Source organism: Haladaptatus sp. AB643 (genome assembly GCF_024136975.1).
In the GTDB taxonomy this organism is placed as follows: Archaea; Halobacteriota; Halobacteria; order Halobacteriales; family Haladaptataceae; genus Haladaptatus.
The window spans coordinates 288358-344952 of record NZ_JAMYJW010000002.1 but is presented as its reverse complement, the minus strand read 5'-3'; the positions used below and the strand labels follow the sequence as shown (position 1 = coordinate 344952).

The 56595-nt window shown below is 61.3% G+C and carries 54 protein-coding genes (2 of these 54 cut by a window edge); 24 read left to right on the top strand and 30 right to left on the bottom strand.

Annotation, left to right across the window (positions count from 1 at the left end; translation table 11 throughout):
• Positions 1–21, top strand: partial view of a Gfo/Idh/MocA family oxidoreductase gene (locus tag NKF25_RS06420; protein WP_253225872.1) — the final stretch only. Its footprint begins 990 nt before the window's first position; only the last 21 of its 1011 coding nucleotides appear in the window; its start codon lies beyond the left edge, outside the window; its stop codon occupies positions 19–21.
• A 24-nt stretch (positions 22–45) separates the two neighbouring features.
• Here NKF25_RS06420 and NKF25_RS24435 read toward each other — a convergent pair whose 3' ends face one another.
• The 3 genes from NKF25_RS24435 to NKF25_RS06405 all read right to left on the bottom strand — a co-directional run bounded on the left by NKF25_RS24435 (position 46) and on the right by NKF25_RS06405 (position 2885).
• Positions 46–1032 carry a Gfo/Idh/MocA family oxidoreductase gene (locus NKF25_RS24435; protein WP_253225871.1) on the bottom strand — a complete coding sequence of 329 codons (987 nt, stop codon included), beginning with the start codon at positions 1030–1032 and terminating at the stop codon, positions 46–48.
• A complete protein-coding gene (locus tag NKF25_RS06410; protein ID WP_253225870.1) occupies positions 1029–2027 on the bottom strand; it encodes a hypothetical protein in 999 nt (332 codons plus the stop codon). Before NKF25_RS06410 ends, NKF25_RS24435 begins: the two co-directional genes overlap by 4 nt.
• Positions 2028–2129: 102 nt before the next feature.
• Positions 2130–2885, bottom strand: a complete 756-nt coding sequence (locus tag NKF25_RS06405) for a sugar phosphate isomerase/epimerase (RefSeq protein ID WP_253225869.1) — start codon at positions 2883–2885, stop codon at positions 2130–2132.
• Positions 2886–3533: 648 nt separating this feature from the next.
• Between NKF25_RS06405 and NKF25_RS06400 the strand changes: the two genes are divergently transcribed.
• The gene (locus NKF25_RS06400; protein ID WP_253225868.1) at positions 3534–3830 is read left to right on the top strand and encodes a hypothetical protein; all 297 of its coding nucleotides are present in this window, start codon (positions 3534–3536) and stop codon (positions 3828–3830) included.
• Here NKF25_RS06400 and NKF25_RS06395 read toward each other — a convergent pair.
• Together NKF25_RS06395 and NKF25_RS06390 are read right to left on the bottom strand one after the other, a co-directional pair.
• Complete coding sequence (locus NKF25_RS06395) at positions 3814–4677, bottom strand: peptidoglycan recognition family protein (protein WP_253225867.1); 864 nt, start codon at positions 4675–4677, stop codon at positions 3814–3816. The two genes, NKF25_RS06400 and NKF25_RS06395, sit on opposite strands and share 17 nt — an antisense overlap.
• A gap of 57 nt (positions 4678–4734) precedes the next feature.
• Entirely contained in the window at positions 4735–5529 is a 795-nt protein-coding gene (locus NKF25_RS06390) for a glucosaminidase domain-containing protein (protein WP_253225866.1), read from the bottom strand.
• Positions 5530–5787: 258 nt separating this feature from the next.
• Here NKF25_RS06390 and NKF25_RS06385 point away from each other — a divergent pair, with 258 nt between their 5' ends.
• Positions 5788–6948: a mandelate racemase/muconate lactonizing enzyme family protein gene (locus NKF25_RS06385; RefSeq protein WP_253225865.1), complete on the top strand. Its 1161-nt coding sequence runs from the start codon at positions 5788–5790 to the stop codon at positions 6946–6948.
• Positions 6949–6963: 15 nt separating this feature from the next.
• Here NKF25_RS06385 and NKF25_RS06380 read toward each other — a convergent pair whose 3' ends face one another.
• Positions 6964–7587, bottom strand: a complete 624-nt coding sequence (locus NKF25_RS06380) for a TRIC cation channel family protein (protein ID WP_253225988.1) — start codon at positions 7585–7587, stop codon at positions 6964–6966.
• Between the two features lie 201 nt (positions 7588–7788).
• On the opposite strand from NKF25_RS06380, the gene NKF25_RS06375 reads away from it, so the two are divergent.
• Positions 7789–8217 (top strand): DoxX family membrane protein, encoded by a 429-nt coding sequence (locus NKF25_RS06375; protein ID WP_253225864.1) that lies wholly within the window; start codon positions 7789–7791, stop codon positions 8215–8217.
• A 114-nt stretch (positions 8218–8331) separates the two neighbouring features.
• Here the strand turns inward: NKF25_RS06375 and NKF25_RS06370 are convergent, their stop codons facing one another.
• A complete protein-coding gene (locus NKF25_RS06370; protein WP_253225863.1) occupies positions 8332–9507 on the bottom strand; it encodes a cytochrome P450 in 1176 nt (391 codons plus the stop codon).
• 353 nt (positions 9508–9860) lie between these two features.
• On the opposite strand from NKF25_RS06370, the gene NKF25_RS06365 reads away from it, so the two are divergent.
• Positions 9861–10463 (top strand): TetR/AcrR family transcriptional regulator, encoded by a 603-nt coding sequence (locus NKF25_RS06365; protein WP_253225862.1) that lies wholly within the window; start codon positions 9861–9863, stop codon positions 10461–10463.
• A gap of 65 nt (positions 10464–10528) precedes the next feature.
• Positions 10529–11734, top strand: coding sequence for a cytochrome P450 (locus NKF25_RS06360; protein ID WP_253225861.1), 1206 nt, complete (start codon positions 10529–10531; stop codon positions 11732–11734).
• 90 nt (positions 11735–11824) lie between these two features.
• On the opposite strand, the gene NKF25_RS06355 is transcribed toward NKF25_RS06360, so the two are convergent.
• Positions 11825–12154: a thiamine-binding protein gene (locus tag NKF25_RS06355; RefSeq protein ID WP_253225860.1), complete on the bottom strand. Its 330-nt coding sequence runs from the start codon at positions 12152–12154 to the stop codon at positions 11825–11827.
• Positions 12155–12369: 215 nt separating this feature from the next.
• Here NKF25_RS06355 and NKF25_RS06350 point away from each other — a divergent pair, with 215 nt between their 5' ends.
• Both NKF25_RS06350 and NKF25_RS06345 read left to right on the top strand, forming a co-directional pair.
• Positions 12370–13974: a Na+/H+ antiporter NhaC family protein gene (locus tag NKF25_RS06350; RefSeq protein WP_253225859.1), complete on the top strand. Its 1605-nt coding sequence runs from the start codon at positions 12370–12372 to the stop codon at positions 13972–13974.
• A gap of 87 nt (positions 13975–14061) precedes the next feature.
• Positions 14062–14985 (top strand): NAD(P)-dependent oxidoreductase, encoded by a 924-nt coding sequence (locus NKF25_RS06345; RefSeq protein ID WP_256487370.1) that lies wholly within the window; start codon positions 14062–14064, stop codon positions 14983–14985.
• Positions 14986–15079: 94 nt separating this feature from the next.
• Here the strand turns inward: NKF25_RS06345 and NKF25_RS06340 are convergent, their stop codons facing one another.
• Positions 15080–15907 (bottom strand): DUF6159 family protein, encoded by an 828-nt coding sequence (locus NKF25_RS06340; RefSeq protein WP_253225857.1) that lies wholly within the window; start codon positions 15905–15907, stop codon positions 15080–15082.
• A 138-nt stretch (positions 15908–16045) separates the two neighbouring features.
• On the opposite strand from NKF25_RS06340, the gene NKF25_RS06335 reads away from it, so the two are divergent.
• Positions 16046–16411 (top strand): methylglyoxal synthase, encoded by a 366-nt coding sequence (locus tag NKF25_RS06335; protein WP_066147181.1) that lies wholly within the window; start codon positions 16046–16048, stop codon positions 16409–16411.
• Between the two features lie 39 nt (positions 16412–16450).
• On the opposite strand, the gene NKF25_RS06330 is transcribed toward NKF25_RS06335, so the two are convergent.
• Positions 16451–17794 (bottom strand): glutamine synthetase family protein, encoded by a 1344-nt coding sequence (locus tag NKF25_RS06330; RefSeq protein WP_253225856.1) that lies wholly within the window; start codon positions 17792–17794, stop codon positions 16451–16453.
• A 172-nt stretch (positions 17795–17966) separates the two neighbouring features.
• Between NKF25_RS06330 and NKF25_RS06325 the strand changes: the two genes are divergently transcribed.
• Both NKF25_RS06325 and NKF25_RS06320 read left to right on the top strand, forming a co-directional pair.
• On the top strand, positions 17967–19067 hold the full coding sequence (locus tag NKF25_RS06325; RefSeq protein ID WP_253225855.1) for an amidohydrolase family protein: 1101 nt from the start codon (positions 17967–17969) through the stop codon (positions 19065–19067).
• 343 nt (positions 19068–19410) lie between these two features.
• A complete protein-coding gene (locus NKF25_RS06320) occupies positions 19411–19731 on the top strand; it encodes a cupin domain-containing protein (RefSeq protein ID WP_253225854.1) in 321 nt (106 codons plus the stop codon).
• Between the two features lie 179 nt (positions 19732–19910).
• On the opposite strand, the gene NKF25_RS06315 is transcribed toward NKF25_RS06320, so the two are convergent.
• Together NKF25_RS06315 and NKF25_RS06310 are read right to left on the bottom strand one after the other, a co-directional pair.
• Positions 19911–20288 carry a hypothetical protein gene (locus tag NKF25_RS06315; protein ID WP_253225853.1) on the bottom strand — a complete coding sequence of 126 codons (378 nt, stop codon included), beginning with the start codon at positions 20286–20288 and terminating at the stop codon, positions 19911–19913.
• Positions 20289–20393: 105 nt separating this feature from the next.
• Entirely contained in the window at positions 20394–21875 is a 1482-nt protein-coding gene (locus NKF25_RS06310) for an orc1/cdc6 family replication initiation protein (protein WP_253225852.1), read from the bottom strand.
• Between the two features lie 656 nt (positions 21876–22531).
• On the opposite strand from NKF25_RS06310, the gene NKF25_RS06305 reads away from it, so the two are divergent.
• Positions 22532–23515, top strand: coding sequence for an LLM class flavin-dependent oxidoreductase (locus NKF25_RS06305; RefSeq protein WP_253225851.1), 984 nt, complete (start codon positions 22532–22534; stop codon positions 23513–23515).
• A 427-nt stretch (positions 23516–23942) separates the two neighbouring features.
• Positions 23943–25445 (top strand): aldehyde dehydrogenase family protein, encoded by a 1503-nt coding sequence (locus tag NKF25_RS06300; RefSeq protein ID WP_253225850.1) that lies wholly within the window; start codon positions 23943–23945, stop codon positions 25443–25445.
• Between the two features lie 296 nt (positions 25446–25741).
• Here the strand turns inward: NKF25_RS06300 and NKF25_RS06295 are convergent, their stop codons facing one another.
• The 7 genes from NKF25_RS06295 to NKF25_RS06265 form a co-directional block, all read right to left on the bottom strand.
• Positions 25742–26977 carry an amino acid ABC transporter substrate-binding protein gene (locus NKF25_RS06295; protein WP_253225849.1) on the bottom strand — a complete coding sequence of 412 codons (1236 nt, stop codon included), beginning with the start codon at positions 26975–26977 and terminating at the stop codon, positions 25742–25744.
• 123 nt (positions 26978–27100) lie between these two features.
• A complete protein-coding gene (locus NKF25_RS06290) occupies positions 27101–28135 on the bottom strand; it encodes a branched-chain amino acid ABC transporter permease (protein WP_253225848.1) in 1035 nt (344 codons plus the stop codon).
• A 2-nt stretch (positions 28136–28137) separates the two neighbouring features.
• Positions 28138–29031: a branched-chain amino acid ABC transporter permease gene (locus NKF25_RS06285; RefSeq protein WP_253225847.1), complete on the bottom strand. Its 894-nt coding sequence runs from the start codon at positions 29029–29031 to the stop codon at positions 28138–28140.
• Positions 29032–29285: 254 nt separating this feature from the next.
• Positions 29286–29987, bottom strand: a complete 702-nt coding sequence (locus tag NKF25_RS06280; protein WP_253225846.1) for an ABC transporter ATP-binding protein — start codon at positions 29985–29987, stop codon at positions 29286–29288.
• Positions 29984–30718, bottom strand: coding sequence for an ABC transporter ATP-binding protein (locus tag NKF25_RS06275; RefSeq protein WP_253225845.1), 735 nt, complete (start codon positions 30716–30718; stop codon positions 29984–29986). The genes NKF25_RS06280 and NKF25_RS06275 overlap by 4 nt, the downstream gene beginning before the upstream one ends.
• Before the next feature lie 118 nt (positions 30719–30836).
• Positions 30837–31772, bottom strand: coding sequence for a VOC family protein (locus NKF25_RS06270; protein ID WP_253234517.1), 936 nt, complete (start codon positions 31770–31772; stop codon positions 30837–30839).
• A 102-nt stretch (positions 31773–31874) separates the two neighbouring features.
• Positions 31875–32657 carry a fumarylacetoacetate hydrolase family protein gene (locus NKF25_RS06265; protein WP_253225843.1) on the bottom strand — a complete coding sequence of 261 codons (783 nt, stop codon included), beginning with the start codon at positions 32655–32657 and terminating at the stop codon, positions 31875–31877.
• 110 nt (positions 32658–32767) lie between these two features.
• Here NKF25_RS06265 and NKF25_RS06260 point away from each other — a divergent pair, with 110 nt between their 5' ends.
• Positions 32768–33148, top strand: a complete 381-nt coding sequence (locus NKF25_RS06260; protein ID WP_253225842.1) for a VOC family protein — start codon at positions 32768–32770, stop codon at positions 33146–33148.
• Between the two features lie 82 nt (positions 33149–33230).
• Here the strand turns inward: NKF25_RS06260 and dmpG are convergent, their stop codons facing one another.
• The 3 genes from dmpG to NKF25_RS06245 form a co-directional block, all read right to left on the bottom strand.
• Positions 33231–34280: a 4-hydroxy-2-oxovalerate aldolase gene (gene dmpG / locus NKF25_RS06255; protein WP_253225841.1), complete on the bottom strand. Its 1050-nt coding sequence runs from the start codon at positions 34278–34280 to the stop codon at positions 33231–33233.
• Positions 34273–35211, bottom strand: a complete 939-nt coding sequence (locus NKF25_RS06250; protein WP_253225840.1) for an acetaldehyde dehydrogenase (acetylating) — start codon at positions 35209–35211, stop codon at positions 34273–34275. The genes dmpG and NKF25_RS06250 overlap by 8 nt, the downstream gene beginning before the upstream one ends.
• Before the next feature lie 142 nt (positions 35212–35353).
• Positions 35354–36844 (bottom strand): aldehyde dehydrogenase family protein, encoded by a 1491-nt coding sequence (locus NKF25_RS06245; protein ID WP_253225839.1) that lies wholly within the window; start codon positions 36842–36844, stop codon positions 35354–35356.
• Positions 36845–36950: 106 nt separating this feature from the next.
• Between NKF25_RS06245 and NKF25_RS06240 the strand changes: the two genes are divergently transcribed.
• Positions 36951–37736 (top strand): fumarylacetoacetate hydrolase family protein, encoded by a 786-nt coding sequence (locus NKF25_RS06240; RefSeq protein ID WP_253225838.1) that lies wholly within the window; start codon positions 36951–36953, stop codon positions 37734–37736.
• A 454-nt stretch (positions 37737–38190) separates the two neighbouring features.
• On the opposite strand, the gene NKF25_RS06235 is transcribed toward NKF25_RS06240, so the two are convergent.
• Together NKF25_RS06235 and NKF25_RS06230 are read right to left on the bottom strand one after the other, a co-directional pair.
• The gene (locus NKF25_RS06235; protein ID WP_253225837.1) at positions 38191–39168 is read right to left on the bottom strand and encodes an amidohydrolase family protein; all 978 of its coding nucleotides are present in this window, start codon (positions 39166–39168) and stop codon (positions 38191–38193) included.
• A 65-nt stretch (positions 39169–39233) separates the two neighbouring features.
• A complete protein-coding gene (locus NKF25_RS06230) occupies positions 39234–39995 on the bottom strand; it encodes an IclR family transcriptional regulator (RefSeq protein ID WP_253225836.1) in 762 nt (253 codons plus the stop codon).
• A 265-nt stretch (positions 39996–40260) separates the two neighbouring features.
• On the opposite strand from NKF25_RS06230, the gene NKF25_RS06225 reads away from it, so the two are divergent.
• On the top strand, positions 40261–40677 hold the full coding sequence (locus NKF25_RS06225; RefSeq protein WP_253225835.1) for a helix-turn-helix domain-containing protein: 417 nt from the start codon (positions 40261–40263) through the stop codon (positions 40675–40677).
• Positions 40678–40895: 218 nt separating this feature from the next.
• On the opposite strand, the gene NKF25_RS06220 is transcribed toward NKF25_RS06225, so the two are convergent.
• Positions 40896–41573 carry an MBL fold metallo-hydrolase gene (locus NKF25_RS06220; protein WP_253225834.1) on the bottom strand — a complete coding sequence of 226 codons (678 nt, stop codon included), beginning with the start codon at positions 41571–41573 and terminating at the stop codon, positions 40896–40898.
• Between the two features lie 118 nt (positions 41574–41691).
• Positions 41692–42210, bottom strand: a complete 519-nt coding sequence (locus NKF25_RS06215; protein WP_253225833.1) for a metal-dependent hydrolase — start codon at positions 42208–42210, stop codon at positions 41692–41694.
• 254 nt (positions 42211–42464) lie between these two features.
• Here NKF25_RS06215 and NKF25_RS06210 point away from each other — a divergent pair, with 254 nt between their 5' ends.
• The 6 genes from NKF25_RS06210 to NKF25_RS06185 all read left to right on the top strand — a co-directional run bounded on the left by NKF25_RS06210 (position 42465) and on the right by NKF25_RS06185 (position 48759).
• On the top strand, positions 42465–42740 hold the full coding sequence (locus NKF25_RS06210) for a hypothetical protein (protein WP_253225832.1): 276 nt from the start codon (positions 42465–42467) through the stop codon (positions 42738–42740).
• Complete coding sequence (locus tag NKF25_RS06205; RefSeq protein WP_253225831.1) at positions 42741–43844, top strand: DUF4350 domain-containing protein; 1104 nt, start codon at positions 42741–42743, stop codon at positions 43842–43844.
• A 130-nt stretch (positions 43845–43974) separates the two neighbouring features.
• Entirely contained in the window at positions 43975–44976 is a 1002-nt protein-coding gene (locus tag NKF25_RS06200) for a Cdc6/Cdc18 family protein (RefSeq protein WP_253225830.1), read from the top strand.
• Positions 44977–45139: 163 nt separating this feature from the next.
• A complete protein-coding gene (locus NKF25_RS06195) occupies positions 45140–45424 on the top strand; it encodes a hypothetical protein (protein ID WP_253225829.1) in 285 nt (94 codons plus the stop codon).
• 107 nt (positions 45425–45531) lie between these two features.
• A complete protein-coding gene (locus NKF25_RS06190; RefSeq protein WP_253225828.1) occupies positions 45532–47370 on the top strand; it encodes an MBL fold metallo-hydrolase in 1839 nt (612 codons plus the stop codon).
• 99 nt (positions 47371–47469) lie between these two features.
• Positions 47470–48759 carry a glycoside hydrolase family 68 protein gene (locus tag NKF25_RS06185; RefSeq protein ID WP_253225827.1) on the top strand — a complete coding sequence of 430 codons (1290 nt, stop codon included), beginning with the start codon at positions 47470–47472 and terminating at the stop codon, positions 48757–48759.
• A gap of 1 nt (position 48760) precedes the next feature.
• Here the strand turns inward: NKF25_RS06185 and NKF25_RS06180 are convergent, their stop codons facing one another.
• Positions 48761–50914: a GH32 C-terminal domain-containing protein gene (locus NKF25_RS06180; RefSeq protein WP_253225826.1), complete on the bottom strand. Its 2154-nt coding sequence runs from the start codon at positions 50912–50914 to the stop codon at positions 48761–48763.
• A gap of 124 nt (positions 50915–51038) precedes the next feature.
• On the opposite strand from NKF25_RS06180, the gene NKF25_RS06175 reads away from it, so the two are divergent.
• Positions 51039–51818: an SDR family oxidoreductase gene (locus NKF25_RS06175; protein ID WP_253225825.1), complete on the top strand. Its 780-nt coding sequence runs from the start codon at positions 51039–51041 to the stop codon at positions 51816–51818.
• Between the two features lie 149 nt (positions 51819–51967).
• On the opposite strand, the gene NKF25_RS06170 is transcribed toward NKF25_RS06175, so the two are convergent.
• Both NKF25_RS06170 and NKF25_RS06165 read right to left on the bottom strand, forming a co-directional pair.
• Positions 51968–54349: a xanthine dehydrogenase family protein molybdopterin-binding subunit gene (locus tag NKF25_RS06170; RefSeq protein WP_253225824.1), complete on the bottom strand. Its 2382-nt coding sequence runs from the start codon at positions 54347–54349 to the stop codon at positions 51968–51970.
• 262 nt (positions 54350–54611) lie between these two features.
• Positions 54612–54995 carry a HalOD1 output domain-containing protein gene (locus NKF25_RS06165; RefSeq protein ID WP_253225823.1) on the bottom strand — a complete coding sequence of 128 codons (384 nt, stop codon included), beginning with the start codon at positions 54993–54995 and terminating at the stop codon, positions 54612–54614.
• Positions 54996–55342: 347 nt separating this feature from the next.
• Between NKF25_RS06165 and NKF25_RS06160 the strand changes: the two genes are divergently transcribed.
• On the top strand, positions 55343–55768 hold the full coding sequence (locus NKF25_RS06160; RefSeq protein ID WP_253225822.1) for a hypothetical protein: 426 nt from the start codon (positions 55343–55345) through the stop codon (positions 55766–55768).
• A gap of 47 nt (positions 55769–55815) precedes the next feature.
• Here the strand turns inward: NKF25_RS06160 and NKF25_RS06155 are convergent, their stop codons facing one another.
• Positions 55816–56595: the 3' portion of a M48 family metalloprotease gene (locus NKF25_RS06155; RefSeq protein ID WP_253225821.1), read on the bottom strand. Its footprint extends 129 nt past the window's final position; only the last 780 of its 909 coding nucleotides appear in the window; its start codon lies beyond the right edge, outside the window; its stop codon occupies positions 55816–55818.

Sequence of the window (56595 nt, the reverse complement as noted above, 5' to 3'; positions counted from 1 at the left end):
GAGACGGCCGCGTTGGACTGATCGCGACTCGCTTTCGCTTCGTCGTCAGTACCCGACTTCGACCGATTCGTCCCGCTCGATGGATTCGTAGGCCGCTTCCATAACGGCGGTCGTCTTGACGGCTTCGTCCATCGGCGTCACGGGCTCCCGGCCGGTACGAATCGCCTCGACGAAGTCGTTCAGGAGTTCGTTGTTCGGGTCGGCACCCCAGTACAGGGTTTCGTTGTGGTTGCCGTGATTTGTATCGCAGATACTGGTATATCGCTGGCCGAAACAGTCGGCCGAGAGGGTTCCGTTCGACCCGACGAGTTCGACCTCCGCGTCACCCCAAAACGAACTTTCCTGTGGGGTGCTCCAGGACCCGTCGAGGACGAACGGCGCGCCGTTCGACAGTTCCATCGACAGCAGGTTCACGTCTTCGACGGCGATGTCGTAGAATCTGGTATCCATCTCGGCGTACACCTCGGTGACTTCCTCGCCGGTGAGCCACCGAACGATGTCCACGATGTGGTCGGTGTGGTCGGCGGCCGCGCCACCGCCCGCGAGGTCCGGGTTGACGAACCAACCGCCGGGCATTCGACCGCGATTGATGCCCGAGACGGCGACGAGATCGCCGAGTTCACCCGCCTCGTACCGTTCCTTCAGCCGTCGCATCGGGCGGCTACATCGGATCGGCATGGCCATCCCGGCGACCACGTCGCTTTCCGCGCACCGGTCCCGAATCGCAGCGGCGTCCGAGACCGACGTGGCGAGGGGTTTCTCACAGAGGATCGCCACGTCGTACTGGAGCGCGAGGTCGATGAGTTCGCCGTGACGGGAGGTCGGCGAACAGAGAACGATCCCGTCGGTTTCCCCCATCAACTGGTGCTGTGACAGCACGGACGTTCCGACCGCGTTGGCCTGTCGGCGCGCACGTTCGCGGTTTTCGTCGGAGATACCGACGAGTTCGACCCCCTGAAGCTGTGAGATGAGGGACGCGTACACTCCGGAGTTGACGTGGGCCGTCGAACAGATGCCGAGTCGAATCGTCACGTGTCGTCCCCCGTGAGCGTGACCGGTTTCCCGCGGTCCGCCGACCGGCGGGTGGCGGCCGCAATCCGTGTCGCAGCGCGGTCGGAGACGGTTTCGGGGTGCCGTTTCTCGCCGCGAACCGAATCCACGAACGTTCGGAGCGAGCGACCGCGGCAATCGTCTTCGATGGGATCGACGGTGAGACACCGCCTTCCGTCCGAGAGTGCGGTAGATGCATCGCGCTCGTGGAAGTCGAGCCGACCGTGATTGCCGCTGTACTCGACGTGGAGTCGTGGGGCGGGAGCGTCGTCCCGTCCCCACGTCGTTTCGACAGTCGCTCGGCCGCCACCCCGAAAGGTCAGGAGCGCGTGCGCGTGAGCGTATCCCTCCCGGGACCGAGTGCGAACGAAGACCCGCTCGACGGCGTCGAACGTCCAGTCCAAGACGTCGAAGTCGTGGGCGAGAACCTCACAGAGCACGTCTTCGACGGGATTTTCGCGTTGCACACCGGCATACGAGACGTTCCAACCGGGACCGTCGAACGGTGCGGTTCGCTTGATTCGAGCGACGCCGATCGTTCCGATGCTCCCCGTTTCGACGCCCGCTCGGAGTCGGTCGTACAGCCGGGAGAAGCGATGTGGGGAACGGACGAGAACCCATCCGGTTCCGGTCGATGCGCGCGAAACGAGCCGTTCGGTCGCCGCGTCGTCGAGCGAGAGCGGCGGGTCACACCGAACCGGGACGTCGGCGGAAAGCGCGGTATCTATCGTGTCGGTACGTCCGACGCCCGACCCGCAGATATCGACGCCGTGAGCGCCGACCGTATCGAGTGCGGTTGCCAGCGAGTCGTATCGTGGCGCGTCGATTCCGTCGAGGGGGTCGGTGCCGGAGTCGGAATCTGTGCCGGAGTCGGAGTCGAGAACGACCCCGGCGACGGTCGTATCCTCGAAGCGAGCGTATCGCTCGGCATGTGCTCGTATCGAGCCGTTCCTTCCGACGAGGACGATGCGTCGCATATGGCTACGTCCTACCGCGTTGTGATAAGGATTTGGACGGGGGAAAGTCCAAACTGACGAACGACGAAATGCACGTCCGCGGTATCGAATCGCGCCGGACGATTACGCGCTATCGAGCAGTTCACCGACGCGAATCGCGCTCGATTCCAACGTTGCTGCGGGGTTCTCCGTCAACCCGTTTTCGTGGATGAGCCACTCGGCACCGGTATCGTCGGCCGCCCGAACACACGCATCGAGGTCGAGGACACCCTCCCCGAGATCGACGTGCAGCGTGCCATCGTCGCCGGGAACCGTGTCGGTTAGGTGGACGAGCGAGATGTCGTCGGCGTATCGATCGAGATACGAAAGCGGGTCGACGCCGCCGAACCGAGCGAGTCCGACGTCGAACTCCAGTTCGAGGCTGTCGCTTTTCCGCGCGACGAACTCGTCGTACGCGGTGGCGGAGTCGCCCTCGATCGCCTCGAACTCGTACGCGTGGTTGTGGTAGGACAGTCGGAAGCCGTCGTCCGCGAGTCGGTCGGCGAGTTCCGAGAGGTGGTTCGCGGTCTCGGCGATGGCCGAGGTGGAATCGAAACCGTCCGTTCCGTACGACGGGACGACGATTCGGTCACAGCCGACCGTCCCGTACTCCGAGACAACGGTGTCGTACTCCGACTCCAACGCGTCCAAGCCGACGTGCGCACCGACCGGTTCGAGGCCGGAGTCGTCGAGTGCCGTGGCGATGGTTTCCGGTGACTGGTCGTGGAACCCGGCGAATTCGACACCGTCGTACGTCGTCTCGGAGACGCGGGAGATGGTTTTCGTGAGCGGTTCGTCGAGGTCACGGAGCGTGTAGAGTTGAATCGCTGGACGGATCATTCAGCGTGCCATCCGTGGGCACGCCTCATAATCGTATCGACAACACGTGGACGAAATAACGGTCGAACCATCGGGAACCGAACAACCGCGAATAATCGGACGAGAGGCAAAGCAGGTGAGAAAGGTAGAATAGGTAGGATAGGTAGGACAGGTGAGCAAGAGAGGATAGGAATAATATCTGGGATAGGCGAGGTAGAACAGATGAAATGTGGAGGATAGATAAAATAGATGGAGCCGTTGGGATAGCTGAAATCGATAAAATAGGTTGGATAGGTAGAATAGGTAGCACAGGTAGAGTAGGCCACATGAGATAGGTGGGGAAGGGGAGATAGGAACGAGAGCCGAGATAGACAGAATAGTCGGAATAGGTAGTTTGCGTAGAATAGTACCAATAGGTGAAACAGGGAAGAGAAGACACGGGGGATGGATGACACGCGAGGAGTCAATGACATCACGGTATCGGAAGTATAGGAGGGGTAGACGGGATGAGGCATTGGAATAGGTAGGATAGGTTGGAGAGGCATCAGATGAGACAGTGAAGGAGAACACAGCGGAATGGCAAGGGATGGACAAACGAAATGAGGGTGAAGAGAAGAAGAGGTGGGCCAATTAGGATAGTTGGGATAGGTAGTCAAGGTACAATAGGTGATGCAGGTGGTGACAAAGAGGGAGGAAAGCGCAGGTCGAGAGAAGGATGGATGGGGGAACGTAGCTGGAGTAGCTAAAATAGGTGAAAGAGGTAGGAGAGGTGGTAAAGGTGGACAAGGTGAGCGAGGTGAGATAAAAGAGATAAAAACGGTAGAAATTATAGCTGAGGCACCTATTGCACGGGAGGGTGTCGTTTCCAATGGACGAAGGATGTCGATAAGTGTGATCTTCGACGACGGTCGCAAAAATCAGCGAACTCCGGGTTTTTCGCGGGACGATTTTACAGGAGACTCATAAAGTAGTCCCACTCCCACCCGCTGCCTGGGTCGGTGTGATGGCTTGCGCCACCGCCGACGCTGGGGTTGTCGGGGTCGGGAACCTGTTCGTGGCCGATGATACCCGATCCGTTGGCCGGATCCGCCGGAGCGACACCCGTCGGATGGGATTTCGGAATGCCGTACTCCTCACACGCCCAACTCACGATGGAGGCGAGGTTTTGATACAGTTGGTCGGGATGACTTTCGGACGCGTAGCCCTCGTTTTCGAAGTTGAGGCCTGCGCTGTTGTAATCGTAGTTCCCGGCGGCGTAGGAGATGTCGTCGTCGTACACCATCTGGGTGATCTGTCCCGAACTGTTGCCGACGACGTAGTGGGCACTCACGCCGGAATCCGGATCGTTGAACACGCTGATGCCACCCTCGTACGATCCTTGGATAGTGTGGATGATGATCCAGTTGATGTCGCTCGCCGTTCGGTTCGCCGCCGCGTAGTTGCCCGACGCGGCTTGGTCGAACGTCACCGATGGTTTGGAACCACCGCTACCACCGCCCCCGGTGGACGTGAGGTAGCGTTCGACCGACCAGCCCCACACGTCGCGGTCGAGCCAGTGGACGCCCCACCAGGTGTACCCGTCCTTGTCGGTGGGACCGTTCATGATCTCGCCGACCTCGCCGTCGTTCACGGTGGCGACGATGGTCTGATCGGTTCCTGGTTGTTCTCGGGTGTTCAATGCAGTCGTCGCTTCGACCTCTTCGCCGTCGCTGAATGCGGCCGCCGAACCACTCAGTGCGATTGGGATGCCGATGCCTGCCGCGCCGGTGCCGAGGGTCTTGATCGCGGATCGTCGATCGAGTTTTCGTGTCATTGTTATCGTTGTTGCCGTTGTTGCCGTTGTTGGATGAGAACCGGTGAGTTGTGAGTACTATGCGTCGGTGAGGTAGCGTTCGACCGACCAGCCCCAGACGCCGCGGTCGAGCCAGTGGACACCCCACCAGGTATAGCCGTCCTTGTCGATGGGACCGTTCATGATTTCACCGACCTCGCCCGCCGAAATCGTGGCGACGACGGTCTGGTCCGTACCGGGCTGTTCTCGGGTGTGCAACGCCGTCGTCGGTGCCACCTGATCACCGTCGGCGAAGCCGCCGCTTCCGCCGTCGCCGCCCGAGGGAAGTTCGGCGGCGATGTCGTTCATGATGTCTGCGATCTTCTCCGCCCACTGGTCGTCCGACGCGTAGTGGACGTTCATCCCGCGCAGCGTCGAACCTTCGTAGTACGTCCCGTCTGTGGAGAGGTACTCCTCGTCGACGTACGCCATCACTTGGCGGACACACTGTTCGAACGACGCGTATCCGTCAGCACACTCCGCCGGACAGATGTCCCGCGCGTCGAAACCGTAGATGTTGTTCTTCTCCTGTGCGATGTTGCTCCGCCCCCACGCTGATTCGAGCGCTGCGTGGGCCGCCATGTACACCGCGTTGATGTTTCGATTGTTCTGGACGTTGACCCACGTGTCGCCAAGCCCGACGAGCGGACTCCCCGGCGACACCGAATCGACCGCCGAGTCGAGTTGGCTACCGGAGATTCCGACGGTCTGCCGAAGGTCGCTGTCTATCGTGTAGGACGCGGCAGTCGTCGTGCCGCTGAACGCCAGACCGCTCACCGTGGTGAGTCCGGCGACACTCGCACCTTTCAGGAACCGCCGTCGATTGGGTTTCATGATCCAGCTGTGATTCGAAGTCCGAAATTAATTAAATTAACGGCTGTTAGCTATATATTAATATGTTTTCCATACTTGTCGACGCCTAGTTCGATGATGCGGATTTATCATCACCGGCTATGAGAGATATTCTATGGCATACCAGTATCCGAATACGGAATGTGTCGGTTGGACCGTCACGTCCTCGAAAGCGGGGCACGGTAATGATGCATCTAGAAGCGAATTTTCACAGACTCACGCGGTGATGATTTCCTCTCCATGAAGATCACGGATATCGAAGCGGTCGCCGTCAACGTCCCGCTCGTCCCGTTCGAAGACGGTGGCATCGGACCCTACGTCACGAATCACAACTCGCTGACGGACATGGACCGCGTCCTCGTTCGGGTGGACACCGACGAGGGAATTTCCGGATGGGGAGAGGTTCGCGTGTTCCTCACGCCGGAAGCGACCGTCGCCATAATCGAGGAGGGAATTCGCCCGCTCGTCGTCGGCCAGTCCCCGTTCGAACTGGAAAAACTCCGGCGACAAGTGTTCATCGAGTACGCCAACGCCGACCCGTTTTTCGCACCAGTCGAAGTCGCCTGTTGGGACATCGTCGGCAAGTCGCTCGAAAAACCGATTTACGAACTGCTCGGCGGGTGGACGGCACCGAACCAGACGGAGACGAGACACCGGGAACATCAGGGGGAGTACGGGGAGGATCACGAGGTTGAAATCGCGTACTGTCTCGGAATCCTGTCGCCCGAGCAGTCCCGTGAACGCGCCGCCGCCGTGCACGACGAGGGATACTCCGTGCTGAAGACGAAAGCCGGGCGGGACTGGAAGGAGGACGTCGCCCGTATCGAGGCGATGCACGATGCGGTCGATGGCGAACTGGAGTTCCGTCTCGACCCCAATCAGGGGTGGACCACCGACCAAGCGATCCGCGTCGGTTCGATGCTCGCCGACGCCGGGATCTATCTCCAGTACATGGAACAACCGATTCGAGTCGATGCACACGAGTCCTTGGCCGGACTGAAGCGCACCGGACAACCGATCGGGCCGAACGAGGACACCTACATTCCCCACAACCTGCGGCGACTCATCGACGCAGGGGCAATCGACGTCGCCGTGTTGGATTTGACGCCCGCTGGTGGCATAGCGGGATTGCGGCAGCAGGCGTCCATCGCCGAGGACGCCGGATTTCCGATGGCACACCACTGCGCGTTCGACCTCGGGATCAGAACGGCGGCGATTCTGCACGCGGTCTACGGAATACCGGGCTTTTCGCTCCCGCCCGATTCGGTCTACTACGGTTGGGAGGACGACGTTATCGAGGACCCGTTCGACTGTACCGGTGGCACGCTCGACGTGCCACGGGGTTCGGGTCTCGGGATCGAAATCGATTACGACAAGATCGAACGGTACCGTATCAGCTGAGGATAGCGATCGTAATTACTGGCCTTCCTTCCTCTCCACGCCGAGTATCTGCACCGTCGGAAGCGACCACCCGTACGTGACCGCCGCCACCCGCGTTCCGACGGTCACCGCGGCGCACATCGCGGCGGCGGTATTTCCGACGCCGACACCGCCGAGGGCGGTGACGAGCCAATACGTGCCGCCGCCCAACACCGCGCAACTCGCGTAGAAATCTTCGAGCAGGATGAACGGTGACCGATTCAATAGCACGTCCGCGAGCGCGCCGCCACCGACCGCGTTGATGGTCGCGATGGCGACGACACCGAAGCCCGAAACGCCGGTGTCGGTCGCCACGATGGCCCCGGTCGTGGCGAACGCGGCGAGGCCGACGGCGTCGGAGAGGAGCGTCACGGGATGATCGTCGGGGGAATCGAGCACGAGGGTCAGCCCGACCGCCAGACAGACGCCGAACACACCCAAACCGATCTCTATCGGGGACGTGAGCGCAAGCGGCACCCGATTCACGAGCACGTCGCGTGTCATCCCGCCTGCAAACGCGGTGGCGAGGCCGACGACGGTGATGCCGAACAGGTCGAACTCCTCGCGTATCGCCTTGGTCGCGCCGACCAGTGCGAAGGCGACGAGTCCGATGGTATTCATCACCGCAAACGGGCCGCCGAACAGCGTTCCGAGGATGTCCTGAACCACTGGTTTCCCGTAGCGGACTGTCCGTATTGAGCGCTCCGAATCGGTCGTTCACCTTGGGAGACTGATCGACGTGGGACGGTCGGGAACCGCGACGAAACTCGTCGTGGGTCGAAGACGGAACACTATTTTTGTCCGTCGGTCCGTACCCCCGGTATGAACGACGATGGCGATGGCGACCCGTCTCGACTCGAACGACCGCTGCTCTACGTGATGGGGCTGTTCTACACCATCGCGGGGGTGATGCATTTCGTCGTCCCGAAGGCGTACGCTCGAATCGTGCCGCCACAGTTCCCGAACCCTGTCGCGCTGGTGTATCTCTCCGGAATCGCGGAAATCGTCCTCGGAATCGGCGTGATGATTCGACGAACGCGTCGCCTCTCCGCGTGGGGAATCATCGCACTGCTGGTCGCCGTGTTCCCGGCGAACGTTCACATGGCGATGAGCGGCGAACTCCCCGATGCGGTTCCGGACTGGGCCGAGGACATCGCTCGGATCGGGGTGTGGGTCCGCCTCCCGCTTCAGGGCGTTCTCGTCCTCTGGGCGTGGTGGTACACGCGCACGACGCCCGAGACAACCGAATGACGAACGGGCTATGACCAACGGGGTAACGCCGTTCGAACCGCATAGCCGGTTTCGTCCGCTCGGTTGGTGGTTATCGACCGTTTCGACGGAACGAACCGATGGCGCAAGTGTGGTTCAAGTATAGAACTTCATCGGGAGGCGGTCGAATCCGTAACTGACCGGTGAGGTCACCGGGTCGACCGACTCCGAGAGGACTTCGATATCCTCGACGTGGTCGGTGACGGCATCGAGAATGATGTTCCCCTCCAATTTCGCGAGCGGGGCACCCAGACAGTGGTGCGGTCCGAACCCGAACGCGATGGGCCGATTCGCTCGCCGCTCCGGGCGGAACTCCTCGGGGTCGTCGAACACCGCCGAATCGCGGTTCGCGGATCCGATCCACGAGGTTATCTGCTCTCCTGCGGGAATGACCGTCCCGCTCAACTCCACCTCCTCCGTCGTCACCCGCCCGGAGAGCGATTGCACGGGGCCGCGATACCGGAGGACCTCCTCGAACGTCATCTTCGGATCGATCGCCCCGTCACGCAGGTCCGCGTAGTACCCTTCCTCGTCGAGCGTCCACAGCGCGTTGCCGACGGCGTGTGTCGTCGTCGAGTGACCGGCCAGGAAGAGGAAGATGCAGAACGAGACCTGTTCCTCCTTGGAAAGGGGTACGTCGTGCGAGTCGGTATCCGTGATAACCGAGATGAGGTCGTCTCCGCCCGTCACTCGACGCTCCTCGATGAGTTCCCCGAAGTACTCGCGCACTTCCGCGAACAGCTTTTGTGGGTCCCCCTTCGCCCCCTCCATCGCACCGGTCCATCGTTTGATGATGTCCCACTGGTCGGCCGGGATTCCGAGCAGACGGGAGATGGTACGCGCCGTGACGGGTGCGGTGAGTTCCGAGATTACGTCGATGTCGGGACCGCTGGCGAGCGCCTCGTCGAGTTGGTCGTCGGCGATGGCTCGAATCGACGGGCGGAGGGATTCGAGGTTCCCCGGACGAAAGTACTCGTCGACGATGCCACGGATGCGGCTGTGTTCGGGTGGATTCTCGTCCACCAGAACCGTACCGAGGGAGCCGAACGGGTCGAAATCCGACAGTTCCGCGGAGGAGAAGGTTTCGTAGTCCGAGAGCACGCGTTTGACGTCGTCGTAGCCGAATACGTCCCACCGCTCGCGCTCTTCGTCGTACCGAACGGGTTCGGTGCGACGCATCGTCTCGTACCACGGGAACGGGTCCATCCGTCGCTCGGACGGTTCGAGTCCTTTCGGAAGTCGCCTGTCGAGTTCGGGGTTCTGATTCGCCATAACTTGCTTAACGACCGTTCAGTAAAAGTCCTTTTGGTGGCCGATAGTCCTTCTAGCAGTCTCGAAATCAGAAGACCCTCGTGCCAGTATCAGTTCAACGAAACGTTTTTGCCACCAACTACCCATTCGGCGGATAGGGAAACAGTGATCTCCGGAAGTCCACCGTTCCGCGACATGTGGGCTGCTCGGAGTGTATCGTGGCAGTTTATCCGACGACGACATCGATATGCGTCCATACGGGGGAGACGGTGCGGGGACGTCCGTACGAGACCCTCCCGGTGGCCAACCGTCGCTTTCCGCGTGAAAATTCCGGTTCCGAATCACCCCGCACCGACAGCAACGTGAACACGACAATGTCCGAAGATACGATCGGAAACAGATGGAGCGAGTCCGAAGAACAGATCATGGAGGCGACACGGAGGGCGTTACTCCAGCACGGGTATGCACAGCTCTCGATTTCCCGGATCGCCGACGAACTGAACCAATCGAAGGCCTCGTTGTACTACCACTACGATTCCAAGGAGGACCTGTTGCAGTCCTTTCTCGAATTCACGATCGATCGACTCGAAGCCAATATCGATACCGATGACGAAGCCCCCAATCGGGAGCTCGAACAGCTCGTAGAAGCGCTTCTCCCCCTCCAACTGAGTGACGAAGAGAGCCAGCACCGGGCCGTGATGGTGGAACTTCGCTCACAGGCGGTTATGAACGACAAGTTCCGCGAGCAGTTCACGGAGATAGACGGCCTGATCGTGAAACGGGTCGAGCGGATAATCGATAGGGGAATCGACGAAGACGTGTTTCGAAACGTCGATTCCAGGCGCGTTGCGGAGCATATCTTCGCCACGACGAGCGGAGCGACGTACAACCGGGCGACGACCGACCGGAGCGCCGCGGTCGCGGCGGTTCGCGTCTCGTTGTTGTCGTACATCAACAACGAACTGATACGGGGGTGAAAACCGAAGCCCTCGGTGGGGGAGTCACCAAAAGGTCTATAATTTACCGAACGTTCAGTAAATTTGTGTCGTCATCAGATTCACCCGTAGGAAAGGGAACGCTTCCGAAAGCGATTCGCAGCCGAGAGGGACAACTGGAACCGTTCGAATGGTACGCCGAAATGCGGCGCGACTCCCCCGTTCATTTCAACGAAGAGCGACAGCGGTGGGACCTCTTCCGATATGAAGAGATAGACCGCATACTCGGCGACCACGAGGCGTTTACCTCGGATCGAAGTGTACTCGCGGACGACTCCGCGCGCGCATCGGACGAGGGTGGATCGATACTACAGACGATGATCAGCGTGGACCCGCCCGAACACGAGCGACTGCGAGGGTTCGTCAACGAACGATTCCAGCCGGGAACGTTGCGGGAGTATCGCCCCCGAATAGAGGAACTGACCGAGGAGTTGCTGGACGACATCGAGGGTGACGACCGAATCGATTTCGTCGATAGCTTCGCCGTCCCCCTGCCCGTCATCGTCATCGCCGAACTGCTCGGCATCCCGTCCGACCGACGCGACCAGTTCAAGGAGTGGTCGGATGCACTCGTCGCACGTTCCACGGACGGCACCGACATCGACCGAATCAGACGGGAGCGTCGGCAGGCACAGGAAGAGATGGGTCGGTATTTCGCGGAGTTGCTGGAGGAGCGCCGAGGGGGCGACGGTGACGACCTCATCACCCTCGCAGCGACGACAGAGGAACTGACCCAGAAAGAACGGGTCGGGTTCTGCATGCTGTTGCTTCTCGCGGGTAACATCACGACGACGAACCTCCTCACGAACGCCATCTGGTGTTTGGAAGAGAAAGGGATGATGGATGCGGTCCGAACGGGAGAAATAGACCGCAAGAAGGTGATAGAGGAGGTACTCCGCTATCGGTCGCCGATCCAATCGCTGGACCGAATCGCCCTGAAGGACGTGGAACTGAACGGACAGCAGATCCAGGCCGGGGACGTCGTCACGGGATGGTTAGGTGCCGCCAACCGTGACCCGGAACTGTTCGACGACCCCGAGGAGTTCCGCCCGGAGCGACGGCCGAATCGGCACATCGCGTTCGGAAAAGGGGTTCACTACTGTCTGGGCGCGCCGCTCGCTCGACTGGAGGCGGACATCGCGCTCGAAGCGCTTCTCGACCGATTCGAAACGGTCGAAGCCGATTTGACGGAGCTGCAACCGCTGAGCGGCCTGTACGGTCTCGAATCGCTCCCGTGCTGCTGCGAGAAATAGTCGCAGGGAGGCTACCGGCAGGGAACACGGCACACTGCCTCGAACACAGTGTACCGATTCCACCGATCGTTCACGTTTTATCTGCGGTACCTATTCCGCATCGTCATCCGAATTTCGAGCCGAGCGCCCGAGATGACGTTCGACACGCTCGACTTTCTCGCTCACGTCGAGCGTCTCCTCGCGGAAGTGGTCGATTTTGAGCGTCGTCAGCGTCCGTGACGCATCGACCGCTTCCGTGGCCGCCTGTGCGGCGGCGAACACCTCCGAGAGTTCGTCGGCTTGAATCGTCGTCTCCATCGGATGTGTCTCGTACTGAACGTCGAACTCCTCCAGTGCGTCTATCGCGTTCGCGATTTCCGCGTCGAAATCGGCGTTCGAATCGTCGAGCGGTGCGACAACCAGCATGGCCGTGACGGTCATGCCTCGACGTTCGTATTTCCGGACGATATAACCGGGTGGTCGGTGGATGGTTGGTGGTTGGTAGATGGTTGGTGGTTGGTAGATGGATGATGGATGATAGGAGGTATCCCGTCGTCACCACCGCGAGTTCCCGCTCAGCATAAAATTCAGAGAACCGGCCGGTTTATCAACATCGGCAAAAACCACTATTAACCCGTGATGTGAATGAGCATAGCATGCCATCGGATTTCGGAGCGCTATCACTGGTACCACCCGTCTTGGCCATCGTGCTCGCCGTCATCACGCGCCGGGCGATGCTGTCGCTCTTCATCGGCGTCTGGACGGGCGGCATCATCTACAGCGGAAACGTCGGCATCGCGAAAACGTTCGATTGGATAATCAACTCCATCGGGAACAGCACGTTCAACGCGAAGATCCTCGTCTTTACGATGCTCTTGGGGGCCGGAATCGCGCTCATCTGGCGGTTGGGCGGCGCGATGGCGATAACGCGGTTCGCCACGAGACGGATCGACTCCCATCGAAAAGTCGGGGTCGTGGGGTGGTTGCTCGGCCTCATCTGGAACTTCGACGACTACGCCAACAACGCCATCGTCGGCAGTTCGCTAAAGAGCATCGCCGACGAGAAGCGGATGTCGCGCGAGAAGCTAGCCTACATCCTCGATTCGACGGCCGCGCCGATGGCGACCATCGGCATCTCCAGTTGGGTCGCGTTCGAAATAGGATTGATAGCGGACCAGTACAAAAAGCTCGGAATCGCCGAACAGACCCCCACCGCGACCGCGACGTTCCTTCACAGCGTTCCGTACAACATGTACTCCATACTGGCGCTGGCGATGGTCGGCATCATCGTCATCAGCGGCCGGGATTTCGGCGAGATGCTGGACGCCGAAAACCGCGCACAGCGGACCGGCAACGTCATCCGCGACGACGCGAACCCGCTTCAGAACATCAAGGATGATCTGGGCAAACCGCTGGACGACGATGCTCCCCTTCGGACGTTCATCCTTCCCGTCTTCGCGCTCGTCGCCGTCGTCGTCGGTGGCGCGGTGATAATGGGGTACAGTCCCGGTCGGTCGACGATAGAGATGGTCAACAACACGAACATCGCCACCGCACTCGTCTGGGGGTCGTTCGCCATGGTCGCCACGGCCATCGCGTTGGCGCTCGGGGAGGGAATCATGACGCTCGACCAGACGATGGACACCATCCTCGACGGGTTCGGCACGATGCTTCCGGCGGTCAGCATCCTCGTGTTGGCGTGGTCCATCGGGTCGGTGGCGTCGGCGCTCGGGACCGGCCAGTACGTCACGCAGTACGCATCGGGAACGGTCTCGTCGACGGTGCTCCCCGTCGTCATCTTCCTCATCTCCGCCGTCATCTCCCTCGCCATCGGCACGTCGTGGGGAACGATGTCCATCATGACTCCCATCGTGATTCCGCTGGCGTGGAAAATCGGTGGCCATTCCCCCGGATTCATCGCCGTCTCGGTCGGCGCGATGTTCAGCGGTGCCATCTTCGGGGACAACTGCTCGCCCATCTCGGACACGACCGTCCTCGCATCGACGTTCGCCGGATCGGATCACATCGATCACGTTCGCACGCAGATGTACTACGCGTTCACCGTCCTCACGGCGACGGCGTTCCTTTACCTGCTGTACGGACTTACGAGCGTCGGCCCGCTCGTACTGCTCCCCATCGGCCTCGTGACGCTGATCGCACTGGTGTACGCGTTCTCCGGTTTGGACGCTTGGCGCAAGGACATCTCCCCGAAACCGGCATCGAGCCAGTCGCCGAATCGGTCCGTTACCAGCGACGACTGACCGCCCGACGACCGAACGTCGGTACCGGAAATCACCACGGGGTCGAAACCCGAAACCATCCGATTCGCCGTTACCCCCATAATTTTGCTGTCGCACACAAACCAACAAACGATGACAGGGAAGACTATCGGCTTCATCGGACTCGGAATCATGGGCAAACCAATGGCGAAGAACCTCATCGACGAGGGATACGACGTCGTCGGGTACAATCGCTCACAGGAACCGGTTGACGAACTCGTCGAGTACGGCGGTTCGGCGGGCGATTCCCCGCGCGATGTCGCGGAACGGGTCGACGTCGTCATCACGTGTCTGCCGGATTCGGCGGTCGTCGAGAAAATCGTCCGGAGCGACGACGGTATCCTCGCGGGAGTGAGCGAGGGCATGACGGTTATCGACATGTCCACGATTTCGCCGACGACGACCGAAGAACTCGCCGCAGACATCGCCGAGAAGGGCGCGAGCATGCTCGACGCGCCGATCAGCGGCGGCGAAGTCGGCGCGATCGAGGGAACGCTCTCCATCATGGCGGGCGGTGACGAGGCGGTGTTCGACGAGCAGATGGATCTCTTCGAGGTCATGGGCGAGACGGTTACCCACTGCGGGCCGAACGGCGCGGGCCAGACGACGAAGGCGTGCAATCAGATCGTCGTCTCGGCACAGATGGTCGGCGTCAGCGAAGCCCTCGTCTTCGCGGAAAAAGCGGGTGCGGACCTCGAAGCCGTGATCGACGCGATCAGCGGCGGTGCCGCGGGGTGTTGGACGCTTGACAACCGCGCATCGCAAATGATCGAGGGCAACTTCGATCCCGGCTTTTTCGCCTCGTATCAGTACAAGGACCTCCGAATCGCAACCGACGCCGGTGAGGAGTTCGGCGTCCCGCTCCCACAGACGTCGGTCGCACACGAACTGTATAAATCGATGGAGACCACGGGACGCGGCCGTGACGACAACTCCGGCGTGATGCAGGTCATCGAGGACCTCGCGGGAACGGAAGCGCGTATCGACGACTAACTGCCTCATCGACAAACAGCGAACCGTATCGACCGGTTTCTCTCGCAGTCAGCCACTCCTCGTCGTATGAGCGATGTCGATGGGAGTCGGGTGGTTACTTCGAGGGGAAGACGCTGTCCGGTTTTCGACCCGTGAACGGCCCGACCTGTTCCCCGGTCGTGGCGTACCGATAGAGTGCGGTTCGTGCGATCATGCCGACGACCTGTGAGACGACCATCGAAGCGACGAGCAACACGAAGCCGACGGTTCCGAGGGCGTACGCCAGGAGTCCGGCGGCGACGAAATACGCCCAGCCGAGACAGACGAGTCCGACCAGTGCGACCGGAAGGAACACGAGCGAAACGCCCAGCGACGCGCTGACGCTCTCGCCCCACGTGTCGCGGAACGCGGCCCCGCTTTGGCGTAACATCGGACGAAGGGCGTCCGTATCTTCGAGCACGATAACGGGGACGACGAAGAACGTCAGTAACGACCACGCGAGGTCGAAGATCAATCGTGCGAGGCTCCCGAGGGGACCGAGCTTGTCGTCGATGATGTACAGCACGGTCCCGAGCGTCGCCGCGGCCACCGACCACAGGGCGATCCGCCATCGAACTCGCCACGCGGCGGCGAGCCCTTCTCGGGCGGACGTTTCCTCGCCGTCGAAGTATTTCGCCGCACAGTGGACGACGGCGGCGTTGAAGAACACGCCGACGCTTGACGAAACGGCCAACCCGACGAACACGGCCACGTACTGAAGGAAGTCGCTTCCGAGCACGTCGCCGAGGATGCCGTAGTAGAGCAACACCCCGGCCACGGCGGCGAACGCGCTCCCGACCGAAAGAAGGCTCAGGAGCGGAAGGATCGCGAGGGAGGGATTGTCCCGGAAGACGTCGACACTGTCGTCAACGATGGAAAGTCCGCGTCGAAATCGTCCAGCCATACAATAAATATTGTATTGAGAGAATATAAGCTTTGTAGACACGACGGAGACACGTCTCGGCGACGCGTTCGTTTTCGTCGTCGCTTTCCGGTCGGGTGACGACGTAGCTTGAAGATGTTCCCGGTTGTACCGGCTCACATGCAGATTGCGCTCATCGCACACGACGAGAAGAAACCGGAGATGGTGGAGTTCGTCCGGCGGAACATCGACCAGCTTTCGACCGCCGACTGCATCTCGACCGGGACGACCGGCCAGCGAATCAATGAGGAAACCGACCTCGTCGTCGAACCGAAGGAGTCCGGTCCGCTCGGCGGGGACATGATGATCGGGGCCGCGGTCGCCGCCGGAAACTGTCACGCCGTGATATTCCTCCGAGATCCGCTGACCGCACAGCCACACGAACCGGACATCAACGCGCTCCTGCGAGTGTGCGACGTTCACGACGTTCCCCTCGCGACCAATCTCGCGAGCGCGAACGCCATCATCGACGAACTGGTCGCGTGAGGCCGGTCGTTCCTGGCGGGAAACGATAGGGATTGACGTTCAGTAGAGCCGCGTGTAGGTGTCCACGTCCCAATCGGTGACTGCGGTCGCCGCATCGGTCCACGTCGCGCGCTTCACCGCGACGTACGTCCGATGGAGGTCGTCGCCCATCGCGTCCGAAAGAACCGCGTCGGCTTCGAGTTCGTCGATAGCCTCGCCGAGCGACTGCGGGAGCCGTTCGATACCACGACGTTCCCGCTCCGATTCGGAGAGGCTCCCCGGATCGATGTCGAGCGGTTCTCCCGGGTCGAGGTCGCGCTCGATGCCGTCCCGCCCCGCGGCCAGGACGCCGAGGAGCGAGAGATACGGGTTCGCGGTGTTGTCGGCGGCTTTCAGTTCCAGACGAGTGGTCGCCGCGGCGTTCTCCCACTGTGCGGATGGAATACGCACCATCGCCTCCCGATTGTCGAGCCCCCACGCCGTGTACGCCGACGCCCACGAGCCCGGTTGAAGTCGCTTGTACGAGACAACCGAGGGTGCCGTCAGCGCGACGAGCGCCCTCGCATGGGCGAGCACGCCACCGACGAACCGCTTACACGTCTCCGAAATCCCGTACGGCGACTCGTCGTCCGGGTCGTGAAACGCGTTCTCCTCCCCGTTCCAGAGGGAGAGGTGGAGATGGCACCCGCTACCCGCGTGGTCGGGAAACGGTTTCGGGGAGAACGTGGCTCTGCTATCGTGGTTTTTCGCCACCGCCTTCACCGTCTGTTTGTAGAACGCGTGGTCGTCCGCCGGGGTGAGGCCGTCGCCGGGTTCGATAGCGATCTCCTGCTGGCCTGGGCTGTACTCGGGGTAGTACGTCGCCATCTCGATCCCCTGGGCCGCGAGATCATCGACGATTTCGAGGACGATGTCGTGGGCGCTCTGAATCCCGTCCGCCGTGTAACAGCCGCTTCGGTCGAACGGTTCGATTCCCGCCGCCGTTTCCCGGACGAGATACCACTCTGGTTCGAACGCGGCGCGTGACCGATATTCGAATCCGTCGAGAAAGCCGCGAAGCCGTGATCGGGGATCGATCTCCCACGGCGTCCGGTCGAGTCGATGGATGTCGCACATCATCGCCGCGGCGCGTTCGGCGTACGGGAGAGTTCGAAAGGTGTCGGGGTCCGGGACGAGTCTGACCTCCCCGACGCGCCCCAACGGCGCATCCTCGGTGGGGTAATCGAGGTCGGTGAACGCCTGTTGGGCCTGCGCGATGTTCGCGCCGGAGGCGAAAACGTCCTCGACGTTCGCCGCGTTGACGACCCGACCGCGTTCGACGCCCGCGTTGTCGACCCAAAGCAGTCGGACGAGTTCCACGTCATCACCCGCACAGATGTCGATGACCTCCGATTCGGTGGGCATGATCCATACAATCTACCACGGCAGCACACGTCATGGTTTCTACCAGTCGTGAGGGCAGTCGGTCGAGCGTGGAAGCACCGAGACCGTCTGCGACGGTGGCGTTTACCGATGCCGTCAGCGACGGTGGCGTTCCGGTGGCAACGGCCTTGTATCGCGGGGTGGATGAGTTCCCATGGACCTCCGGGAGCAAATCGAGGGCATCGCGCTCGTCGACAACCACGCCCACCCCATCGAAGCGCTGTCCGCGGAGACGGTTCAGGAATCGTTCGCGGGGTACTTCACCGAGGGCGACCTCTCGCCGAGACACGCCCGACAGACGCTCAACTATCGGGCCGCTCTCGACCTTTTGGATGAACTGTTCGAAGGCGAGACCGAAGACGAACTGCTCTCTCGACGCGCCGCCGTCGACCTCGAATCGTACAGCCGCGACCTCATCGACGGAACGAACACCGAGAAAATCCTCGTCGATGACGGGTTTCCCGACACGTCGCCGGACGACTTTCGCGCGTACACGACCGCGACGGTCCACCCGCTCCTGCGAATCGAACCCGTATTGGAGGAGCTACTGGATCGACACGACTCGTTCGCGGGCGTCGAGCGGGCGTTCGAGGACGCGATAGACGACGCGCTCGCCGACGATTACGTCGGATTGAAGACCATCGTCGCGTACCGAAGCGGCTTGGCGGTCGGGAATCCGAATCGTAGCGAAGCCAGGACGGCGTTTTCAAGCGTCAGAGACGGCTGGTCGGGACGGATTTCGGATCCGACGGTGCTCGACTATTTCGTCCATCGGGCGAGTACGCTGGCGGCGGAACGAGCGGTTCCGATACAGTTCCACACCGGATTCGGCGATTCGGATGCGCATCCGCGACGGGTCGATCCGACGCTCCTCTCCGATTTTATCGCCCAGCATCCGTCGGCGAAGGTCGTCCTTCTGCACGCGGGCTACCCCTACGTCCGCAAATCCGGATACGTCGCATCGACGTTCGACAACGTTTATCTCGACCTCTCGCTCGCCATCCCGTTCGTGCAGCACGGCTGTGAGCAGGTCATCGAGTCGGCGTTCGAACTGGTACCGATGACGAAGGTGCTGTACGGTAGCGACGCCTGCTCGGTCCCCGAACGATACGTCCTCGCCGAACGACGAACGCGGGATGCGCTCGCGACGGTTCTCGAAAGCCTGGTCGCCGACGGGTTCGTGAACGAAGCGTACGCCGCGACGGTCGCTCGGAACATTCTGCGGGGGAACGCGGAACGGTTGTACGACCTCTGATTCGGCCCCATTACCACACATCACCACGTACTAATCGCCGAACGGAGGACGCTGAATTGGTCGAAAGTAGACGCGGGTGCGGGTTACTACAATGAGATTTTTAGCTTCCGGAACGCGTTTTACCGTTCCGGTCCTTGGTAAAGATACGCTCTCACAAACCCGGCACGAACCGCCTGTCCGGCGCCATCACCGGCATTGCACCCGTGCTGATTGTGAGGGCACCCCGCTTTCCTTACCACTTCAACCGCATCCAGTGGCTACAGTACTGATCACGGCTCGTCATCGATTGGTAGCTCTTCGTCGGGCGGGAGAACTTTGCTGGAGGAGGGAGTAGTGGTTTGGGATGGCACACACGAAAGTCAACTATCGAGACGTGGAATCGGTGGGCGACGGAATGCACTTCCTCCGGGACCCGCTCGGGTGCGAGCAGTTCGGCATGACGGTCCTCGAATGCGAGCCGGGATGGACCGGAAAGGAGCACGCTCACGTCGACCGCGAGCACGAGGAAGTGTACCTCCTACTGGACGGGGAAGCGACCGTGACCATCGATGGCGAGGACGTGACGATGGAAAGCGGCGACGCGCTACGGGTACCACCGGAAGCGACCCGCCAGATACACAACGGCGACACCGAGTCCAAGTTCGTCCTCGCCGGAGCACCGTGAAAAACACGTAGCCAATCCCGTCTTCGGCCCGTTTTTGGGCGGATGCAGATCAGAGCTATTTCAGATAGTCACCTATTGCACCTCTTGTTAAAATTGTGCCTATTGTAGGAGAGGCACCCATTTTACAAATCACACCTATTCTACCTATTGTGTATGTTGAAGGGTTGTGGCGTCGAATTTCAAAGGTCGTCGGGGTCAAGCGCGAACCGAACCCGCGCGTTCGTCGGCTTTCCGAGCGTCAGTTCGACGCAGGTTTCGGCGAGGATTCGACCGCCTTCGACGGGAACCCCCCACGTGTCGAATCGGAGGTACCCACGAATCGCGTCGGCGTGCGTGTAGAGGTCCAGATATCGTATCTCGTGCTCCGGAAATTCGCTGGCCGAGTGTGCCTGCTCCATGTCGGAGTAAATCGTATCGACGCCGTCGAAGAACGCTTCCAGACGGTCGGCGTCCTCTCGAGTCGTCTCGACGATGGTGTCGGCGACGGCCGCGATTTCGGAAGTCGATAGTCCACCGGTTTCGCGGAGGGCGTCTTGGGTTCGCTGATCGAAGTGCATACGACTCCCGTAGGAAGTCACGGCTGAAAAATCCGGTCTCTCGTTCCCCGTCCTCGCGGGCGGAAACGTTCGTACGTCGGTCGCACGGGCTACGCATCCGACGCTTTATATCGGGTCCGTGCCGGAGTTCAGCGCCTTCAGCACGATCGCGGGGTCGCGGTTTAGCGAGTGCACCCGATAGCTCCCTTTTTCGTAGCCGCCGCCGGTGTGACGGCTTTCCGTGATGCCGAGGAACGATTGCTCTTTCAGCAGTCTGGAGACCCGATCCCACGAGATCGGGGCGGAGCCCTCGTTCTTACAGACGGTCTTGTACGCGGAGTAGATGTCCTGTTTGGCGAACTCCTCTTCCTCGCGGTTCATCGTCAGCGATGCGAGCGCGACGAGGATGTGTTTCACGTGCGGGGTGCTTCCGGACACCAGTTCGGCGAACCGGTCCGCCTCGGCGCGCTCCATCGCGCTGTCGATATGCTCGCCCAGCACTTCCGACGTGCCCGACTCCTCGGCGATCGCGCCAGCATAGCGGAGGATGTCGATCGCTTTCCGAGCGTCGCCGTGTTCCCGCGCAGCGAGGGCGGCAACCTTCGGGATCACGTCCTCGGACAGCACGTCTTCGTAGAACGCGTCGCGGCGATTTTCGAGGATGTGGCGGAGTTGGTTCGCATCGTACGGATGAAAGACGAACTCGCGGTCCTGCAGCGACGAATCGACGCGTTCGCCGATGGTCTCACGGTACTGAATCTTGTTGCTGATGGCGATGATACCGACGTAGGAGTTCGTCTTCCCCGTCTCTTCCGCTCGAGAGAGCGTCATGAGGATGTCGTCGTCGCCACCGAGTTTGTCCACCTCGTCGAGGATGACGATGAGCGAGCGAACCTCGTGTTCGTCGAGCATATCCCACAGGTGGCGGAAGTACTCGGCGGCGCCGATTCCTTTGCGAGGGATATCGAAGTCGGGCGCGAGCGTATCACGGACCCCGAGTGCAAGTTCTCGTGCGGCACGGGTTTCCGTATCGTCGTTCGAGCAATCTATGTACTGATAGATGAGATTGACGTCGTTGCGGTGTGCCCTGTCCCGAGCCTCGCGAGCCATGTGTTTCGAGACGAGCGACTTCCCGGTTCCAGTTTTTCCGTACAACAACAGATTCCGTGGAGGTCCGCCACGGACGGCGGGGCCGAGTGCTTTCCCGACCGCTCGAATCTCGTCGTCACGCCCGATGATTCGGTCCCGGTCCGGAACGTAGCCGACTCGTAATAACTCCTCGCGCGCGAAGATATCACCGACAGCGAAGGGGTCACCGAAATCGTCTTCGTTGGTGGTACTGGGACTTCTGGAATCGTCGAGTCCGTTATCGTCGTCGTTTCCGTCATGAGCGTCGTTTTCGTCGTTTTCGGCGCTCTCGTCATGAGCGTCGTGAGCGTTGTTATTGTCGAACCCGTAGTCGTCCTCGCCGTGACTGTCGTCGTTACCGTGGTCGTACCGCTTTGATGACGCCGATTCGCCGCCGAAATCCCGTAGGTCACCCTCCCTATCGGCGTCGGGAGAGTCCGATTCGCCGTCCAAGTCCTCGTCCTTCTCCGCGTCGGTCATTACGTTATGTGACCGAGTGGCATAAAGATAAAACTACCGACCTCAGACCGAGTGAATTGTGTGAAATCCTCGTTTGTCCGGAACGAGAACGTGTTTTCAGGGATTGTAATCGTATAGCCCCCCACCCCCCATACCGAGTGAAATGGGGTTCGGAGGGGTGAAGGGGAATGACGGTTGCACGGGGAGGAGTATATAAAAGGCGAGCGGTGGTAGCATCGTCTCTTTGTAAATTGTTCCTAGAACACTTCTTCTAGTTGTTTAGGAAGTAACCTAGTTGTGTTGTTTACCTATATAGTAAAATATATAATATACGCGAGAGAGGAGCGGGAAAGACGCCGCTAGAGAACCGTTCTCACCTTCCGCTTTCACGTTGTCTCCATACCGTTTACCGTCGTCTTTCACTCGGTTCGAGGGGTGTCCGCCGCTTGTCAGCCAAACGTCTGACGCCATTCGAGGGGGGTACCTCTTCGAACCATTTCACTCGGTTTGAGGGGTGGGGGTGCTCGTTCTTCCCATTCGTTCGTGTATTTCCGAATTCACTCGGTGTCCGGTGTCCCCCCGTTGTCTGCCATTCACTCGGTTTGAGGGGTGGGGCCTGACTGATTTGGTCGAGTCTACCCTACCGATTTTTCATACGCCACGGCGTGCGATAGACCATGCCAACCGATCTACTGTTGCCCCAGGTGACCACCCTCGATCATACCGAGATTAGCGTCCGTGCCGAGTCGCTCGGCTACGACGGCCTCTGGCTCGGCGAACTCTGGGGAACGAGTTCGGTCGTCCAACTCACCGACATCGCAGCCCACACCGACACCGTCGAGCTTGGAACGGCGATCGTCAACGTCTTCTCGCGGACGCCCGCCGTACTGGCGATGACCGCGGCGACGCTCGACGAAGTCTCTGACGGTCGATTTCGACTCGGCGTCGGGACGTCGACCAAAAAAGCCATCGAGGACCTTCACGGGATGAAATGGGATGATCCCAATCCTGTTCGACGGGCGCACGAAACCATCGAATTGACTTCGAAATTCCTCGGCGAGGACGGTCGTGTCGAATACGACGGGGAAATCTTCACCGTTCGGGATTTCCCGTCACTGGACGCCGACGTACCAATCTATCACGCCGCGCTCGGACGGGCGAACCGTCGGGTCGTCGCACGGCTCTGTGACGGCTGGATTCCGCACAACATCCCATTTCCGGACCTCGATGAGGCGTTCGCGTACATCGCCGACCAAGCCGAGGCGGCCGGTCGTGACGATTCCATCGACGTTGCACCGTACGTACCCGCCGCCGTCAGTGACGACGTTGCGGCGGCCAAGGACGCCATCCGGGGTCACGTCGCCTACTACGTCGGCAACGGTCGCGGCTACGAGCAGGCGGTCGCCCAGCGGTTCCCGACGGACGCCACGGCGGTCGCCGAGGCGTGGCGGAACGGTGACCGCGAGGCCGCCGCCGCGAACGTCACCGACGAAATGGTCGAGGCGCTCGGCGTCGCGGGAACACCGGAACGGGCTCGAGAGCAGTTCCGAGCGGTCAGCGAAATCGACTGCATCACGCGACCGATAGTGACGATTCCGAGCAACGCCGACGAAGGAATGGTCGAACGGACCATCGACGCCTTGGCACCGTCGAGCTACTGACTTTCCGTACCGCGGAAACACGCCCGGTTGTCCGAGGTACGGACCGGGTTGCTATTTTCCGATCTAGATTTTCGGCACGGAGATGGAAATCGGGTCGCTACCGGGACGACTGATACGGTTCCGTCGAGTGAAATCGGACAACTGCGGCTGTTGCCAATGAATAAACTGTATTCCGCGATATAGAGTCTGTCCGGAGAAGAAGACTAGAGATAAAGGATAAAGCCACCGCTCTCGACTAGTTTCGGGCGAGCTATCAAAACCGTTCCGGGCGAACTAACTTTCATCGTCATTCCCGTTTTCATCGTCACCCGTACGGGTCGTCTCGACGGCGAAGAAAAGCGGTCCGACAGCGAACTGTGGTACTATCTCCTTCAAACAATCGGGCAGTTTTCCAAACCTTCATGTTCCGATCGTTCCATGCTATTACATGGCACAAGCAAGCCAGTCACGGTACAGTATCGACTCTGACTGGGACAGGTTGTACATCGGCGGAGAGTGGCGGGAGAGCGCTGGCGGCGAAACGATTCCCGTGGAAGACCCATCGACGAGGGAGAAGGTCACGACCGTCCCTCGGGGGACGGACGACGACGTGAATGCGGCGTACGATGCGGCCGTCGAAGCGCAGGACGAATGGAGGGACACCTCGCCAGCGCGGCGCGAAGAGTTGGTTCGGAACCTCCTTCGGACGCTTGAGGACCACAGCCAAGCGATAGTCGAACTGCTCGCTACGGAGGGTGGTGGGACTCGAGGTATGGGCCAAACCTCTGTTCACCTCACCGTTGATCAGATCGCCGAGGCGCAGACGCTGCCACGTCGAATGAAAGGCGATCACGCCACGTCGAACATCCCCGGTAAGGAAAACCTCCTCGTACGGAAACCGTGCGGCGTCGTGACGGTCATCTCGCCGTGGAACTATCCGCTGAACCTTTCGGCTCGCGCGGTCGTCCCCGCGGTCGCCGCCGGTAACACCGTCGTGCTGAAACCGGCGACGAACACGCCCGTCGTCGGCGGACTCCTGTTCGCTCGCTTGTTCGAAGACGCCGGGTTCCCGCCAGGCGTCCTCAACGTCGTCACCGGCCGAGGGTCGGAAATCGGGGACGCCGTCGCGAGCCACGATGCCAGCGACGTGGTGTCGTTCACCGGTTCGACGGCCGTCGGTCGTCGCGTCGCCGCAGCCGCCGGGGAGAACCTGGCGGAGATGGCGTTGGAACTCGGCGGCAACAACGCTCACATCGTCACTGCCGAGGCGGACCTCGACGCCGCTATCGACGCCGCCGTATTCGGCTCGTTCACGCACCAGGGACAGGTGTGTATCTCCATCAACCGCCACCTCGTCCACGAGGACGTGTACGACGAGTACGTGGAGAAACTGACCGAGCGCGTCGAAGCACTGCCCGTGGGAAGCGCGCACGACCCCGACACGGTCATCGGCCCCATCATCGACGAATCACAGCGCGACGAGATGCTGGAGTACGTCGAGCGAACCGTCGAAGCGGGGGCGACCGTCGAGACCGGCGGTGGAACGGTCGCACTCGACGATGTCGAGGAGTCGCTCGTCGTCGAACCGACGGTTCTCTCCGGCGTGACGAACGACATGCCCACCGCGTGTAACGAGCACTTCGGCCCGATCGCACCGGTCATTCCGTTCGCCGACGTGGACGAAGCGGTCGAACTCGCCAACGCCACCGAATACGGGCTGTCAGGATCCGTCCACGCTGGCGACGTGGGAACCGGCAGCCGAATCGCGCGGCGGCTCGAAACGGGAATGGTACACGTCAACGACCAACCGATCAACGACGAGGCCCACGTCCCCTTCGGCGGGACCGGTGCGTCGGGCGTCGGCGGTTACAACACCGACGACTTCCTCGATGAGGTGACCGAAACGAAGTGGATATCGCTCCAACACGAACCGCGTGAATACCCGTTCTAACCGCGGATAATCACAGCTGGACGTTTTTTATTTTCCAACGGAATCAAACGGAATCACGTATTTTCGCACGATATCGCTCCCGCTCTCGCTCGATACTGTCGTCTCCCGGGAGAATCGAAATCGACGGGATACGACTACGAGAGTGATTTTCCCGATGGCCACGGTCGGTGAACTGCCAACAGTAACGAGTTGTGAACTGCTGAAGAGCAACGGTCGGTGAAGTCGAAGAGAATGGGTGGTGAACTGCTAGTAGCCACTGCTCGCCTGCCCGTCACCGAACCGAATGACGGTCGTCGTTAATGTCCGAGCGGGTAGTTGAGTTTTCGGAACGCTTTGCCGTCCGTTTTTGGAGAGACCAGGTGCTGGTCGCCGTCGATCCACTGTCCCATCGCACTGGTCCATCCTTTCGGACGGCCGACGTCATCGAAGCTGAACTCGCCGCAGACGGTCTTGTACGAGGTGTTTCGAAGTGCATCCCGGACGGCCGATTTCTTCGTGCTGTTGGCGGCGCCGAGCGCCTGCTCGGCGACTTGCGTCAGGTTGTAACACGCACCGGTCATGACGGGTGGGAGGTTACTCTTTTTCGCGTCGTACTTGTCGTAGTAGTCGTTCTCCATCTTCTCGTTGCCGTTCCCCGTGAGGCCGGGAACCCACCCGGGAGCCATGACGACGTTCCGTCCTGCCTCTCCGAGCGCGTTCCACCAGCCTGCGGTGTCCGCTGCCCGGGTGAGCTGGACGAACTTCGGGCTGAACGACGACTGGTTGATCTGCTTCATCGCCGTGATGCCGCCGTCCGGCGCAGGTGTTCCGAGGAGGATTTCAACGCCCGCCTGTTTCGATTGGGAGATGAGGGTGCTGAAGTCGCTGGCGTGGAGTTGGTGTTTCTTGCGAAGTACCGTCTTGAAGCCCGCCTTCGTGAGCGTTTCGTCCCACATATCGGCCATCTCGATGCTCCAATCGGTGTTCGGAACCCACAGTCCGACTTTGGTTGGTCGTTTCTTCTCGGGAACGAGTTCGAGAACGGATTTCGTTCCCTTGACGTGGTCGCTGCTCTTCGGGAACGGAACGTTCGTCCACTGGTAGTTCTGTTCCTCGTGGAGTTTGTCGTCGGAAAACGCCACCGCGAGCATCGGAATCTCCTCCTGCTCGGCGACGGCGGCCGTTGCCGTCACGAGAACGCCCGCAAAGCTTCCCCAGATCATGTCCACGTCGTTGTTGCTGATGATCTGCTTGAGCTTCTCGCGCACCATCTGTGGGTCGCTCTCGTCGTCTTTGACGATCATCTCCACGTTCTTCCCGTGGAGGCCACCGTTGTCGTTGATTCGCTCGATACCCAACTCGTATCCACGGTGAAGATCCTTCCAGATGGCGGAGAACGCGCCGGTCTTCGGAAGTGTCGTCGCGATGGTGAACTTGTTCGAATCGCCACCCGAACTGCCTAGATCTCCGAGACATCCTGCGACGCTCGTCAACCCTGCGACGCCAGCGGTACCGCTCGCCTTGATAAAGGTACGTCTATCTGAGCCTGTCATCCTTCATGTCACGAGCCAAAATTACTCCAAGGATATATAATGTTTATTATTAATAATTCGACAGGTTCCGGAGCGACCGGCGTTCGTCACGACTCGAAAGCGTCGGTCGACGCCGTTTCCTACTCAATTGTTCACTTCACTTCCCACACGGGAATCCGGGTCAGTGTCCGTAACGGGTTCCGCCTCCGTCCCGACGTCGTCCACGAACTGCTCGTGAACGTAGCCGTACAGTCCCTGGGGAAGGAAGATGACGAAGAGGATGATGAGCACGCCTTCGAGCGTCGTCGCCAACCCACCAGCGACCTGGCTGAACAGTTTGTCGATGAGCATGAAGACGGCCGTGCCAAACAGCGGCCCGTAGACGGTTCCCATCCCGCCGAGGATGACGATCACCAGCGTGTCGATGGTCCACGCCACCCCGAGTGTGGACGATGCATTGAGATACAGCGTGTACTGGCCGTACAGGCCACCCGCGATGCCCGCGAAGAACGACGAGAGCAGGAACGCCCACATCTTGTATCGGAGCGGGTTCACCCCGAGCGTGCTCGCCGCGTCCTCGTCGTCCCGCACCGCTTGCATTCCCAACCCGAGTCGGCCACGCTTCAGATAGTACGTCACGAGGAAGATGACGATCAACGCGAGGACGGCGAGGTAGTAGACGCCGACCTCGCCGAGTTCGTTGTGCACGTAAAACCCCGTTGCCCCGCCGCTGAGCGAGCGCTCGTTGTTGAGCAGTAGTTGAATGATCGCCGCGAGCGCCAGCGTCCCGATGGCGAAGTAGTGCCCGCGCAGTCGGAACATCGCGGGGCCCGTGAGCAGCGCGAGGACCGCCGCCGCCACCCCGCCGACGAGAATGGCGAGCACTGCGGGAACGAGCAACCATTCCGGAAGCCCAGCGGCGCTCGGCGTCGTCAGCCACGCGCTCACGTACGCCCCGATACCGAAGAACGCGGCGTGGCCGAGCGAGATCTGTCCGGCGTACCCCGCGAGCAGGTTCCACGAGATAGCCAGGATCGCGAACACGAGCGCCTGGAGGACGAGGTCCTCCCCGTAATTGGACGCGACGAGCGGGACCAGGAGGAGCGCGACGATACCGACACAGAAGGCCACGATCCACCGGTTACGACCGATCATCGTCGATTTCGAACGGATGCCCATCGTCACTCACCTCCCTCCGCGTTGCCGAACAGGCCGTGCGGCCGCAGGATGAGTACGATGAGGAAGATGGTGAGGCTCACCACGTCACGATAGCTGCCGCCGATGAGCAGTGCGCCGACGTTCTCGGAGACGCCGATGACGGCTCCCCCGGCGAGGGTCCCGAGAATGCTCCCGACACCGCCGAGGACGACGACGGCGAACGCCTTCAACAAGTACGACCAACCGACGTAGGGGTCGAACGGAAAGAGTATCGAGAGGAGCGCACCGGCGGCACCGGCCAGTGCCGCGCCGATTCCCATCGTGATCCTGTGGATGGAATCCGTATCGATACCCATATACTTCGCGGCGGTCGGATTCTGGGCAGTCGCGCGGATCGACCGGCCGGTCTTCGTATATTGCATGAACGCCCACACCGCGACGATGAGCACGACCGCGATGACGAAGGTCACCGCCCGCGAGGAGGACAGCGAGATTCCGGCGAACCCGAAGCTCCCCGAGACGACGTGTAAATCGGTCGTCTGGGCGTCGCTCCCGAACAGGTAGTTGTCGAGGACGAACTGCCACGAGTTCTGCATCACCAGGGCGATGCCGAACAGGAGCAGGATCGGTTGTTCGATACCCTCACCGATGACGTACTGGAGAACTTCTTGCAACACCAGACCCACGACGACGAGGACGACCATCGCAACCAGCATCCCGATGAGGGGTGAAAACCCGAGCATCGTGGCCAGAATGACGGCGACGTAGCCACCGATCATCAGCATGTGTCCGTGTGCGATATTGACGATGTCCATGATGCCGAACACGAGCGTCAGTCCGAGCGCGGCGAGCGCATAGATACCGCCCAGCAGCAGGCCGTTGGCGACCGCGTTGGGGAGGAGCCCTAGCGACGACATCGGTCACCACCGGCCGTCGGCCTCCCTTCGTCCGCCGCTCGGTCGTTCGTTATTCCGTCGTTCGCTATTCGATCGTTCGTTATTCGGTCGTTCGTTACCTGATCGACGCCTGTCAATTCTGCCGCTTCGTGTTCAGCTGTATGTTTCATTGTTGCCTCTCGCCTCGGTCGTGGTCGTTTCCGTTTCGAACGGTCGATGAACTTCGGAACCGTGGTGCACTCGTTCGTGAGTCGTTCTGCGGATAGCATCGTGAATCATCCGAGGTACGACGCCTCGACGCGTTCGTCGGTAGCGAGTTCGTCCGCGTCACCGGACAGTTCGATTCGACCGCTCTTGAGGACGTATCCACGGTCGGCCACCCGGAACGCGTTGTGGAGGTCCTGCTCGACGAGGAGCACCGTCACACCCTGCTCGGTGATCTGCTCGATGGCGTCGAAGACGTCCTCGACGAGGACGGGTGCGAGGCCGAGACTGGCCTCGTCCAGGAGGAGGAGGTCCGGGTCGCTCATGAGGCCGCGTCCGATGGCCAACATCTGTTGCTCTCCGCCGCTGAGCGTCCCGGCGGTCTGCTCGCGCCGCTCTTCGAGACGGGGGAAGATGTCGTACACCCATTCTTTGCGCTCCTCGGCGGCGTCGGGATTCGTGTGTGCCCCAAGGACGACGTTCTCCTCGACGCTACTCTCCACGAATATCTCACGTCCTTCCGGAACGTGAGCGATACCGCGGGGAACGACCGCGTCGGGAGAGCAGTGACCGATCTCCTCGCCTTTATAAATGACTGAGCCGGATGTCGGCGTCAGACCCCCGCAGATCGTCTTGAGGACCGTCGTCTTTCCGGCACCGTTCGCCCCGAGGAGCGCGACGGTTTCCCCCTCGTCGACGGACAGTGAGACGTCCCAGATGACCTGCACGTCGCCGTACGACACGTCGATGTGTTCCAACGAGAGGAGACTCATACCGTCTCCTCCCGTGTGCTCGCCCCCTCCCCGAGATACGCCTCGATGACCTCGGGGTCGTTCTGAATCTCCGTTGGCGTTCCACGGGCGATCAGTTCGCCGTTGTTCAACACCATTACCCGGTCGCTCACCGACATCAGTGCGCGCATGACGTGATCGATGAGGAACACTGTCGTCCCTCGGTCGCAGATTCCCTCGATGAGTTCGATGATGGCCTCGGTTTCCTCGTAGTCGAGTCCGCCGGCGACTTCGTCGAACAGGACGAGGTCGGGGTCCGTCGCGAGCACGCGAGCGATTTCGAGCCGTTTCAACGCACCCACGCTGAGTTCGCTCGGCGGTCTGTCCTTCGAACCGTCGAGGCCGACGAACGAGAGCGTCTCGTGGGCGCGTTCGTAGGGGTCCGCGACGCCGCCACCGAATTCGGCTCCGACGGCGACGTTTTCGAGGAGCGTGAGTCCCTCGAACGGCCGAACGATCTGGTGGGTCTTGGCGAGACCACGGTTACACAACCGATACGGCGCCCACCCGGTGACGTCCTCGCCTTCGAAGTGCACGGTCCCTTCAGTCGGCTCGTACGCCCCCGAGAGCATGTTGAACAGCGTCGATTTCCCGGCACCGTTCGGCCCGATGAGTCCGACCGTCTCGCCGCGTTCGACTTCGAACGACACGTCGCTGACGGCGACGAGTCCACCGAACCGTTTCGTCAGTTTGCTACCCGTTAACAGTGGCATCCGTAGGTGGTGTTCGAAATGATTATAATTAAAATTACTGGTTCATACGATCCGATTCGTGGATAGTCTTGAGACGACGAAGTTCGTATTCGAATCGCATGCCCGGTCCCCTCGACGGTTAGACGAACGGGACACCATCGAGTTCGTACTGCGTACCGAACCACTGGTGGTCCGATTCGGAGCCGATATCCTTCCAAACGACCGTCTCCCAGTCCGGCTCGAAGTTGAGGTATCCCGGCCCGGCGAACAGTTCGATTCGAATTCCGCTGGCGGGGTCCTTGACGTACAGATAGTCCGCGTTCGTGATCGCGTGTTTTCCGGGGCCACCGTCGATCTCGATGTTGTGTTCCGACATAATGTCGGCGGCGTGCCAGAGGTCGTGGAGACTATCGAGGTGATAGGAGAAGTGGTGGAACTCCCGTTTGTCCTCGGTCAACTCGTGGACGGCGATGTCGTGCGGTAACGCCGTCACCGCGCACCACCACCCCCATCTCGTCCCGTCCTCCGACTCGAATACTTCGTTCAAGCCGAAGCCGAACTCCTCCTGGAGGAACGCGGCAGTTTCCGCTCCCCTGATCCCTTGCACGTGAACGTGGTCGATGCGTTGGGGATAAACGCGGTTGGCGCATTCGGGGCTGTATCGTCGCATCGGGATCTTCGACCGGACGTTCTCGGGGGCCTTCGGTTTCTCGACGTCGTAATAGATCTCGAAGGGATAGCCGTTGGGCGTCTCGAACCGAATCGCCTCGCCGATACCGGCCTCGTGACCGGCTTCGTGCCGCGTCACGTCCAGACCGAGGTGTTCCATCCGAGTGGCGTACTGGTCCACCGATTCCGGGTCCGCCGCCCGCCACCCGATGTGATCTACCCTTCCCTCGGGCCCTTCCGTGAGGCTCATCGTGTGATGTTCGATGTCCTGCAAGGCACAGAGATACGCGGTGTCTCCCTCCCGTTCGACGACTTTCAGTCCCATCAGGTCTCGGAAGAACCACAGGGATTCTTCCAAATCTGGTGTTACGAACGCTATGTGTCCAAGCTTGGCTAAACCGGGCATCACCGATACTTTGTATACTTTCGTTATATATTTTTCCCAAATAGGGTTCGGTGGGGGATGGAGCTCGGCTTGCGAACCGCCGGTGGATCGACTGCCGAGCGATCACTCGCCGATCCGTGCCGAAATACTACCGAGCGATGCGAATTCAGCCGTGAGAACGTCGCCGGGTTTGACGTCCACGGCGGGGGTCAGGGAGCCGCTGAGGATGAGTTCCCCCGCCTCGATACGCTCGTCGAGTTCGTCGAGCGTGTTCGCGAGCCACGCGACCGAACGCGCGGGATGGTCCAGCACGGCGGCCCCGACGCCGTGTTCCGCCACCGTTCCGTTCTTGTGGAGTTTGACGCCCTCCAACGACAGGTCGAGGCCGTCGGTAACCGTCGTCCGTTCGCCCGTGAGGTAGCACGCCGAGGATGCGTTATCGGCGATGGTGTCCTCGATTCGGATGTCCCAGTCACGAACGCGACTGTCTATCACCTCGATGATGGGGAGAACCGACGCCGTCGCGTGTAACACGTCGATATAGGTCACTGGCGGTTCGAGTGAGTCGCTCATCAGAAACCCGACCTCCGGCTCGACGCGTGGGGCGATGAGTTCCGCCGCCGGGACGACCCGTCCGTCGACGAACATCGTATCGAGCAACCGCCCGAAGTCGGGTTCGTCGACGTCGAGTTGGTTCTGGATTCCTTCGCTGGTCAATCCGATTTTGTGCCCCGTCACCTCGGCACCGTCGTCGAGTCGGTGGTCGATGAGCCGCGTCTGAACGTCGTACGCGTCGGATATGGTGAGTTCGTGGTTCGCGGTGAGTCGGTCGATCGGCGAGGCAGTCTGCAGTGCGGTGTAAAGCGAGTCGGCGAGTTCGTCGCGCATCTCTGCTGGAACAGCCATGCATGAAGTGGAAGCGGCGAGGGACAAATAAGTTCGTGTCCCCCGCGACTTCGATCAACCGACCGGCCCGTCCCCCCGAAATTTATATGCCGTTCCGGAGATGCTCCACCATGGACGTGCTTCACAGCGCAGTGTGGGTATCGGACATGGAAACGACGCTCGCGTTCTACGTGGACGAACTCGGTCTGGAGAAGACACGGGAGTTCGTTAGCGGCGACGGTGCACGAAACGTCTTCGTCGCCGGCGAGAGCGACACCGAAATCCAGTTCAAATACGATCCGGACAGGGAAGAACCGCTCCCGGCACCGACCGTGTACGACCACGTCGCGATCGGCGTGGACGATACCGACGCGGAGGTCGAACGCCTCGTTGAGGAGACCGACTGTCGCCTTCGTCGTGGCCCGTTGACGTCGGATGGTGCCAATGCCAGAGTCGCGTTCATCGAGGATCCCAACGGCTACGGTATCGAACTGGTCGAGGAGTTCGACTGAAACGGTCTCGAACGGCGATCCTTTCTCTCGAACGTCCGGCATACCTTCTCGACTGTCCTATCTCCGTGCGAGTAGCGTCGTCTCAGTCGTCCGATTCGGCTTCGGCATCGGTTTCTGACCCCCCGCCGTTGCCCATCCGCGCCGCCACGTCGGTGATGAGGTCCTCCTGTCCGCCGACGACTCCCATCTCGCCGAGTTCGACCAGCACGTCGCGCGGGTCCAGATCGTAGCGGTCGCTCGCACGACGCGTGTGGCGAAGGAACGAGGAGTAGACGCCAGCGTAGCCGAGGATGAGCGTGTCGTTGTCGATCTCCGGCATCGTGTCGTCCGAGAGCATCGGCACCAGAACGTCCTCCGCGGCGTCCATCACCCCGTAGAGATCGGGGTTGATGTCGTAGCCTGCCTTCCGGAGCACCCCGACCAACACCTCGATTTGGGCGTTCCCCGCACCGGCACCGAGTCCACGGAGACAGCCATCGACGGTCGTAACCCCTTCTTCGAGGGCCGCCAACGTGTTACCGATGCCGAGACCCAAGTTGTCGTGGGCGTGGAACCCAACGTCGATGGACAACTCGTCGGTCAGGAGCCCCACCCGATCACGAACGTCGCTCGGAAGCAACGCCCCCGCGGAATCCATGACGTAGACGGTGTCGGCCCCGTACTCCTCCATCAGCCGTGCCTGCTCCAACACGGTTTCCGGCGGAGCCATGTGCGAGAGCATCAACAGTCCGTCCGCCTCCATCCCTTGGTCTTTGACCAACTCGAAATGCTGCGCGGAAATGTCCGCTTCGGTGACGTGGGTCGCGATTCGACAGATGTCGGCCCCTTTCGACGCCGCGACTTCGATGTGTTCCCGGGTCCCGATACCGGGAAGGAGGAGTACCGAGAGTTCGGAGTCGGTCAACTCCGGGACGACCGCATCGAGGTACGTCTCGGTCGACGCCGAGGCGAAACCGTAGTTGATGGACGACCCGCCCATCCCGTCGCCGTGCGACATTTCGACGACGTCCATGTTTGCGTCGTTCAGGGCACGGGCGACGTCGGCCATCCCTTCGGGCGAGAACTGGTGATCGACGGCGTGCATCCCGTCACGGAGCGTCATATCGACCAGACGGACGTCCGAATCAGTCATCGCTCGCACCTCCGACGACCGTGGCGGTCGGATGCGTCGCGAGTCGCTCGGCGGCACCGAGCGCCGCGCTCGTCATGATGTCCAGGTTACCCGCGTAGGGCGGGAGGTACTGTCCCTCTCCCTCGACTTCGATCATGGTCGTGAGGACGACCGTGTCCCCGAGGTCGAACGCCACGCCGTCCTGTTCCACCAACTCGGGTTCGAGCGTCACTTCGTAGCCCGGGACGTACGACCGAATCTCGGCTTCCATCTCCGCGACGGAGTCACGGACTGCGTCGAGGTCGGCCGTGTCCGGAACCTGCGTGTAGATGGTGTTTCGCATCAGTATCGGCGGTTCGGCGGGATTCAGGACGATGATGGCCTTGCCGTCGTCCGCGCCGCCGACTTGTTCGATTCCCGCGGACGTGGATTGAGTGAACTCGTCGATGTTCTGCCTCGTCCCCGGCCCGGCACTCTTCGATGCGATGGTCGAAATCATCTCCGCGTATTCGACGTTCACCGTCCGGTCGACCGCGTGGACGATGGGGATGGTTGCCTGGCCGCCACAGGTCACCATGTTGATGTTGCGTGTCTCCCCCGCAACGTCGTCGAAGTTGACGACCGGGACCGTATACGGGCCGACGGCGGCCGGGGTGAGATCGATCGCGAACAGGTCGAGGTCGTCGTACACGGGTGCGTTCTCGGCGTGGACCTTCGCGCTGGTCGCCTCGAAGACGACGTCGAACTCGTCGGCGTACTCCTTCACGCTCTCGATACCGTTCGTCCCGACGTCGACATCCTCCTCGACGGCCGCTTGAAGCCCATCCGACTCCTCGACGGGGAAGATACCGATCATCCGCTGCAGGTCGATGTTCTCGCTACGGTCGAGTATCTTGTACATCAGGTCGGTGCCGATGTTACCCGGCCCGACGATAGCTGCGTCTAATGCCATGCGACTCTTACTTGTACAACGATAGTATAAAAGAATTCGTCTGGGATAATCATGTCTTATAGCGGGTCCACGCCGTCCAGCGACTACCCCCACCGTCGGCAAAAGCAGTCTCCGAGGCCACGAAAAAAGCGATACGGGGCGCTTAGAACGGATATCCGCGCGGTTCGCGCTGAACGGAGGTCCAGCGGACTTCGGTGAACTCGTCGATGATCCAATCGCCGTTGTAGTTGCCGATGCCGGAGGATTTCGTGCCACCGAACGGGGTGTGTGGCTCGACGTTGACGGTCTGGTCGTTGATGTGCATCATTCCGGCCTCGATTTGGTCGGCCACGTCACGGGCACGCCCGCGGTCGGCCGAGTGGACGGACGCGCTCAGGCCGTAGTCGGTATCGTTGGCGAGTTCGATGGCCTCCTCCTCGGTCTCGAACGGGATGATGGGGGCGACCGGACCGAAGTGTTCGTTGCACGCCGCTGGCATGCTGTTTTCGACGCCGGTCAACACCGTCGGTTCCACGAAGAGGCCGTCGGCGTTCCCGCCGGTTTCGAGCGTGGCACCTGCCTCGACGGTCTGCTCGATGTACTCCAGTATCCCATCGCGCTGTGATTCGTTGATGATCGGTCCGATGATGACGTCATCGTCGTCGGTCGGGTCGCCGATTTTCAGTTCGGACGCACGCTCCGCGAGCCGCGATGCGTACTCGTCGTAGACGTCCTCGTGGACGAGGTGGCGGTTGATGGAGATACACACCTGTCCCTGGTGCCAGAAGCTTCCGAAGACACCGGCGTCGACCGCTTGGTCGAGGTCGGCGTCCTCCAAAACGACCTGTGGGTTGTTGCCACCGAGTTCCAGCGCCGGGAAGGCGAAGTGTTCCACGGCGTTCTTTCCGACGAGTTTCCCCGCTTCGGTCGAACCGGTGAACGCCACGACGTCGCTTGCCGGATGCGAAGCCGTCCGATCACCCGCCGTCTTTCCGTCGCCCGGAACGACGTTCAGGACGCCGTCGGGCAGTCCGGCCATCTCGAACAAGCGGGCGATAAGGAGACCACCCGCGATGGGCGTGTCCTCCGCTGGCTTCAGGACGACGCTGTTCCCGAGTGCAATCGCCGGTGCGACGGCGCGGATGGAGAGTTTCAGCGGTACGTTCCACGGCGAGATGACGCCGACGACGCCCGCGGGCTTGCGTTGGATGATGTTCTCCTTGCCCGGAATCTTCGACTGGTTGTGTCGCCCGGACATCCTGAACGCGAACGACGCGGCGTCGTGGACGAACGTCACCGTACCGCCGTATTCGATGTCCTGTTTCGGACGGGCGCTTCCGCCTTCGACGGCGAGTATCTCCCGAATCCCGTCCTCGTACTCCTCGATCAGTTCCGCGACGCGACGGACGACGGCCGCGCGCTTGTCCGGCGTCGTCTTCGCCCACTCCGATTGTGCCCGCGTCGCCGCCTCGTACGCGGCATCGACGTCTTCGGTGGCGGCTGACGGCACCGAACCGATCGTTTCGCCGGTCGATGGGTTCAACACGTCGATTCGGTCTCGGTCCTCGGCCCGGTTCCACTCCCCATCGACGTACATCGCGTCCCAGTCGGCGTCGATGGAAATCTCCGGTTCTGATTCGACTACTTCTGCCATGTGTATCTCCCAGTATGGACACCTGATATAAAGTGATGTCGCCCGGAACGGTTTCACCGCAACTCGGAGGAGTATAATTATATATCCGGTTCGATGTGGTACTCACATGGCTCTCAGCCAAGACGAGATCGATACTCTCGCAACGAAGCTGTACGACGCGTACTCGACGAAAGAACCCATTCCGCCGCTGACGGACGAGGCGGAGTTTTCGACGGCGGACGCGTATCGAATCCAGTTCGAGGTGTTCGACCGTCTGACGGAAGCGGACCGCGAGAACGCCGTCGGCCACAAACTCGGCCTCGTCAGCGAGGCGAAACAGGACCAACTCGGCATTCCCGAACCTATCTTCGGCTACGTCGCCCCGGAGACGGTGCTGGAAGGGGAACCCGTTCCGACGGACGAGATGATCGCGCCGCGTATCGAGGCCGAAATCGGCTTCATCATCGACGAAGACCTCACCGCACCGGTCTCGACCACCGACGTTCTCACGTCTACACGGGCCGTCGTCCCCGTCCTCGAAATCCTCGAAAGCCGGTATCAGGGGTGGTCGATCCCCTCGGCACAGGACGTTATCGCCGACCTGACCTCCGCCGGAAAGGTCGTCGTCGGGGAGTCGTTCAAGGACGTCACGGACGTGGATCTGCGGATGGAGAGCATCGTCATCTCGGTCAACGGCGAAACCCAAGCGTCGGGCGTCGGTGCCGACATCATGGGTCATCCCGCCCGTGCCGTCGCGTGGCTCGCCAACCGGCTCGACGACCTGGACGACGGACTCAGGGCTGGAGAACTCGTGATGAGCGGCGGAATCACCGCCGCTATCGACATCGAACCGGGAGACGTATACTCCATCGAGTTTGCGAACCTCGGCTCGGTCGAACTGCGAGCGGAATAACGCCCGTCGGATCCGTTTCGAAGGTTTCGAACCGTTCGAAGAGACGTTTTCAATACGAAAATACTCTTCCTCCGTTCCCGGCATCTTCCCGACGATTTACCATCCGTGAGAGGAGTAACGTGGGCGAAAACGACGGATCGCGGGTCTTCGTACCGGTTTCCACCGCTCCGGTATCGCGAGTTCATTTCGCTGGCTATCAGGTCTGTTTTCGATATGAAAATGGATAATTCCCGATTGCGGTTCGTTTTACTCATCGAATCTCCGTAAGTCACCAATAAGAACGACACCCGTTACGGTCATACCTCTGTAATGGGGGTCTGCGTCCACGGATCGGTTCGAGCTACCTGTGATCCCTGCTACCGCGATGTCCGTCCGGGAGGCCCCTTTCACGGAAGGTTCGTCGGACTCTGAGGGTGAATGCGAAATTACGTTTTCAAGCTGAAAATAGGTCCGCTCAGTCGAGGAGTGTACGGAGGTTTCCGGCGAAGATGTCGGTTTTTACGTCCGACTCGACGTCCATCGACTCGACTGCGTCCCTCGTCACTTCGACCGTCCGTCGTCCTCGTTCCGGGCTGAACGGGTAGTCCGTTCCGAAGAGCAGGTTACTCGACCCGAAGAAGTCGTCGGCACATTCCAGTGCGGAAACCGACCCGGACACCGCCGTATCGGCGTAGAACTGCTCGAAGTACTCCTCCGCGGGTTTCGAGAGGTCGGCGGCGTGTTCGTGGAACCCGGGGTAGTTCTCCGGGTACGCCTGTCGCTGTTCGTAGAACATCGCGATTCGTTCCCCGAAGTACGGAACCATCCCTCCGCCGTGATGGGAGACGAGTTCGAGGTCGGGATACGCCTCCATGACGCCGCCGAACACCAACCGCGAGAGCGCCAGCGTTGTGTCGAACGGCCACCCGAACAGGCGGTGTTCCATGTACTCCGACGCCCAGTCGTACCACTCCCAGAGTTGCGGATGCATCCAGAGCGGCGTTTTGGTCGCCTCGGCGCGCTCGAACAGGGGCCAAAACTCGTCGTCGTCGAGCGGCCGTCCATCGACGTTCGAAAAGATCTGAACGCCGGCCATGTCGAGGTCGTCGATGCACCGATCGAACTCCGCAAGGAACTCCTCGCTCGCCGTCGGTATCGTCCCGACGGGGACGAACGAATCGGGATGTTCGTCCGCGAGTCGTCGAATCTCGTCGTTCGCGAGGCGGGTAATCTCTAGCGCCAAGTCGTGTTCCATCCCCTGAAACAGCGTCGGCAGCGCCAACGTGATCACTTGCTTGTCGATACCGTAGTCGTCCATGTCGGCTTTCCGCTGTTCGATGTCCCAGAGAAACTCGGGACGGCCGGAGAGGCCTTGGAACCCGTATCGGTCGGTCAACTCGTCGAAGAACGACTCGGTGAGGACGTGCGTGTACGCGTCGATGATTTCCGGCATCGTGTGTTCGTTTCCCCCCACTTGGGCACGGGAGATAATTCTTTGCCCCCGCGAATCAGGTCGAATCAGCTGTACTTGATGTCCAGCGCCAGTTGATTGGCCGTACTCTCGACCTGCGCGATGATCTCGTTGTCGAACCCGGTGTTTCCCAATCGTTTCGTCGGCGCGGAGATACTGACCGCGCCGAGAACGTCGCCGTCGAGACGAACGGGTGCGCCGATGCAGGTGAGTCCCTCCGTCCGCTCCTCGTGGTCGGTCGCATAGCCACGCTCTCGGATCACTTCGAGTTCCTCGAAGAGGGCCTCCCGGTCCGTTATCGTGTGGTCGGTCGCTTTCGGGAGCCCCCACTTGTCGAGTATTTCCTCGACGCGTTCGCGCGGGAGATAGGCGAGGATCGCCTTTCCGATGCCGATGTTGTGGAGTCGAATCCGATAGCCGACGTACGTATCGAGATTGACCGCGTAATCCCCCCTCGATTGGAACAGATAGACGCCTCGTCCGCCTTCTTCGGTCATCAGGTTCGCCAACATACCGGTATCCGCCGCCAACTGGTTTACCTTCGACCGACCTAGCTGATACAGCGGAAACTGGTTTCGCCGGTGCCCGCCGATCGAGAGGAACTTCAGCGTGAGCCGATACTCTTCCCCCACCTTTTCGACGTATCCGTGTTCCCGGAGCGTGCTCAAGTGATTGTGTATTCCACTCTTGCTCATGTCGACCTCCGCTTCGAGTTCTCCGAGGCTAGCCTGATCGACGGCATCGAGATGATCGACGAGACCGAGCGTCTTCTCGGTCGTCCGCACCGGGTGATTGGCTTGCTTTTCCATGGTACTAGTATGTATTCCCATGGTATATATTTTCATATTGAAAACGAACTCGTTCGATTGACCGACTCGGATCGTTCCGGAACTCCCCGCCCCGTTTCTTCGACGATCGTCACCGGTCTCCACCGTCACTCTGTTACATCGATATCATTGTAATGACTGTCTCGGGTGATCGATACGGTGCGATCATGATGTCGCAGCGATTCTCCCCGATATCCAGATCAACTATCCCAAAACTATTTACCCACTCTCTCTGTTGTACAGGACGATGGCACAACTGGAGGACGTCTCGACGGCCGCGCTTCGGGAGGCACTGCAGGACGCGGACGACGCCACCACCACGAAACGGATCATGGTCGCGATCGCGTACAAACAGGGCGTCTCACAGACGGAGTTGGCCGACTGGTACGGCCTCTCCCGCAAGACCATTTATAACTGGCTGCAACGATTCGAGGAGGAATCCATCCGGAACGCGGCCAGCGACAAGCCTCGTTCCGGTCGGCCGCCGAAGCTCGGGGGGGGAAGAACGGGACGAACTCCTTCGGTTGCTACGGAACTCCCCCAAAGCGGCCGGTTACGACGCAGAGGAGTGGAACATCCCGCTCGTCCAGCGTCTCGTGGCGGAGCAGTTCGACGTCGCGTATTCGCGCACCAGTGCGTATCGAATCCTGTCCTCTGTGAGTAATTAATTTTCGAACTCACATCGTAGTGAACTCTTCACCGGAGTCGGGAAGGTATTCGATGATACCCCGATGAGCACCGACCTCGCTGATCGTCGTTTGAAACGCATCGACGACGGTCACGATGTCGCGGTTGAGTTCGTGCCGAGTTCATGTCCGGCTAGTAGTGGAAACGGTGGGGTCCGATCACGGTCTAGCTGGAGGGGAACGTCCGTCGAAGCGGTTACCGATCCGCAAGCAGCGCCTCGATCCGCTCCGTTCCGTCCTCGACGTAGCCACCGTGAAAGCAGACCGCGTGGTCGATGCCGTGGGTCGCAATCGTTTCGACGCTCCCCCACGCCGTTTCCATCTCGGGGGTTGCGCCTTCGCGTGGGCCGACGAGTTCGCCTTCGGGCGCGTTGAGCGCGTCTGCCGTGATCAACAACTCCTCTTCGGGGAAGTAACAGGAGACGTGCCCCGGCGTGTGTCCGGGCGTGTGGATGATCTCCATCGGCCCGGCGTCGGTCGTGAACGTCTCGTCACCGGTAAGACGGACATCGATCGTCGTCGGATCGATCGCCATGGGGCGTTCCTCGCTCGATTTCAGCAGTTCCTTTTCGCCCTCGATGTACGGCGCGTCCGCTTCGTGTGCGAACACGACGGCGTCGGTTCGTTCGACGACCGCCGCGAGACAGCCAGCGTGGTCGATATCCTGATGCGTGAGGACGACCGCCCACGTGTCGTCGAGGTCCAGCCCTTCGTCATCGAGCGCACCGGTGAGGTCATCGATACCGTCGGGCATCCCGACGTCGAGAAGGAGGAGGCCACGCGGCGTCTCGACGGCCGTCGGGGTGAGCGTCATCTCTCGGTCGCCGAGCGAGACATCTATCGGAAGATCGTACACTCCGTTTGGAAGCGCCATACCCGTGATTGTCCAGCAACCTGCTTGAACCCCATCGCTTCCGGCCAGCGCTTCCCCTTTCCCGTCTCACGTTCGTCACCGTTCTCCGAAATGGTCCTGCGTCATTCCCGACCACAGGTCACGCAGTTCGGCAATTCCCGGAGAGCCATCGGCGATCCAGACGCCGAGCGCGATCCCGGCGAGCGCGAACTGAAGGAGGACGAACGGGGTCAGGCCGAAGTTCGCGAAATGAGCGGAAAAGCTCTTTGACGTCTCGTACGACGGGGGGGGAAAGGACGGGCCACAGCAGGAAGCTCACGTCCGCGAGTCTCCCTTGCAGAAGCGGATGCACGGAATCCATCGCGAGGTGACTCAGGTAGCCGATGGCGAACGCACCCAGCGGAATCCGCCTTTCGGATCGACGAGCGCCGATCCACAGCAGTCCGAGGAGCAGTGTGGCTGTCAACAAGGAGTGCGTTAACGTTCGTCCGGTCGGAAGTACGGCAAACGTCCACGCGAGCGGTTTGTCGACCAAATCCGGAAACTGCGTGCCGAACGCGACTGCGACCGTTCCGACTGCGGACGGTGAACGGTCATCGGCTCGGCACCAGAACGAATACAGGAGATAGCCGACGGCGAGGTGTCCCCATGGCCACATGCTTTCCCCTTTTTCGACGACCGTGTTAGGAACTTCGGCTTCCAACCGAACGTTCGGTGTGGTGCGACCGAGGGAGCGATATCGATGGCCAACGATAACCGCTGATGACGTCAATTGAGGATGCAGACCACCGATAATCGCCGGTGGCGTTAACTGGCGACGCCCACCGACGATCGTATAAATTACACTATTTATCGAAGATGAACTATGTTCGACCGATACTTTGGTAAGCCAGCTTCCTGTGTTATTAGTAGATGTCAACTCGACGCCGCCAACGGTTCGTTCACGGGCAGGTCGCGTGGATGCTCGTCTCCCTCCTCGGGTTGGCGGTGCTGCACGCCCTCTCGTTGGAGTTGTTTTTCGTTCTCTCGCTCGTCGGACTGCTCGTCATCATCGAACTCACGGCACCGTTCAACGTAACGCCGACGTGGCGACGACGGCTGAAGTGGTTCATCCTCGTCGGACTCGTCGTCTTCGTCGTCATCCTCGCCCGTCATGTCTTGGCGGTCCTTCCGTCGGGGGTATTCTAAGTGAAACGACCGTCCGATTACCCGATGCCGACGCGCGTCCTCGGCGCGTTCGCCCTCGTGGTCGTCGTCGGTCTGCTCGTCACAGCTTCCACGTCGAGCGCCTCGTTCGGCGCGTACAATCACGCGTGGGACGGCACGAGCGACCTCCGCGGCGTCGCATCGGAGACGAGTGGGACCTCGCAAATCGCCCACGATACCGCCGCCTATTCGCGTGTGACTCCCAACGGCACCGTCGGAATCATCCTCTCGCCGGACGAGAACTACTCGGCTACCGACCGCGCTCGCCTTCGACGATTCGTGCGGCAGGGCGGAACGCTGCTCGTCGCGGGTGATTACGGGGGACGGACGAATCGGCTGCTCTCGGCGCTGGGGACCGACGCCCGCCTCGACGGCCGCCCGGTCCGCGACGACCAGCGACAGTACCGTTCCCCCGCGTTACCGGTTGCGGACAACGTGTCGAACCGCTCGCCCGTGGCGAACATCTCGGCGCTCACGCTCAATCACGGTACCGTCGTTACCCCAGGAAACGCGACGGTGCTCGTCAGCACGTCCGAGTACGCCTATCTCGACACGAACGGCAACCGGAAACTGGACGACGACGAGACGATTTCCTCGATGCCCGTCGCAACCGTCGAACGGGTCGGCGAGGGGCGCGTGTTCGTCGTCAGCGACTCCAGCATCATGATCAACACGATGCTCGGCCGGTCGGACAACCGGGCGTTCGTCCGTGCTATCCTCGACGGGAACCGGACTGTCCTGCTCGATTACTCACACACGGCCCGGCTCCCGCCGCTCGCGCTCGCCGTCTTGACGCTTCGGGAATCCGCGCTGTGGCAACTGTTCGTCGGGTGCGGGTGTCTCTCCTTCGTTCTCCTCTGGGCGCAGCGACCGGAGAGTGCGACTCGCCGATGGAACTCGCTCGTCGCTCGAATTTCCACGTCCGACGCCCGAACGACGACGATGTCGCCGAATCGGTCGATCGATGCAACCCCATCGTTGTCCGAATCGGCGATGGTCGACTACCTACGGGAGCAACACCCGGACTGGGAGACCGAACGTATCGAGCGTATCGTCGCGGCGTATCGTGAGGAACGGTCCGATTGATGGTCGATACTGCTGACGCAGGTGATGTCCCGGACGCCGCTGATGCGGCCAATAGTCCCGACGACGTTTTCGGAAGAATCGGAAACCGCCCACTTCCGTTTATTATGACGGCCGGAATACACACTCTCATATGATTCACGATGCTCGCGTCCTGCAACCACAGTTCGTTCCCGAAGAGGTCGAGCATCGAAACGAGGAAATCAACACGTTATCGAACACGCTCAAACCCATCATGGACGGGCAGAACGGCGAAACCTCGCTCCTGTTGGGCCCGTCGGGCGCGGGAAAGACCTGTATCGCCAAGTTCACCACCGACCGGTTGCGCGAGAACGTCCTCGACATCAACCGACAGTACGTCAACTGTTGGCAGGACTACACGCGGTTTCAGGTGCTCTATCGGATCCTCGAAGGCATCGGCCGAACCGTCAACATCCACCGTCGCTCGACGCCGAAGGACGAACTCCTCGACCGCCTCCAGCGGTACGACGGGCCGCAGTTCGTCGTCATCCTGGACGAAGTCGACCAACTCGAAGACAAAAGCGTTCTCTACGATCTGTATCGAATGCCGACGATTTCGATGGTACTCATCACGAATCACGAGGACGAACTGTTTTCACACCTCGACGGTCGCTTGGCGAGTCGGCTTCGGACGTGCGTTCGGGTTCCGTTCGAGAAGTACCACCTCGACGAACTCGTCTCGATCCTCCGTGCCCGCGCCCAGTGGGGACTTTCGGAAGACGCAATCGGAAACCGCCAACTCGAACTGATCGCCGACGCGGCGGCGGGCGACGCACGGATCGCGATCGGGATCCTCAGGAATGCGGCACGTCGCGCCGAGCAGGGCGACGCCGACCACATCACGTGCGATATCGTCCGGGAAGCGATACCGGACGGACGCCACGAAGTCCGGCAGAAAACCATCGACCAACTCAACTCCCATCAACGCGCCCTCTACGACATTTTGGACGAAACCGGCGAACTCGCGCCGGGCGACCTGTACGATGCGTACCGGGAGCGCGTCGAGAACCCGAAGACGAACCGAACGGTTCGAAATCACCTCTCGAAGATGGAACATTATCGGCTCGTCGTCGCCGAGGGAAAGAACCGAGCGCGGACCTATCGACTGCGCTGATATCGAGTTTCGGAAGCGTCGGAAACGACCCGGTCTTGCCTATGGTTCCGGCGGGGGATAGAGTAATTGTGATGACAGCACAGCACGCATCGACGGTTTCGCCCCTCGAAAATGGAATCGACACCACGCGCTACGAGGTGGCTCACGGAATCGAGGTGCGCCCATGAGTCGAACGACCACGACGTACCGAGACCTGCTCCGCGCGATGGAAAGCCGCTGGACGGCGTATCGACGCGGTCTCCGGCGCGACGACCAGTTGGTGTTCGACCGACTTTTCGAGTTCGCACGCGCACACGCCGACGCGAGCGGGCGCCAGCACTCCCACCAACATCCCCAACCCGTGGAGATTCCCGCACTGTTCTCCATGCTCCTCGAACAGCAACGACAGATCGAGGACCTCGAAGACCGACTCGACCACCTGGAGCGTGATCTGAACGACGTGGAATGACCGCGCATCCCATGGACGGGTTTATGATCGCGGCATTCCGTTTTTTTTACTGCTTGGTGCCGAGCGTCGTTTACTTCGAACGACGCTCGGCGTACGAGCGCGAAACAATGACCGAATTTGACACTGACACGCCGTGGCTTCCGGCCGACGCGGGACCGGAGTTCGACCCGCTCGAACACTTCGACGCTCTTCCGGACGGGAACACCCCGCTGGTCGTCACGCCGCGCGGCGGCGCACGCGAAGTCGGACGGAGTTGCTACCAAGTCGATACGGAACACGCGACGTACCTCGTCGATTGTGGTTTGCGCCAAGGGTCCGGCGAGACGTTTCCCGACTTCCGGGGCCTGTCGCTCGAAGGGGTGGACGCCGTGTTCCTCACGCACGCGCACATCGACCACTGCGGTGGGCTCCCCGTCCTCGAAGCGAACGGGCTGTTGGACGACGACGCGCCGATTCTGGCCACGCCGCCGACCATCGCCCTCGCAAAGCTCCTCCTCGAAGATTCGCTCCATATCCACAGGCGTGAGACACAGCGTTCCGGTACCGAACAGCGGTTCGACCGGCAACACGTCGATGCGGTCTTCGAACGCTTCGAACCGGTGGACTACGGCGGCGGCCGCGTCGAGCCGTTCGCCCCGACACCCGACGAGGAACCGCTGGTCTTCCAGTACGGGAACGCGGGCCATCTCCTCGGTTCGGCGTGGCTCATGCTCCAGACGGGCGGCTACCGAGTCGTCTTCTCGGGGGATATCGGCGGGCGTGCGACTCATCTGCCGGACGTCCAGTCACCGCCCGGCGCGGACGTTCTCCTGACGGAGTCCACGTACGGCAGCCAGCACAGTCACACGTCGATGCACGACGCGCGGTCGGGGCTGTTCGCCGCCGTCGCGCAGGCCGTCGAAAACCGCCAACCCGTTCTCATCCCGACGTTCGCGGTCGGCCGGGCACAACTCCTCCAACTGCTGTTCAAGGAGCGGTTTACGTCACATCCGGGCGACATCGGCTCACGGGTACAACTCGTCGTGGACGGGATGGCCCAGGACGCGACCGAGATCTATCACGAGTACGTACTGGACGACACGTACATGGACGAGTCCATCGTCAACCGCGCGAAAAACAGCGGGCAGGACCGCCCCTTCCTCCCGGACGGTGCCGGGTTTCCGCGGAACGACGAGGAGCGACGGGAACTGCTCACCGATACGGACCCGCTGTCGGGTGGGACCGTCCCCGTCGTCATCGCGCCTTCCGGGATGCTGACCGGCGGGCATTCCCCGCGGTATCTCGTCGAGTTCGCGGCCCGGTTCGAGGACGCGAAGGTGTTCCTCACCGGCTATCAGTCGAAGGGGACGACCGGGCGGACGCTCCAGAACTACCTCGACGCAGGCGAGGACGAAGTGACGATCACGACGGACGCGACGCCGTTCGGGACGGACTGGCCGAGTTCCGATTCCGTGGCGTGGACGCGCGTCGAGACCGACGACGGGTTCGAGCGGACCACCCGAGCGACCGTTCCGACGGAATGGATCGAAACGGTGGACGGCCTCAGCGCCCATGCCGCACAATCCGGCTTGTTGAAGTTCGCCCGGGCCGTCGAACCGTCGACGGTGGCCATGGTTCACGGTCCCGACTACGCACAGGATCACCTCGCCCGTCACTTCGGAAAGAACCTCGATAGCGCGAAGCAGGTGACCAGATCACGGCTCCTTACCCCGATTCCGGTCTCTCGCGATATCGAACTCGACACGCCGACGTTGACGCCCGAACAGTTCGAACGCGGTCCCGACCGCCTCCGAAATCAAGTGAAGACGCTCCACACGGAGGTCGCGTCGCTGAACGAGGAACTCGCCGCGCTTCGACACGACGAAGGGACGTGGAGTGAGTCGGCCCTTCGTCGTCTCGTTCGGGAGGAGATACGGGAGGCCATCGATACGGACGGGGACACGTAACCTCCGTCCCACGTCTGCGGTAAAGACCCTCCCGAACGGACTTCCGATCCGAAAGAGGAGGGAAGCTTTAGTCGGTGAAGTAAGAAGGAGAGGATATCCATGTCCCGTCCGGACGAGTACAGGCGGTCAAAGTGGACGCGTGACCACGCGTCCCGACTTCGTCGTACGCCCGACACCGTGGCACCGATCATCTACCCGCCCGAACGGGCTATCTCCGAGGAGTACCACCTCTGGGACACGTGGTTTCTCCGCGAGCGCGACGGCTCGATCGCCGAGGTGGACGGCTATCGAGTGGCGTTCTCGCTCTCCGCTTCGTCGTCGCTCCTTCCCGGAAAACGGCACGACGAAGCGCGCATCCGGTACTTCTACTCGACGGACGGGCGCGAGTGGACTTACGGCGGACCGATTTTCCCCGAGGGGGAGGCGTTCGGCTCCCGACAGTGGGCGGGGTCGGCCCTGCTGGACGATGACGGCACCGTGTACGCCTACTACACCGCCGCTGGTCACCGTGACGAACCCGAACTCACGTACGAACAACGGATCTGCGTCGGAGCGGGTGGCACCGTTTCGACGGACGAACACGGACTGGCCATCGACGGCCCGTGGGAGCAGTCGGTTCTCTTCGAACCGGACGGGGTACGGTACCAGACACAGGAACAGTCGAATCGCCAGAACGGTCCCATCTACACGTTTCGCGATCCCTGGTTCTTCGAGGACCCCGCGACGGGAGAGTCGTATCTCCTCTTCGAGGGCAACACCCCGATAGACGACCCCGACCCGGAACGGACGTACAACGGCTGTATCGGCATCGCACGCTCGGAAACGGGCGACCCGACCGACTGGCAACCGCTCGATCCGATCCTCGACGCCGAACGCGTGAATCAGGAACTCGAACGGCCACACATCGTCGTCCGGAACGGGCGCTACTACCTCTTCACCCCGAGCCATCTCCACACGTTCGCGCCCGGGCTGAGCGGCTTCGACGCGCTCTACGGCTTCGTCGCCGACTCCGTCTTCGGACCGTACGAACCCCTCAACGAGACCGGTCTCGTCGTGGCGAACCCCGAGAACGCCCCGTTTCAGGCGTACTCGTGGTTGGCTTTCTCCCACGGCGACGAAATCCTCGTCACGTCCTTTTTCAACTACTTCGACCTTAACGGCCTCTCGCTCGACGACGTGGCGCTCCTCCCCGAACCCGAGCAGTTCCGCCGATTCGGCGGGACGTACGCGCCGACGCTCCGATTGCAGGTCGGGGGCGACCGAACCCGAATCTGGGGCGAACTCGACTACGGGCAAATCCCTCTCGAACGCGAGTCGCTGACCCCTCCCGATCACATTCGCTATCGCGGGTCGGGAGGCGACGGTGAGGACGAGGACGGCAACTACTGATTCAGTCGTCGCCCACCTCGACGGTCGACCCGACACCCGCCGACGAGGTGGCGGAAGCGTCGAGTTCCCACGCGTCGAGGGTCACGATGCGGGCATCCCCGCCCGCGGCGTAGAGCGAAACGCCGTCGGCGTCCGCGCGAGTCGGATAGATCCGTCCCGTGAGACAGCGCCGTTCGTTCGCGAACACTTCGATGACTGACCCGTCGATGAACACCCTGAGGTCGACCCTTCCCTCCCCGTCGAGCGGCATCCGTATCGGGTCGTCGGCCGTCTCCGGGTGGAGGCTCGACGTGGAGCGTTCGAGGATGAGTTCGTCCCGGCGGACGTGCAACGGCGTCCGCTCCTCGCCGTCCACGGTTTCCCGGAGAACGATGCCCACCTCGTCGGCGGTACCGAGGTCCAGTGAGACAGCGAGTTCGAGCGCCTTGCCGCGTGTTTGGAGCACCTCACGGTGGCCGTCGGAGAGTCCCCGGGATTCGAACCCGTGATGGCCGCCACGAAGCGATTCGACCTCGGCGGCGGGTCGTTGGCGCAGTTCGCCGTCCTCGATGTCGAGGACTCGCGGGAGCGAAAGCGCTCCGGACCACCCCGCGTCCCACTGTGCGCGCTCGCTCCGGGCTTCCTTCAGCCATCCGAACGTGAGCAGCCGTCCCGAACCGTCCCGTAGCGTTTGTGGGGCATAAAAGTCGCCGTAATCGAGTATCCCGGACGTTTCGCGTTCGAAGCGCGCATCGCGCACGGTCCCGAGGAAGTAGCGCACGTGCTCGTAGTTCGAGACGTGGAGCAGGCGCTTCTCGCCGAAGTCGAGGAGTTCGGGGCACTCCCACATGTGGCCTTCCGCTTCCGACTCGGCCGTGTACAGTGGCCCGAGATACGTCCAGTCGAGGAGGTCGTCCGAGCGGTAGAGGAGTGCCGTCCCACCCACACCCGCGATACCAGAGCCGATGAGCTGATACCACGAGCCGTTTTCGCGCCAAACGGAGTGGTCGCGGAACTCGGCGTCCCAGTGGTCGGTCGAGAGGATATCGAGTTCGACCGGTGGCTCGGCCACGACCGGGTTCTCGGGGTCCTTTTTCCACACGTCGAGCGTTTCATCGACCGCCGTCGCGAGACACGGGAGTTGGCGTCCGTCGCGCCCGCCCGTGTAGAGCATGTGAACCGTCCCGTCGTCGTCGATTGCACATCCCGACCAGCAACCGTCGCGGTCGGGACCGTCGGGGTTGGGCGTGAGCGCGACGGGACGGTCCTCCCAGTGGACGAGGTCCTCGCTCGTCGCGTGCCCCCAGTGAATCGTGTCGTGGTAGGGTCCGCCCGGATTATACTGATAGAACGCGTGATACGTGCCGTTCCACTCGATGAGGCCGTTCGGGTCGTTCAACCAATTCGCGGGTGGTGTGAGGTGGTAGCTCGGACGGTCGTAGTCGTCACGAAAGTCGGTCCGCATCGCGGCGAGGTCCGCGGCGGCCTTCGGCCGCCCGACGAGACCGTCGTCGGCATTTTCCCCGAGAAAACGAAGACATCCTGCGAGGAAGGTTTCGCGGCCGCCGTCCGCGCCGTGAGCGTCGAATTCGACGTTCGCACCGACGCCGAGAACCGTCCCCGTTCCTGGTTTCCATTCGACGACGGACACCTCGTCCGGGCGGTCGATGTCCCCTCGGACGGTCCCCGCGAGGACGTCCGCGCGTTCCGGGAGGACCTTGTCGTATCGCGCAAACGACTGCGTGTCGCCACCGCCACGGGTGTGGAACCGAACGTCGTCGAAGGCGGCGACCGCCGGATGGTCGGCGTACTGGGTCTTCCACAGCGGACCGACGGGCGTCTCGACCGGTTCCGTTCCCACGGCGTCCGGTGCTACCGGGTCGACCCCGAGCGCTTCGACCGCGGTCAACGCCTGGCCGGTCAACAGCAGGGTGCCCCCGCGCTCGAAATAGGCGGCAAACACGTCGGCCGCCTCGGCGATAGTTTGCGGGTTCACCGGTGTATCACGGTGCCACCAGAGGACGTCGTATTCCTCGAAATCACCGTCGTGGCGGTCCGTAACCGGGACACGCTCGACGGCACCCAGTTCGGTCGTCGCCCAATCGAGCGCCGACTGTTGCTCGAAAGAGAGGTCGTCACAGTGCAGGAACCCGATGGTCGGAGACGACGGTACCATTGACAGTACATATCGGCGCACGTCATATAATGGATACGGCTCGTTCGATGATACGAAATGACGATTCGACGCCGCCAAGCAGGCCGCAGCAACATTGACAACGAATGACATCATCTAGCCTCGTATGGATGGGATACTTGGGGGACGGTCAGCGGTCGTAACGGGTGCTGCAAGTGGAATCGGTCGAGCCATCGCACGAACGTTCGCCGAACAGGGGGCCGACGTCGTCGTCGCGGACGTACGGGACGACCCTCGTGAGGACGGGGCGAAGACCCACGAACGGATCGAGGAGGAGACCGACGCGCACGCCGTCTTCGTTCCGTGTGACGTCAGCGACCCCGCTGCCGTGACGGCGGCCGTCGACACGGCCGTGGACGAGTTCGGCGGCATCGACGTGATGGTGAACAACGCGGGTATCGTCGGCCCGACCGCTCCGGTGACCGACATCGACCCGGACGCGTACCAGCGACTGCTGGATATCAACCTGAACGGCGTGTTTTTCGGCTCACAGGCGGCGGCACGGCGGATGCGCGAGGACGACGGCGGCAGCATCGTGAACGTCTCCAGCATCGCGGGGATTCAGGGCTACAGCGACCTCTCGCCCTACTGTGCGTCGAAAGGCGGTATCAGACTGCTCACGTACTCGCTCGCCGCGGAACTCGGAGCGGACGGGATTCGGGTGAACGCCATCCACCCGGGCGTCATCGAGACGGCGATGACGACCGAGGACGTTCCGACCATCGGCACGGAATCCGGCGAGCAGATGCGCCAATCGATTCCACTGGGGCGATTTGGAACTCCCGACGACATCGCCGACACGGCGCTGTACTTGGCGAGCGACCTCGCAAGTTACGTGACGGGCGAATCGATCATCGTCGATGGCGGGATGGTGAACACGGCGTGAGGCGTTGTTTCGACTGATTCGTGACGCGATAGGTGGAGACCGTCCGAATTGTGACTATCTGCCCGAATTCGGTAGCCGTCACCGGATTAGCAAAACCTCCGTTAGTAAAATCGTGATTAGTAAAATCTAGATTTAGATAATCGGTAGCACTATCCTCCGTTCGCCGTTTCTATCGCCGACCACACCGTCTCGTTGGTCAACGGCATGTCGAGCGTCTCAACCCCGAACGGTTCCAGCGCGTCGAGTACCGCGTTGACGACTGCGGGCATCGAGCCGATGGTGCCCGCCTCGCCCACGCCCTTCACGCCGAGGGCGTTGTTCGGCGACGGCGTCACGGTGCTGTCCCACTCGATGTCGGGGACGCTGATCGTCTTCGGGATCGCGTAGTCCTGCAAGGAAGACGTCGCGAGGTTCCCGTTCGAATCGTAGTGACCGTCCTCGTACAACGCCTGACCGATTCCCTGGACGATCCCGCCGACGATCTGCCCCTCGACCAGTTTCGGATTGACCTGCGGGCCGACGTCGTCGACGGCGAGGTACCGCTGGAACGAGATTTCGCCGGTCTCCGGATCGACTTCCACAATCGCGACGTGGGTACCGAACGGTGCCGTCGATCCCTCCGGTTCGAAGTACACCGACGTCTCTAAGCCGGGATCGACGTCGTCCGGGAGTTTCCGCGGATTATACGCGGCGTTAGCGACGTCTTGGAACGTAACGCCGTACTCCGGTGCGCCTCGGACGTGGAACTCGCCGTCCGAGAACTCGATATCCGCCTCGGACGCTTCGAGCTGATGGGCGGCGATCGTACGGGCCTTCTCCTCTATCCCTCGGGACGCCTTCCGAATGGCGTTCCCCGCCATCGGCAAACTGCGGCTACCGGCGGTTCCTCCCCCTTCGGTGACCTTGTCGGTGTCCCCCTCGACGATTTCGATGGTGTCGTAATCGACGCCCAGTTCGTCGCTCACGATCTGTGCGTAGCTCGTCGCGTGACCCTGCCCCGTATCTTGGGTGCCGGTGTGAACGACGACTTGCCCGTCGGCGTTGACCCTCACTTGGCCGCTCTCGATGCTCCCCGCGGACCCGCCACAGATCTCAACGTACGACGAAATCCCGATACCCAGATACCGTCCGTCGTCCCGGGCACGTTCCTGCCGTTCGAGGAACGCGTCGTACTCGACGAGTTCGAGGGCTCGGTCGAGGGTCTTCTCGTACTCGCCGCTATCGTAGTTCATCCCGAGGCCGGTCTCGACCGGGAACGCCTCCGGCGGAATGAAGTTTCGGCGACGGAATTCGACCGGGTCCATGTCGAGTTCGCGGGCGCAGGCACTCGCCAGTCGTTCGATGATGTACGCCGCCTCCGGTCGACCGGCACCGCGGTAGGCCGATATCGGGGCCGTGTTGGTCATCACCCCGCGAACGGTGACGTGTCCGACGTCGATGTCGTAGGCCCCACAGAGCATCCCGGCGGTTCCCTTCGGAATGCCGACGCCACCGACCGTGGGATAGCCGCCGAGGTCCGCGTCGATATCCCCTCGAAGTGCCACTATGTGTCCCGATTCGTCCAGCGCAGCCTCGATGGTGGTTCGCTGTCGGCGAGCGTGAACCATCGATTGGAAGTCGTCGGTCCGGCGGGCTTGCCACTTGATCGGCCGTTCGAGTTGCATCGAACACCACGCCGTCAGGAGATGACCGGCGTACGGTTGAAGTTTCGCGCCGAAGCCGCCGCCGACGTCCGGCACGCGGACGGTGATGCGGTGACGAGGTAATCCGAGAACGTCGCCGAGTCGGTTCTGTACTGCATGCGGGTTCTGACTCGATAGCTCGACGGTCAGTTTGTCGTCCGATGGTTGGTACTGGGCGACCGCCGCTCGGGGTTCGATCGCCGTCGGAATCACGCGGTTGTTCGACGGATCGAGCGAGACCGTGTGTGCGGCCCCCGAAAACGCCTCCTCGGTCTCCTCGCGTTCGCCGGTCTCCCACTCGAAGGCGACGTTGTTCGGTGCGGGGTCGTGAATCGTCGGCGCGTCCGACGATACAGCGTCGTCGAGTTCCGGGGCCGCATCGAGTCGTTCGTACTCCACGTCGATCGCATCGAGTGCGTCGAAGGCGGCGTAGCGCTCTTCGGCGACGACCGCCGCGACGGGTTGGCCCTGATATCGGACCCGATCGTCGGCGAGGAGCGGCCGTTTGACGGACGTGTCCTCCTCATTGGTGCCGTCCTCTTGGAGGTCCTCGGCGTCGAGTTCGGCGGCCGGCATCGCGCCATCGAGGCCGGATTCGAGTAAATCGTGGTACGTATAGACGGCGATCACGTCGCTGCGAGCTTCGGCGTCGCTCACGTCGATCGACTCGATTCGGGCGTGAGCGTACTGGCTGCCGAGCAGCGCGAGGTAGCCCATCCCCGGATATTGAATGTCGTCGGTGTACCGAGCATCCCCCGTCAGAAGATGTCGGTCTTCTCGACGCTGAACAGCGGTACCCGTCATCTCGCCGGGCCTGACCTCGTTGTACTCGACCGTGTCTATCTTCATAGCGTCCTCCATGTACGCTGGCCGAACGGTCGATATCGTCGATGATTAACCGTGGGTTTCGTTTGCATGGTGAAGTACTGATTCGTCCAGGCCCATTAACCGACTGATTCCGGTGATCCAAGTGATACGATTCGTCGTTCGGCATTCTCGATACCACGACATCCTCGACCGTCACCGTTCATGGAAACTACCCCCTTCCACTATGTTCATCGAATCGCATCTCGGATACGACATCTCGCACGGTCCCTACCCGTGCTGGTCCCTAGTTGAGTATGGGGTTTCTGTCGCTGTCGCGTCGTGCGCCGAGCGGTTCGTAGATGAGGACGGTGTTGTTACTCCGAACGGTGACGAGATGGTTCTCGATCACGAATCGAACTTCGACGCCGCTCTTTTTCGTTCCGCTCGTCTCGACGAGGTCTTCGAGCGCGTCCGGGTTCACGTACTGGTACAAACTGAGCGAGGTCTGACCGTTCGGCGGTTCCAAAACATCGACGATCGTTTCGATCAGGCTCACGGTTAGCGGCTGGCACGGATCGATCGAACGAACGGCGACCAACGCGTACTGCGGTGGATCGGCTGGGTCCGTGGGCGTGTGCCCGTTTTCGAACCAGTTCGTCGTCTCGGTGATTCTCGTGCCATTAGACATAGTTTCTATTCGTACTCTATCTATTTGAGTAACATGTGCTTACCGCCAAAATTAGTGTAGATAACCTAACAATAATCTGGCGTCCGTCGAAACCAATCCTCGCGTCAACCTACGTGCTCCGAGGCACGTTTATTGAACGTTCAATCAAAGCTCTTTTGTCCGACCGGCTAGTACGTTCAAGGGAGGATGAAGACGAGAACGTCCATGGAGATACTGCGGGCGACGGGGCGTGTCGTCGGAACGTATCCCGAACTGTGGCTTGGCTGGACGTCAGGGGTGGTGGAGTGAATCCCCTGCAGGGATCGAATCTCGGCGAGCGTCTTCCAACAGCGTGGTGATACCTAGTCATGTTAGAAAATCCCAGTGACTCGGATGCGGTTGATCGGTCAGTCGATCTTCCTGACGGATGGTACGAAACAGCCAGTAGCGTCACCGATCCTCGGGCGACCTACGCGTACGACGTAACCGATTCCGCACAGGTCGTCGTCGGTCTCGTGTTTCGTTCCTCGGACGCGTCCGGCGACATCCAACTCCGCGTTTCGGTCGTCGATAGTACGGCGTTGATTCATCGGCACGACTACGTCGTCGACGAATACGACGACACGACGACGGCAATCGAAAAGATGGAAACGTTCATGGAACTGGTCTCATCGACGTTCCACGACGAATTGCACACGAGCGAACGGGTATTCGTGACCGTCGAGGGGATCGTTTCGGAGTTTCCATCGGATACGAGTCTTTGGCACTCGCTTTTTTCCGGCGGAAGGAAATGATCCGAAACGCGGTCACCTCATCGGTGGCTGAAGACTCCCGAGCGGTGTCATGCGACCTGCCGCGGTCGATATGGACTCGCCCACGTGGGGATCTCACAATCGAGTCGGGCGACGCGGTTTTCCATGGACGGATGGGTGGCGAACACCGAAAAGCGGAACGAACGATCCGCGTTCCACGGTATCGGTCCGGCGATGTCCTCCGTGTTGTCGCCGGTTGCGATTGCGGCGACCCGGTAGAGCGCGGCGGCGAGCGTCTCGGGGTCGACGACGTGGGCGGCGTACGCATCCGCGCGGTACTCCTCCAGTCGATTCGCGTACCGACTCAGCGCGAGCGCGAGCGGTTCGATACCGAGACTGCAAACGTAGCGGAGACGGCGGATACGTCGATCATCGATGAACGTCACTGCACTGAACAGCAGCGAGCCGACGGCGGCTACGAACGGACCCCGTCCCGCGAGAAAGACGAGCCAGAACGTGCAGAACCCCAGTATCTGCGGGATGTACGCACGGACCGCGTCCGTGTGAATATCGTTCCCGAGGTGGCCGAGTTCGTGTGCGAACAGCGCCTCGATTCCCGCCCGCCCGACGATCTGCGGGAGCAGCGGATCGAGAGCGACGACTGGTTCGCCATCGTCGTAGCCGACGACGGCACCTGGTGCGTCCATCTCCATGACGACGACCCGAGGGAGGGGCCGACCGGCACGCTCGCAGACGTCGAGGACCGCCCGTTGGACGTCCGGAAACTCGCTGGGGTCGAACGGTCTGGCGTGTTCGTGTTCGAACTCGTAGCGCCCGCCGGAGCGATAGGACAGATACGCGATGACGAC

What these genes read in the sequence shown, in the direction of transcription:
- NKF25_RS06410 (WP_253225870.1), bottom strand. Translation starts at nt 2,027, where the DNA reads ATGCGACGCATCGTCCTCGTCGGAAGGAACGGCTCGATACGAGCACAT.
- NKF25_RS06405 (WP_253225869.1), bottom strand. Translation starts at nt 2,885, where the DNA reads ATGATCCGTCCAGCGATTCAACTCTACACGCTCCGTGACCTCGACGAA.
- NKF25_RS06400 (WP_253225868.1), top strand. Translation starts at nt 3,534, where the DNA reads ATGCAGGTGGTGACAAAGAGGGAGGAAAGCGCAGGTCGAGAGAAGGAT.
- NKF25_RS06395 (WP_253225867.1), bottom strand. Translation starts at nt 4,677, where the DNA reads ATGACACGAAAACTCGATCGACGATCCGCGATCAAGACCCTCGGCACC.
- NKF25_RS06390 (WP_253225866.1), bottom strand. Translation starts at nt 5,529, where the DNA reads ATGAAACCCAATCGACGGCGGTTCCTGAAAGGTGCGAGTGTCGCCGGA.
- NKF25_RS06385 (WP_253225865.1), top strand. Translation starts at nt 5,788, where the DNA reads ATGAAGATCACGGATATCGAAGCGGTCGCCGTCAACGTCCCGCTCGTC.
- NKF25_RS06380 (WP_253225988.1), bottom strand. Translation starts at nt 7,587, where the DNA reads ATGAATACCATCGGACTCGTCGCCTTCGCACTGGTCGGCGCGACCAAG.
- NKF25_RS06375 (WP_253225864.1), top strand. Translation starts at nt 7,789, where the DNA reads ATGAACGACGATGGCGATGGCGACCCGTCTCGACTCGAACGACCGCTG.
- NKF25_RS06370 (WP_253225863.1), bottom strand. Translation starts at nt 9,507, where the DNA reads ATGGCGAATCAGAACCCCGAACTCGACAGGCGACTTCCGAAAGGACTC.
- NKF25_RS06365 (WP_253225862.1), top strand. Translation starts at nt 9,861, where the DNA reads ATGTCCGAAGATACGATCGGAAACAGATGGAGCGAGTCCGAAGAACAG.
- NKF25_RS06355 (WP_253225860.1), bottom strand. Translation starts at nt 12,154, where the DNA reads ATGACCGTCACGGCCATGCTGGTTGTCGCACCGCTCGACGATTCGAAC.
- NKF25_RS06350 (WP_253225859.1), top strand. Translation starts at nt 12,370, where the DNA reads ATGCCATCGGATTTCGGAGCGCTATCACTGGTACCACCCGTCTTGGCC.
- NKF25_RS06340 (WP_253225857.1), bottom strand. Translation starts at nt 15,907, where the DNA reads ATGGCTGGACGATTTCGACGCGGACTTTCCATCGTTGACGACAGTGTC.
- NKF25_RS06335 (WP_066147181.1), top strand. Translation starts at nt 16,046, where the DNA reads ATGCAGATTGCGCTCATCGCACACGACGAGAAGAAACCGGAGATGGTG.
- NKF25_RS06330 (WP_253225856.1), bottom strand. Translation starts at nt 17,794, where the DNA reads ATGCCCACCGAATCGGAGGTCATCGACATCTGTGCGGGTGATGACGTG.
- NKF25_RS06325 (WP_253225855.1), top strand. Translation starts at nt 17,967, where the DNA reads ATGGACCTCCGGGAGCAAATCGAGGGCATCGCGCTCGTCGACAACCAC.
- NKF25_RS06320 (WP_253225854.1), top strand. Translation starts at nt 19,411, where the DNA reads ATGGCACACACGAAAGTCAACTATCGAGACGTGGAATCGGTGGGCGAC.
- NKF25_RS06315 (WP_253225853.1), bottom strand. Translation starts at nt 20,288, where the DNA reads ATGCACTTCGATCAGCGAACCCAAGACGCCCTCCGCGAAACCGGTGGA.
- NKF25_RS06310 (WP_253225852.1), bottom strand. Translation starts at nt 21,875, where the DNA reads ATGACCGACGCGGAGAAGGACGAGGACTTGGACGGCGAATCGGACTCT.
- NKF25_RS06305 (WP_253225851.1), top strand. Translation starts at nt 22,532, where the DNA reads ATGCCAACCGATCTACTGTTGCCCCAGGTGACCACCCTCGATCATACC.
- NKF25_RS06300 (WP_253225850.1), top strand. Translation starts at nt 23,943, where the DNA reads ATGGCACAAGCAAGCCAGTCACGGTACAGTATCGACTCTGACTGGGAC.
- NKF25_RS06295 (WP_253225849.1), bottom strand. Translation starts at nt 26,977, where the DNA reads ATGACAGGCTCAGATAGACGTACCTTTATCAAGGCGAGCGGTACCGCT.
- NKF25_RS06290 (WP_253225848.1), bottom strand. Translation starts at nt 28,135, where the DNA reads ATGGGCATCCGTTCGAAATCGACGATGATCGGTCGTAACCGGTGGATC.
- NKF25_RS06285 (WP_253225847.1), bottom strand. Translation starts at nt 29,031, where the DNA reads ATGTCGTCGCTAGGGCTCCTCCCCAACGCGGTCGCCAACGGCCTGCTG.
- NKF25_RS06280 (WP_253225846.1), bottom strand. Translation starts at nt 29,987, where the DNA reads ATGAGTCTCCTCTCGTTGGAACACATCGACGTGTCGTACGGCGACGTG.
- NKF25_RS06275 (WP_253225845.1), bottom strand. Translation starts at nt 30,718, where the DNA reads ATGCCACTGTTAACGGGTAGCAAACTGACGAAACGGTTCGGTGGACTC.
- NKF25_RS06270 (WP_253234517.1), bottom strand. Translation starts at nt 31,772, where the DNA reads ATGCCCGGTTTAGCCAAGCTTGGACACATAGCGTTCGTAACACCAGAT.
- NKF25_RS06265 (WP_253225843.1), bottom strand. Translation starts at nt 32,657, where the DNA reads ATGGCTGTTCCAGCAGAGATGCGCGACGAACTCGCCGACTCGCTTTAC.
- NKF25_RS06260 (WP_253225842.1), top strand. Translation starts at nt 32,768, where the DNA reads ATGGACGTGCTTCACAGCGCAGTGTGGGTATCGGACATGGAAACGACG.
- dmpG (WP_253225841.1), bottom strand. Translation starts at nt 34,280, where the DNA reads ATGACTGATTCGGACGTCCGTCTGGTCGATATGACGCTCCGTGACGGG.
- NKF25_RS06250 (WP_253225840.1), bottom strand. Translation starts at nt 35,211, where the DNA reads ATGGCATTAGACGCAGCTATCGTCGGGCCGGGTAACATCGGCACCGAC.
- NKF25_RS06245 (WP_253225839.1), bottom strand. Translation starts at nt 36,844, where the DNA reads ATGGCAGAAGTAGTCGAATCAGAACCGGAGATTTCCATCGACGCCGAC.
- NKF25_RS06240 (WP_253225838.1), top strand. Translation starts at nt 36,951, where the DNA reads ATGGCTCTCAGCCAAGACGAGATCGATACTCTCGCAACGAAGCTGTAC.
- NKF25_RS06235 (WP_253225837.1), bottom strand. Translation starts at nt 39,168, where the DNA reads ATGCCGGAAATCATCGACGCGTACACGCACGTCCTCACCGAGTCGTTC.
- NKF25_RS06230 (WP_253225836.1), bottom strand. Translation starts at nt 39,995, where the DNA reads ATGGAAAAGCAAGCCAATCACCCGGTGCGGACGACCGAGAAGACGCTC.
- NKF25_RS06225 (WP_253225835.1), top strand. Translation starts at nt 40,261, where the DNA reads ATGGCACAACTGGAGGACGTCTCGACGGCCGCGCTTCGGGAGGCACTG.
- NKF25_RS06220 (WP_253225834.1), bottom strand. Translation starts at nt 41,573, where the DNA reads ATGGCGCTTCCAAACGGAGTGTACGATCTTCCGATAGATGTCTCGCTC.
- NKF25_RS06215 (WP_253225833.1), bottom strand. Translation starts at nt 42,210, where the DNA reads ATGTGGCCATGGGGACACCTCGCCGTCGGCTATCTCCTGTATTCGTTC.
- NKF25_RS06210 (WP_253225832.1), top strand. Translation starts at nt 42,465, where the DNA reads ATGTCAACTCGACGCCGCCAACGGTTCGTTCACGGGCAGGTCGCGTGG.
- NKF25_RS06200 (WP_253225830.1), top strand. Translation starts at nt 43,975, where the DNA reads ATGATTCACGATGCTCGCGTCCTGCAACCACAGTTCGTTCCCGAAGAG.
- NKF25_RS06195 (WP_253225829.1), top strand. Translation starts at nt 45,140, where the DNA reads ATGAGTCGAACGACCACGACGTACCGAGACCTGCTCCGCGCGATGGAA.
- NKF25_RS06190 (WP_253225828.1), top strand. Translation starts at nt 45,532, where the DNA reads ATGACCGAATTTGACACTGACACGCCGTGGCTTCCGGCCGACGCGGGA.
- NKF25_RS06185 (WP_253225827.1), top strand. Translation starts at nt 47,470, where the DNA reads ATGTCCCGTCCGGACGAGTACAGGCGGTCAAAGTGGACGCGTGACCAC.
- NKF25_RS06180 (WP_253225826.1), bottom strand. Translation starts at nt 50,914, where the DNA reads ATGGTACCGTCGTCTCCGACCATCGGGTTCCTGCACTGTGACGACCTC.
- NKF25_RS06175 (WP_253225825.1), top strand. Translation starts at nt 51,039, where the DNA reads ATGGATGGGATACTTGGGGGACGGTCAGCGGTCGTAACGGGTGCTGCA.
- NKF25_RS06170 (WP_253225824.1), bottom strand. Translation starts at nt 54,349, where the DNA reads ATGAAGATAGACACGGTCGAGTACAACGAGGTCAGGCCCGGCGAGATG.
- NKF25_RS06165 (WP_253225823.1), bottom strand. Translation starts at nt 54,995, where the DNA reads ATGTCTAATGGCACGAGAATCACCGAGACGACGAACTGGTTCGAAAAC.
- NKF25_RS06160 (WP_253225822.1), top strand. Translation starts at nt 55,343, where the DNA reads ATGTTAGAAAATCCCAGTGACTCGGATGCGGTTGATCGGTCAGTCGAT.